Source organism: Sphingobium sp. KCTC 72723 (genome assembly GCF_014280435.1).
GTDB lineage: Bacteria > Pseudomonadota > Alphaproteobacteria > Sphingomonadales > Sphingomonadaceae > Sphingobium.
Genome location: NZ_CP060388.1, coordinates 1,577,557 through 1,635,227 on the forward strand (window position 1 = coordinate 1,577,557; position 57,671 = coordinate 1,635,227).

General features: G+C 64.0%; 52 protein-coding genes (1 of these 52 running past the window's edge). 10 read left to right on the forward strand and 42 right to left on the reverse strand.

Features of this window, described 5'->3' with window-relative positions; all coding sequences use genetic code 11:
• Positions 1–1,328, reverse strand: the 5' portion of a protein-coding gene (locus tag SPBM01_RS07960) for a peptide MFS transporter (RefSeq protein ID WP_410483029.1). The gene continues 208 nt to the left of window position 1, outside the view; the window shows 1,328 of its 1,536 coding nt (coding positions 1–1,328); the start codon lies at positions 1,326–1,328; its stop codon lies beyond the left edge, outside the window.
• 139 nt (positions 1,329–1,467) lie between these two features.
• Between SPBM01_RS07960 and SPBM01_RS07965 the strand changes: the two genes are divergently transcribed.
• Both SPBM01_RS07965 and SPBM01_RS07970 read left to right on the forward strand, forming a co-directional pair.
• The gene (locus tag SPBM01_RS07965; RefSeq protein ID WP_188064880.1) at positions 1,468–2,046 is read left to right on the forward strand and encodes a nitroreductase; all 579 of its coding nucleotides are present in this window, start codon (positions 1,468–1,470) and stop codon (positions 2,044–2,046) included.
• Positions 2,047–2,119: 73 nt separating this feature from the next.
• Positions 2,120–2,464, forward strand: coding sequence for a GntR family transcriptional regulator (locus tag SPBM01_RS07970; RefSeq protein WP_188064881.1), 345 nt, complete (start codon positions 2,120–2,122; stop codon positions 2,462–2,464).
• 130 nt (positions 2,465–2,594) lie between these two features.
• Here SPBM01_RS07970 and SPBM01_RS07975 read toward each other — a convergent pair whose 3' ends face one another.
• The 8 genes from SPBM01_RS07975 to SPBM01_RS08005 form a co-directional block, all read right to left on the reverse strand.
• Positions 2,595–4,631 carry a tetratricopeptide repeat protein gene (locus tag SPBM01_RS07975; protein ID WP_188064883.1) on the reverse strand — a complete coding sequence of 679 codons (2,037 nt, stop codon included), beginning with the start codon at positions 4,629–4,631 and terminating at the stop codon, positions 2,595–2,597.
• Positions 4,628–6,013, reverse strand: coding sequence for a PEP-CTERM-box response regulator transcription factor (gene prsR, locus SPBM01_RS07980; RefSeq protein ID WP_188064885.1), 1,386 nt, complete (start codon positions 6,011–6,013; stop codon positions 4,628–4,630). Before prsR ends, SPBM01_RS07975 begins: the two co-directional genes overlap by 4 nt.
• Entirely contained in the window at positions 6,013–8,085 is a 2,073-nt protein-coding gene (gene prsK, locus SPBM01_RS07985; protein ID WP_188064887.1) for an XrtA/PEP-CTERM system histidine kinase PrsK, read from the reverse strand. Before prsK ends, prsR begins: the two co-directional genes overlap by 1 nt.
• Before the next feature lie 14 nt (positions 8,086–8,099).
• Entirely contained in the window at positions 8,100–9,488 is a 1,389-nt protein-coding gene (locus tag SPBM01_RS07990) for a TIGR03013 family XrtA/PEP-CTERM system glycosyltransferase (RefSeq protein WP_188064889.1), read from the reverse strand.
• Between the two features lie 226 nt (positions 9,489–9,714).
• Positions 9,715–9,975 carry a hypothetical protein gene (locus tag SPBM01_RS07995; protein ID WP_188064891.1) on the reverse strand — a complete coding sequence of 87 codons (261 nt, stop codon included), beginning with the start codon at positions 9,973–9,975 and terminating at the stop codon, positions 9,715–9,717.
• Between the two features lie 59 nt (positions 9,976–10,034).
• Complete coding sequence (locus SPBM01_RS08000) at positions 10,035–10,688, reverse strand: sigma-70 family RNA polymerase sigma factor (protein WP_188064893.1); 654 nt, start codon at positions 10,686–10,688, stop codon at positions 10,035–10,037.
• Positions 10,689–10,806: 118 nt separating this feature from the next.
• Positions 10,807–10,938, reverse strand: coding sequence for a hypothetical protein (locus tag SPBM01_RS21875; protein ID WP_262504361.1), 132 nt, complete (start codon positions 10,936–10,938; stop codon positions 10,807–10,809).
• 78 nt (positions 10,939–11,016) lie between these two features.
• Complete coding sequence (locus SPBM01_RS08005) at positions 11,017–11,808, reverse strand: response regulator (RefSeq protein WP_188064895.1); 792 nt, start codon at positions 11,806–11,808, stop codon at positions 11,017–11,019.
• A gap of 84 nt (positions 11,809–11,892) precedes the next feature.
• Between SPBM01_RS08005 and SPBM01_RS21880 the strand changes: the two genes are divergently transcribed.
• From SPBM01_RS21880 to SPBM01_RS08015, 3 genes are all read left to right on the forward strand, one after another.
• A complete protein-coding gene (locus SPBM01_RS21880) occupies positions 11,893–12,027 on the forward strand; it encodes a hypothetical protein (protein ID WP_262504362.1) in 135 nt (44 codons plus the stop codon).
• Between the two features lie 178 nt (positions 12,028–12,205).
• Positions 12,206–12,352: a NepR family anti-sigma factor gene (locus SPBM01_RS08010; RefSeq protein WP_188064897.1), complete on the forward strand. Its 147-nt coding sequence runs from the start codon at positions 12,206–12,208 to the stop codon at positions 12,350–12,352.
• Between the two features lie 103 nt (positions 12,353–12,455).
• Positions 12,456–13,967 carry a sensor histidine kinase gene (locus SPBM01_RS08015; protein WP_188065615.1) on the forward strand — a complete coding sequence of 504 codons (1,512 nt, stop codon included), beginning with the start codon at positions 12,456–12,458 and terminating at the stop codon, positions 13,965–13,967.
• Positions 13,968–13,973: 6 nt separating this feature from the next.
• On the opposite strand, the gene tgt is transcribed toward SPBM01_RS08015, so the two are convergent.
• Both tgt and SPBM01_RS08025 read right to left on the reverse strand, forming a co-directional pair.
• A complete protein-coding gene (gene tgt / locus SPBM01_RS08020; RefSeq protein ID WP_188064899.1) occupies positions 13,974–15,104 on the reverse strand; it encodes a tRNA guanosine(34) transglycosylase Tgt in 1,131 nt (376 codons plus the stop codon).
• A gap of 54 nt (positions 15,105–15,158) precedes the next feature.
• On the reverse strand, positions 15,159–15,338 hold the full coding sequence (locus tag SPBM01_RS08025) for a hypothetical protein (RefSeq protein WP_188064901.1): 180 nt from the start codon (positions 15,336–15,338) through the stop codon (positions 15,159–15,161).
• 236 nt (positions 15,339–15,574) lie between these two features.
• On the opposite strand from SPBM01_RS08025, the gene SPBM01_RS08030 reads away from it, so the two are divergent.
• On the forward strand, positions 15,575–16,528 hold the full coding sequence (locus SPBM01_RS08030; protein WP_188064903.1) for a crotonase/enoyl-CoA hydratase family protein: 954 nt from the start codon (positions 15,575–15,577) through the stop codon (positions 16,526–16,528).
• A gap of 7 nt (positions 16,529–16,535) precedes the next feature.
• Here the strand turns inward: SPBM01_RS08030 and SPBM01_RS08035 are convergent, their stop codons facing one another.
• The 3 genes from SPBM01_RS08035 to groES all read right to left on the reverse strand — a co-directional run bounded on the left by SPBM01_RS08035 (position 16,536) and on the right by groES (position 20,755).
• Positions 16,536–18,515 carry a putative bifunctional diguanylate cyclase/phosphodiesterase gene (locus SPBM01_RS08035; protein WP_188064905.1) on the reverse strand — a complete coding sequence of 660 codons (1,980 nt, stop codon included), beginning with the start codon at positions 18,513–18,515 and terminating at the stop codon, positions 16,536–16,538.
• A gap of 180 nt (positions 18,516–18,695) precedes the next feature.
• Positions 18,696–20,342, reverse strand: a complete 1,647-nt coding sequence (groL, locus tag SPBM01_RS08040) for a chaperonin GroEL (protein ID WP_188064907.1) — start codon at positions 20,340–20,342, stop codon at positions 18,696–18,698.
• Positions 20,343–20,467: 125 nt separating this feature from the next.
• The gene (groES, locus tag SPBM01_RS08045) at positions 20,468–20,755 is read right to left on the reverse strand and encodes a co-chaperone GroES (protein WP_119745439.1); all 288 of its coding nucleotides are present in this window, start codon (positions 20,753–20,755) and stop codon (positions 20,468–20,470) included.
• 358 nt (positions 20,756–21,113) lie between these two features.
• Between groES and yghU the strand changes: the two genes are divergently transcribed.
• Positions 21,114–21,977, forward strand: coding sequence for a glutathione-dependent disulfide-bond oxidoreductase (gene yghU, locus SPBM01_RS08050; RefSeq protein ID WP_188064909.1), 864 nt, complete (start codon positions 21,114–21,116; stop codon positions 21,975–21,977).
• Between the two features lie 194 nt (positions 21,978–22,171).
• Here the strand turns inward: yghU and ligA are convergent, their stop codons facing one another.
• The 17 genes from ligA to rimP all read right to left on the reverse strand — a co-directional run bounded on the left by ligA (position 22,172) and on the right by rimP (position 40,909).
• The gene (ligA, locus tag SPBM01_RS08055; protein WP_188064911.1) at positions 22,172–24,289 is read right to left on the reverse strand and encodes an NAD-dependent DNA ligase LigA; all 2,118 of its coding nucleotides are present in this window, start codon (positions 24,287–24,289) and stop codon (positions 22,172–22,174) included.
• Positions 24,290–24,380: 91 nt separating this feature from the next.
• On the reverse strand, positions 24,381–24,755 hold the full coding sequence (locus SPBM01_RS08060) for a putative quinol monooxygenase (RefSeq protein ID WP_188064912.1): 375 nt from the start codon (positions 24,753–24,755) through the stop codon (positions 24,381–24,383).
• A 99-nt stretch (positions 24,756–24,854) separates the two neighbouring features.
• Positions 24,855–26,519, reverse strand: a complete 1,665-nt coding sequence (gene recN / locus SPBM01_RS08065; RefSeq protein WP_188064914.1) for a DNA repair protein RecN — start codon at positions 26,517–26,519, stop codon at positions 24,855–24,857.
• A 133-nt stretch (positions 26,520–26,652) separates the two neighbouring features.
• Positions 26,653–27,438, reverse strand: coding sequence for an outer membrane protein assembly factor BamD (locus SPBM01_RS08070; RefSeq protein WP_188064916.1), 786 nt, complete (start codon positions 27,436–27,438; stop codon positions 26,653–26,655).
• A gap of 55 nt (positions 27,439–27,493) precedes the next feature.
• The gene (locus SPBM01_RS08075) at positions 27,494–28,513 is read right to left on the reverse strand and encodes a sensor histidine kinase (RefSeq protein ID WP_188064918.1); all 1,020 of its coding nucleotides are present in this window, start codon (positions 28,511–28,513) and stop codon (positions 27,494–27,496) included.
• Between the two features lie 145 nt (positions 28,514–28,658).
• Positions 28,659–31,001, reverse strand: coding sequence for a polyribonucleotide nucleotidyltransferase (gene pnp, locus SPBM01_RS08080; RefSeq protein ID WP_188064920.1), 2,343 nt, complete (start codon positions 30,999–31,001; stop codon positions 28,659–28,661).
• Between the two features lie 212 nt (positions 31,002–31,213).
• Complete coding sequence (rpsO, locus tag SPBM01_RS08085) at positions 31,214–31,483, reverse strand: 30S ribosomal protein S15 (protein WP_188064922.1); 270 nt, start codon at positions 31,481–31,483, stop codon at positions 31,214–31,216.
• Positions 31,484–32,521: a tRNA pseudouridine(55) synthase TruB gene (gene truB / locus SPBM01_RS08090; protein WP_188064925.1), complete on the reverse strand. Its 1,038-nt coding sequence runs from the start codon at positions 32,519–32,521 to the stop codon at positions 31,484–31,486.
• Between the two features lie 11 nt (positions 32,522–32,532).
• Entirely contained in the window at positions 32,533–33,084 is a 552-nt protein-coding gene (locus SPBM01_RS08095; protein WP_223177817.1) for a GNAT family N-acetyltransferase, read from the reverse strand.
• Between the two features lie 5 nt (positions 33,085–33,089).
• The gene (locus tag SPBM01_RS08100) at positions 33,090–33,668 is read right to left on the reverse strand and encodes a thymidine kinase (RefSeq protein ID WP_188064929.1); all 579 of its coding nucleotides are present in this window, start codon (positions 33,666–33,668) and stop codon (positions 33,090–33,092) included.
• An 8-nt stretch (positions 33,669–33,676) separates the two neighbouring features.
• The gene (locus SPBM01_RS08105) at positions 33,677–34,582 is read right to left on the reverse strand and encodes an alpha/beta hydrolase family protein (RefSeq protein ID WP_188064931.1); all 906 of its coding nucleotides are present in this window, start codon (positions 34,580–34,582) and stop codon (positions 33,677–33,679) included.
• A 74-nt stretch (positions 34,583–34,656) separates the two neighbouring features.
• Positions 34,657–35,058, reverse strand: coding sequence for a 30S ribosome-binding factor RbfA (gene rbfA / locus SPBM01_RS08110; protein WP_188064933.1), 402 nt, complete (start codon positions 35,056–35,058; stop codon positions 34,657–34,659).
• 47 nt (positions 35,059–35,105) lie between these two features.
• A complete protein-coding gene (infB, locus tag SPBM01_RS08115) occupies positions 35,106–37,739 on the reverse strand; it encodes a translation initiation factor IF-2 (protein WP_188064935.1) in 2,634 nt (877 codons plus the stop codon).
• Positions 37,740–37,749: 10 nt separating this feature from the next.
• The gene (locus tag SPBM01_RS08120) at positions 37,750–38,478 is read right to left on the reverse strand and encodes a DUF448 domain-containing protein (protein WP_188064937.1); all 729 of its coding nucleotides are present in this window, start codon (positions 38,476–38,478) and stop codon (positions 37,750–37,752) included.
• Between the two features lie 63 nt (positions 38,479–38,541).
• A complete protein-coding gene (locus SPBM01_RS08125) occupies positions 38,542–38,787 on the reverse strand; it encodes a tautomerase family protein (protein ID WP_188064939.1) in 246 nt (81 codons plus the stop codon).
• A gap of 5 nt (positions 38,788–38,792) precedes the next feature.
• Positions 38,793–40,370, reverse strand: coding sequence for a transcription termination factor NusA (gene nusA, locus SPBM01_RS08130; RefSeq protein WP_188064941.1), 1,578 nt, complete (start codon positions 40,368–40,370; stop codon positions 38,793–38,795).
• A gap of 11 nt (positions 40,371–40,381) precedes the next feature.
• Positions 40,382–40,909: a ribosome maturation protein RimP gene (gene rimP, locus SPBM01_RS08135; RefSeq protein ID WP_188064943.1), complete on the reverse strand. Its 528-nt coding sequence runs from the start codon at positions 40,907–40,909 to the stop codon at positions 40,382–40,384.
• 191 nt (positions 40,910–41,100) lie between these two features.
• Between rimP and SPBM01_RS08140 the strand changes: the two genes are divergently transcribed.
• Entirely contained in the window at positions 41,101–42,237 is a 1,137-nt protein-coding gene (locus tag SPBM01_RS08140) for a PQQ-dependent sugar dehydrogenase (protein WP_188064944.1), read from the forward strand.
• Between the two features lie 129 nt (positions 42,238–42,366).
• Here the strand turns inward: SPBM01_RS08140 and SPBM01_RS08145 are convergent, their stop codons facing one another.
• The 3 genes from SPBM01_RS08145 to tpiA form a co-directional block, all read right to left on the reverse strand.
• Positions 42,367–44,001, reverse strand: coding sequence for a CTP synthase (locus SPBM01_RS08145; protein ID WP_188064947.1), 1,635 nt, complete (start codon positions 43,999–44,001; stop codon positions 42,367–42,369).
• Positions 44,002–44,091: 90 nt separating this feature from the next.
• Entirely contained in the window at positions 44,092–44,466 is a 375-nt protein-coding gene (gene secG, locus SPBM01_RS08150) for a preprotein translocase subunit SecG (protein WP_188064949.1), read from the reverse strand.
• Between the two features lie 220 nt (positions 44,467–44,686).
• Positions 44,687–45,439 carry a triose-phosphate isomerase gene (gene tpiA / locus SPBM01_RS08155; protein WP_188064951.1) on the reverse strand — a complete coding sequence of 251 codons (753 nt, stop codon included), beginning with the start codon at positions 45,437–45,439 and terminating at the stop codon, positions 44,687–44,689.
• A 215-nt stretch (positions 45,440–45,654) separates the two neighbouring features.
• Between tpiA and SPBM01_RS08160 the strand changes: the two genes are divergently transcribed.
• Together SPBM01_RS08160 and trpE are read left to right on the forward strand one after the other, a co-directional pair.
• Positions 45,655–47,604: a peptidylprolyl isomerase gene (locus SPBM01_RS08160; RefSeq protein ID WP_188064953.1), complete on the forward strand. Its 1,950-nt coding sequence runs from the start codon at positions 45,655–45,657 to the stop codon at positions 47,602–47,604.
• A gap of 1 nt (position 47,605) precedes the next feature.
• Positions 47,606–49,123: an anthranilate synthase component I gene (gene trpE, locus SPBM01_RS08165; RefSeq protein WP_188064954.1), complete on the forward strand. Its 1,518-nt coding sequence runs from the start codon at positions 47,606–47,608 to the stop codon at positions 49,121–49,123.
• 106 nt (positions 49,124–49,229) lie between these two features.
• On the opposite strand, the gene SPBM01_RS08170 is transcribed toward trpE, so the two are convergent.
• The 8 genes from SPBM01_RS08170 to SPBM01_RS08205 all read right to left on the reverse strand — a co-directional run bounded on the left by SPBM01_RS08170 (position 49,230) and on the right by SPBM01_RS08205 (position 57,624).
• Complete coding sequence (locus tag SPBM01_RS08170; protein WP_188064956.1) at positions 49,230–49,955, reverse strand: extensin family protein; 726 nt, start codon at positions 49,953–49,955, stop codon at positions 49,230–49,232.
• Positions 49,956–49,958: 3 nt separating this feature from the next.
• Positions 49,959–50,729, reverse strand: coding sequence for an NUDIX hydrolase (locus tag SPBM01_RS08175; protein ID WP_188064958.1), 771 nt, complete (start codon positions 50,727–50,729; stop codon positions 49,959–49,961).
• A gap of 53 nt (positions 50,730–50,782) precedes the next feature.
• On the reverse strand, positions 50,783–52,351 hold the full coding sequence (locus SPBM01_RS08180) for a tetratricopeptide repeat-containing sulfotransferase family protein (protein ID WP_188064959.1): 1,569 nt from the start codon (positions 52,349–52,351) through the stop codon (positions 50,783–50,785).
• Positions 52,348–53,340 carry a HupE/UreJ family protein gene (locus SPBM01_RS08185; protein WP_188064961.1) on the reverse strand — a complete coding sequence of 331 codons (993 nt, stop codon included), beginning with the start codon at positions 53,338–53,340 and terminating at the stop codon, positions 52,348–52,350. Before SPBM01_RS08185 ends, SPBM01_RS08180 begins: the two co-directional genes overlap by 4 nt.
• Entirely contained in the window at positions 53,337–54,140 is an 804-nt protein-coding gene (locus tag SPBM01_RS08190; protein ID WP_188064963.1) for a peptidyl-prolyl cis-trans isomerase, read from the reverse strand. Before SPBM01_RS08190 ends, SPBM01_RS08185 begins: the two co-directional genes overlap by 4 nt.
• A 205-nt stretch (positions 54,141–54,345) precedes the next feature.
• Positions 54,346–56,529: a xanthine dehydrogenase family protein molybdopterin-binding subunit gene (locus tag SPBM01_RS08195; protein ID WP_188064965.1), complete on the reverse strand. Its 2,184-nt coding sequence runs from the start codon at positions 56,527–56,529 to the stop codon at positions 54,346–54,348.
• Positions 56,526–56,990 (reverse strand): (2Fe-2S)-binding protein, encoded by a 465-nt coding sequence (locus SPBM01_RS08200; RefSeq protein ID WP_188064967.1) that lies wholly within the window; start codon positions 56,988–56,990, stop codon positions 56,526–56,528. The genes SPBM01_RS08195 and SPBM01_RS08200 overlap by 4 nt, the downstream gene beginning before the upstream one ends.
• Positions 56,991–57,051: 61 nt before the next feature.
• Complete coding sequence (locus SPBM01_RS08205) at positions 57,052–57,624, reverse strand: methylamine utilization protein MauD (RefSeq protein ID WP_188064969.1); 573 nt, start codon at positions 57,622–57,624, stop codon at positions 57,052–57,054.
• Positions 57,625–57,671 lie beyond the last annotated feature (47 nt).

Below are 57,671 nucleotides of genomic sequence, written 5' to 3' on the forward strand. Positions count from 1 at the left end.
AACCATGTCCCCATGACCAGGCCGACCATGTTCGACACCGACAGGCGGGTCATGGCGGACAGGCCCACGGGCGAGAAGCAGAGTTCGGCCATGGTGTGGAACAGGTAGATGAGGATGACGAACAGCAGCGGGGTGAGATCCTCCCCCGCCATCGCCGCGCCCTCCACCAGTATGAGGAAGCCCGCGCCGCACAGGATGAGGCCGATGCCGAATTTGGCGGGAGAGGATGGTTCGAGGCGGCGTTTGTCGAGGATTGTCCACAGCACCGCGAACAGCGGCGCGAGCAGGATGATGAAGACCGAATTGACTGACTGGAACATGGAGGCGGGAACATCCCAGCCCAATATGTTGCGGTCGACATTGCGGTCGGTGAAGATGTTGAGCGAGGAGCCGGTCTGTTCGAACAATCCCCAGAATAAGGGATTGAGCGCGATCAGGAACAGGGCAGCGAACATACGGTCGCGATCGACCTTGCCCAGCGTGCGCAGGGTGCGCCAGACGATGTAGATCACCGTCAGCGCGGCGAAAATGAGCAGCGCATAGCCCAGCAATTCGGCATAGCGGATCACCAGCCAGATCGCGACGACGCCCAGGGCTGCGCCCAGATAAATGGTCCATTCCTGGCTGAGACCCGCGACGGCGGGCGCGCGCAATTGCTGCGGCGCGGGCGGTTCGCCCTTGCCCAGCAGCCAGGGGGTGAGCCACAGGAACATGACGAGGCCCAGCAACATGCCTACCCCCGCAGCGCCGAAACCCCAGCCCCAGCCCATGGTTTCACCCAGCAGGCCGCAGACCAGCGGACCCATCATGCCGCCGACATTGATGCCCATGTAGAAGATGGAGAAGGCCGGGTCGCGGCGCGCATCGTCGCGGGGGTAAAGTTCGCCCACCAGCACCGAGATATTGGCTTTGAGGAAGCCGGTGCCGACGATGATGCTGGCCAGCGCAAGGTAGAAGCCGTTGAGGTAGAAGCCGTCCTGCCCGCCCGGTCCTTCGGTCAGGGCGATCAGGAAATGGCCGATGGCGATGAACACGCCGCCCACCAGCACAGCCTTACGCGGTCCCAGGAAGCGGTCGGCCAGATAGCCGCCGATGACGGGCGTGATATAGACCAGCGAGGTATAGGCACCGTAGAGCAGATACGCCTTATCCTCCCCGAACAGGAAATGTTTGGTGAGGTAGAAAATCAGGATGGCGCGCATTCCGTAGTAGGAAAAACGCTCCCACATTTCCGCGAAGAATAGCAGGAACAGCCCGCGCGGATGGCCGAGCCAGGTCTTGCCTGCCCCCGCCGCACCGGAAATCGAGCCAGGAATTGAGGTCGTCATTCGGCCCCCTTGTCTTATTTTGTGGCCCGGCCTGCCGAATGGGGCCGGATGATGGGTTAAGAGTAAAGGGAATTTTCCAACTGTCAAAGAAGCAGGTGACCCTTGCGCGATCCGCGCGCGCGCGCCATCTGTCGCGGCGATGTTCAATGACACTTCCTCCCCGCTCGCCCTGCTCCAGACCCGCCGTTCGGGTAAACCGCGCGACCTGATCGCCCCCGGTCCCGACGATGCGCAGTTGCGACAGATATTGGAGGTGGCATTACGCACGCCCGACCATGGCAAGCTGGCCCCATGGCGGTTCGTAGTGGTGCCACAGGACAGGCGGGCGGCGCTGGCCGAGCTGCTGGAGCGCGCCTATCGGGCGGAGAAGCCGGATGCGGGGCGGCTGGAGATCGAGGCGATGCACCAGTTCGCGCATCAGGCGCCCACGCTGGTCGTGGCGATCGCCGCGCCGGTGGCGGGCAGCAAGATTCCCGTGTGGGAACAGGAGTTGTCGGTCGGCGCGGCGATCATGAACCTGCTGCACGGCACCCACGCGCTGGGCTTTGCGGGCGGGTGGCTGACTGGCTGGCCAAGCTATAATGAGGATGTGCGCGCGGCCTTTGCGGGCGCAGGAGAGCGGATCGCGGGATTTGTGTTCATCGGCACGCCGGGCCGGGCGCAGGAGGAGCGCCCACGGCCAGATTATGACGCCATCGTATCGACCTGGGACAGATAATGTCGCGGGATACCCATTGCCGCGCAAGCTCCTGACTTGACCTGCATGGCTGTATTATGGCACTGATGCACTCATGGCCGACGATTCCAGACCCGTCTATCTCCGCCTGCGTGAGATTATTGCTGCCTCCATATTGGATGGGGATTTTTCCGATGGCGACCTGTTGCCATCGGTGCGGGCGTTCGCTGCGCAGCAGGGCGCAAACCCGCTGACGGTGGCCAAAGCCTATCAGAGTTTTCAGGATGACGGGCTGGTCGTGGTGAAGCGGGGCGTGGGCATGTTCGTCGCCGATGGCGCGACCCGAAAACTGCGCGAGGCCGAGCGCGCGCGCTTCATGGAGCAGGTGTGGCCGCCGGTAGCGGCGCAGATTAGGCGGCTGGGGATACGGATCGACGATCTGGATGTGGCGAAGGTTTGACGTAGAGGAAAGATGTCGCCTTTGGTGATAGGCTCCCTCCTTCATCGTCATGCTGAAACGAGTTCAGCATGACGATGAAGAGATAGTGAAAGGTCATATACGATTCCCCCTCTCCTTGCAGGGGAGGAATTTAGAGCGCCGCCAATGCTTCTACCGCTTCCTCACGACCGGGGAAGTTGCTGGCGGCGGCGCGGGTGAGCGCCAGTTTGGCTTCGTCCTTGCGGCCGGTCGCTGCGTAAGCCTGCCCCAGATGCAGGGTGAGCGCGGGGTGACCGGGGGCCAGCGCGACGGCCTTTTCCAGCAGGTCGACCATCGCCGGTCCCTTGTCGCCGCTGCGTAGCAAGACCCAGCCATAGATGTCGGCAGTCATCGGATTGGCGGGCATCAGGCGATAGGCGTGGGCGGCAAAGGCGCGGGCCGCGTCCTTGTCGCCGGTTTCCAGCGATACACGGGCCATATCGGCCATCAGCATGGCGTCGCCATCGCCCATTTGCGCGCGGACGGCGCGCAGCAGGCGCAGCGCGGTGCGCCAATCCTGCGCCTGCATGGCAACGGCGGCGGCGAGACGCCGGGCTTCTGCATCATTGGGATTTTGCGTCAGGAATAGTTGCACGACCTGCGCGGCACGGGCCGGGTTGCCTGCGCGGTTCCATGCGGCAACCAGACGTAATGCGGCGTCCCGGTCGAAGCGGATATTGGCGGCGGCTTCATAAGCGCGCGCCGCTTCGGCAGGACGGTTGGCGGCACCCAGCGTATCGCCCCAGATCAGCCATGCGTCGGGCGCACCGGCATTGGCGCGGGCGAGCAGGCGCGCGCGCGTGACGGCATCGTCGGTTCGCCCGGTGCTGAGCAGCGCGCGGATGTAAGGGATGTTGTCGCGGGCGGTCGCGGCGCTGGACGGGGGCGGTCCGGCGGCGATGGCGGCATCGCGCGGGCTGGCAAACGGATCGGCGGGCGCGCGCACCGGCCATGCGGCACGCGCCAGCATATCGTCGGCCAGCGGGCGGTTGCCCAGCGCTTCCTGCGCGCGTGCGGCCAGCGTCAGCACATAGGGATCGGCATCCCGCTGCGCGACGATCGGGGCGAGCATGGTCGCGGCGGAGGCGAAATCGCCGCCCAGAAAATAGGCGCGGGCCAGCAGGGTGCGGGCGGTGCGGTTGTCGGGTTGGGCCATGACCAGCGGAGCGAGCGCTTCGACCGCCAACACCGCATTGCCATCCTCCACATGCAGCACGCCGCGCAGCAGGCGGGTGGCGGGTTCATCGTCCAGCCGCCCACGGGTGCGGGCCAGCAGGGTGCGGGCAAGGTCGGCCTTGCCTGCGCGCGCGGCCATCACCGCCTGCATCACCCAGGCACGGGCATTGTCGGGATCGAGCGCCAGGATCCGCCGGGTCAGGCCGAGCATTGCGCCTGCCTGCCCCGCATCGGCCACCGTGGCGGCATATTGCACCATCGTCGGCACCGAATCGGGGCTGGCACCCAGCGCGCGGTCGAACCATGGCAGGGAAGCTGTCAGGCCATATTGGGCGCGGGTGAGTTCGGCGCGCAGAGTCAGCGCCTTTGCGTCGTCATTGGCCAGCGCGACGGCACGATCGGCGGCGGCAATCGCGCCTGCCTGATCGCCGGTGGCCAGCCGCAAACGACCCAGATCGACCCAGTTTTCCACGTCTTCGGGCGCTGCGGCAATCGCGCTTGCCAGCGTCTTTTGCGCCAGCGCCATGTCGCCCAGCGCGATGGCGGCGCGGGCGGTCACGCGGGCGGCGGCGATAGACTGCGTATCGGGAATGTCGGCAGCGCGGGCTTCCTTGAGCGCGGCAGTTGCATCGCCCTGAAGCAACAACGCCTGCGCCATGACGGCGCGCGTCTGTGCAGGCTGCGCGCCCAGCGTCCGGGCGCGTTCGACTTCGGCCTGCGCCCCTGCGCCATCGCCCAGTTCCGCCAGCGCGCGCGCCTGCGCCAGCCGCACGGTGGGGCTGCGCGGATCGCGCTTGATGGCGTTCATCAATTCGATGCGAGCGGTGCGCGCGTCGCCCTTGTCCAGCGCGGCCAGGCCACGCGCCAGAGCGGCGCTGCCATCGCGTTCATGCGCGCGCCATTGCCACAGGCCCGCGCCCGACAGCAGCAGCAGCGCAATGACGATGAGCAAAAACAGCCGCTTGCGGCTCATGCGCCCTGCCCCGGCATTTGGCCCTGCATCTGATATTGTTTGAGCAGGTCGTAGAGGGTCGGGCGGCTGATCCCCAAAATCTTGGCCGCGCCCGATATATTGCCGTCGGTGCGGGCAATGGCGCGGCGGATGGCGCGGCGATCTGCCATTTCGCGCGCGGCCTTCAGGTTGACGACATCGCTCCCGGCCCCCCGTTCATCGTCGAGGTCGAGGTCAGCCGCCGTCACCAGCTTGCCATCGGCCATGATGACCGCGCGCTTCATGCGGTTTTCCAGTTCGCGCACATTGCCCGGCCAGCCCCAGCCGTCGAGCGCGGCGAGCGCATCGGGGGCCAGCCCCTTGACCGTCGGGTTCATGTCCCGCGCAAAGCGGGTCAGGAAATGCCGTGCGAGCAGGGCAGGGTCGCCGGGGCGGTCCTTGAGCGCGGGGATGCGGATGATGATTTCGGCGAGGCGGTAATAGAGGTCTTCGCGAAACTGGCCCGCCGCGATCATCTCCTCCAGATTCTGGTGCGTGGCGCAGACTATGCGGGTGTCCACCGCGATCGGCTGACGACCGCCGACCCGTTCGATCACCCGTTCCTGCAAAAAGCGCAGCAGCTTGACTTGCAGGGTGAGCGGAATGTCGCCGACCTCATCCAGAAACAGCGTGCCACCCTGCGCCAGTTCGATCTTGCCCGGCGTCGTCCTGATCGCGCCAGTGAACGCGCCCTTTTCATGGCCGAACAGTTCGGATTCGAGCAGGGTTTCGGGAATGGCGGCGCAATTGATCGCGACAAAGCCCTTGTCCCGGCGCGGGCTGGCGTCATGCAGCCCCTGCGCCAGCAATTCCTTGCCCGTGCCGCTGGCGCCCAGCAGCAGGACGGAGACTTGCGCGCTGGCGACCCGTTCGATGGTGCGGGCGACCTTCATCATTTCAGGCGCGGCGCTGATCAGGCGGCCCAGCACCCGGTTATCCTGTGGCGCAGCTTCGGCAAGGCGGGCATTTTCCCGTTCCAGCGCATGGACGTGGAACGCGCGGCGGACGATCATGCCCAGCTCGTCGATGTCGACCGGCTTTTGATAAAAGTCGTACGCGCCGCCCGCAATGGCTTCGAGCGCGCTTTCGCGTGCGCCATGGCCGGACGCGACGATCACTTTGGTATCGGGCTTGATCCGCAATATGTCGGCCAGCGTGGCAAAGCCTTCGCTCGTGCCGTCAGGGTCCGGCGGCAGGCCAAGGTCGAGCGTGACGACATCGGGCGTTTCCGCGCGCAACATCTCGATCGCTTCGTCGCGGTCGCCCGCGATGAACAGCTGATAATCCTCATAGGCCCAGCGCAACTGGCGCTGAAGGCCCGGATCATCCTCCACGATCAGCAATTTGGGGCGGGTGTCGCTCATCAGGCGGCTCTCTCCTGTGTCTCTGTCGCTGTTGCGTTCGGCAGGCGCAGCGTGAAGCGGCTCCCCGCCCCTGGCTTGCTGTCCACGTCGATGCGCCCGCCCATCGCCTGCGCCAGCGCGCGTGCTTCAAATGCGCCGATGCCGAAGCCGCCCGCCTTGCTGGAGGAAAAGGGTTTGAACAGGTCACGGCGGATATATTCCGCGCTCATGCCCCGGCCATGGTCGATGATTTCCACGATGACGGCGGTGGCATCGGCAGAGAGGCGGAGTTCGACCGGGCTGTCGGGGGCGCTGGCGTCGATTGCGTTCTGAACCAGATGGGTGAGGATCTGTTCGATGCGGGCGGGGTCGGCCAGTGCGGGCGGCGCGTCGCCGCTGACCTGGACGGGATGCTGGCGCGCGCGCGTGCGGGCGACCTGATCGACCAGCGCGCGCAGGGGCAAGGGGCGCGGCTCTTCGGCCCGGCCCTTATTATGTTGGGACAGGCGGGCGAGCATGTCGTTCATCTTGCCCACCGATTCCTGAAGCGTCAGCACCATGTCGGCGCGGAAATCGGGGTTATCGGCATGGCGTTGCGCATTGCGGGCGAGCAGCGACAATTGGCTGACGAGATTTTTGACGTCATGGATGATGAAGGCGAAGCGGCGGTTGAATTCGTCGAAGCGGCGCGCATCGTCCAGCGCCTGCTGCCCCTGCGCTTCGCTGATATGGGTGGCTGCCTGCCGCCCGGCGGCGCGCAGCATGTCGAAATCCTCCCAGTCCAGCCGCCGGTCCACGGGCGGGCGGGCAAGCAGGACGGCGCCGATCAGGCGGCCATAATGAAGGAGCGGGACCAACGCCCAGGCACGCGGTTCGTGGCGCAGCCAGTCGGGCAGCGACACGGCCCCTTCCCCGGTGCGCGGGCGGGCAAGGTCGATGATCCAGCCGGTCTGTTCCAGCCGCGCGACCAGATCCGCCGGGCAGGTCGCGCCATCAGGCAGGTCGCTGGACCAGTTCCATTGGGTTTCGTGGGCAAGCGCGCCATCTTCGTCGCGCAGCATCAACAGGGCGGCGGGGGAATCGGTGATGTCGGCCATTGCCTTTGCCACCCGCTCGCCCAGTGGCGCGGCATCCTGTCCGGGGCGGCCGATGGTTTCGCCAAAACGCATCCATTCGGTGCGATAGTCATAGCGGTGCTGGAAGAAATGCTTGGCGACCTGCACTTTCCACAGCGCGCGCAGGCGGGGCGATGGCAGCAGGACGAGCGCGGTGACGGCGGTGAAGAATACTGCGCCGATTTCCACCACCCGCGCATAGGGTCCGGCGATCAGTTCGATCAGCAGGGCGGCGGCGGCCAGCACCACGCCATAGAGCGCCAGCGCGAACAGGGAGAGGGAGCGCAGCGTCACCGCGCGAGAGAGTTGCAGCCGCCCGGCCAGATCCTGCCGCAGGCCCACCGCGATCACGGGGGCAAGCAGCGCCATCAGCAGGCCGCGCAGCGCGTATAGTTCGCTCACCCGGCCTGGCGCGAACCAGCAGATGGCGTAGAGGTTGAGGTCGTAAGTCCACATCGCCGCCAGCGACCCCAGCAGCAACGCTACCCCGCCCCGTTCGCGCGATGGCCAGTTGGTGTAGAGATGATGGACCAGCAGCAGGCTGCCGATCGCCGTCATCATCCGCAGGATCAGCGATACCGTGACAAGCGTGCGGTGCAGGTCGCTGTCCGGCAACAATTGCCGCCAGACGATGTCGGTGAAGGTCTGAAGCAGGATCAGCCCGGCGACGGCGGCGTAGAGCGCGCTGACCGCTACGGTCGGCCCGGCACGACCCACCGGCCCGCGCCACAGCATAACGAACAGGGTCAGTAGCCAGGCGGCATTGCGGATGCTTTCGCCGATGCCCGACAACGGCTTCGACACGCCGCCAAAGGACACATAGAGCGCCCAGCAGGAGGTCAGCAGCAGCGCGGCGGCGAGCAGGCGCGGTTCGGCGGTTTCATCCCGCCGACGCAGGATGAAGATGCCCAGCGCCGCGAACAGCACCGCCGCCAGGGCATGGCCCCAGTCGCCGACAAATTGCAGGAGAGCGCCCATCGCTCAAACGCCCCTTAGCGCGCGCCATCGGGCCAGAGGATGACCCGCACCGTTTGAATGAGGATCAGCAGGTCGAGGAACGGCGTATAATTTTTGGCGTAATAAAGGTCATATTCCAGCTTGTGCCGGCTATCCTCGATCGACGCGCCATAGGGATAGTTGATCTGCGCCCAGCCGGTGATGCCCGGTTTTACCATATGGCGTTCGGCATAATAGCGCAGATGCTGTTCCAGATCCTCGACAAACTGGCGGCGTTCGGGGCGTGGGCCGACGAAGCTCATTTCGCCTTTCAGCACGGTCCAGGTCTGGGGCAGCTCGTCGATCCGCAGCTTGCGCAGCCAATAGCCAAGACGGGTGATGCGCGGATCGTCCTTTTCCGCCCATTGCGCCTGTCCGTTGACTTCCGCGTCCAGCCGCATGGTGCGCAGCTTCACGATCCAGAATTCCTGGCCGAACAGGCCGACGCGCTGCTGCCGGTAGAAGGCCGGTCCCTTGCTGTCCATTTTGACGAAAATAGCCGCGAGCAGAATGACCGGGCCAGTCAGCGCAAGCAGGATGGTGCTGGCGATGATGTCGAACAATCGCTTGGCGAAACTCGATATGCGGCGACCGGCGGAAAAGCCGTCGGAGAAGATCAGCCAGCTTGGGTTGACGCTGGCCAGGTCGACGCGGCCCGTTTCACGCTCCAGAAAAGTCGACAGGTCGTTGACATGCACGCCGGTCGTCTTGATGCGCAACAGGTCGGACATGGGGACGGCATTGCGCCGTTCCTCCAGCGCCAGCACGACTTCGCTGGCGTTCAGGCGGACGACGAAATCGGACAGATTGTAGATGGCGTCGCGGTTCAGCGCTTCCGGCACCACCTGCGGCCCGTCATTCATGGCAATGAAGCCGACGACGAGGAAGCCTGCACCCTTTTTCTGTTCCAGATCCTTGATCCGGTTGGCGCGATTGCCCGCGCCCAGCACGACAAGTCGCCGCTTGAACGCTTCGCCGCCCAGCATGGAACCGAGCAGCAAACGCACCATGACCAGCAAGCCCATGGCCAAACCCATGGCGTAGAGCGAATTGGAGCGCCAAAGCGTCATGCCCGGCAGCAGGAAATAGAGGACCGAGAGGAAAATCGCGCCCAGCGACACCGCGACCAGCAGCCGGGCAAAGGCAAACCGAATCGATTGAAGCGCCTCGGTGCCATAGACACCCACGGCGATCATCGCCGTCTGAATGGAAAAGGCGAAGCTGAGCAATGGACCCATGCGAGTCATCACATGGTCGATGTCCATGCCGATCTGATGCGCGCGCAGGATCCAGCCGCCCTCCGCCGCGCAGAGCAGCAGCACGAAATCGAGCAGCCCCAGCAGCAGCACGGCGTGCGGCACATAATGTTTGAACAGCCTGATCATCGTCGCACTATTGGTCCCGCTGGCCCGCCCGGACGCCGGGGGGTTATGCCGGATGCTGCCTTACAGCATGTGTAAGGAAATCCGACAGTGCGATCACCTTGCCCGAAATTGGCAAAGAAATGCTGAACGTGACGCCGCGCGGTGACGGAGAACCGATATTAGCGGGAACGCGCCATGCCGATGCCGCTATGGCAAAGTGACGGCGGCCTTCGATGACCAGCCGCCGTCAATTATCCTGACGCAGCGAGTCGGCAGCGTTCCTGGCCGCGTCGCCCGCGCGGCTGGCGGCGCGATCGACTGAATCGGCGGCCTGCGTGACTGCATCCGCCCGGCGATCGTCGCGGCTTTCGTTGGTGACGTAAAAGAAGCCGATTGCCAGAACCAGCGCCAGCGCGACGAGCGTGAACACCAGCCCGCTGCCATGCGACCTTTCCGCCATAGGGGCGTGAACCGGCGGATCATCCTGCCGAAGGGGGTCATGGACCATGTGAAATCTCCTTGATCCTGTCCTAACGGACGGATGCAGGGGATCGTTCCGGTTGGCGCTCAATCTGGGCCGGGATCACGGTTGCGGCTGAGGCGGTCGACGTCCTGCATGATTTCATCCAGCACCGCCGTATCGCTCGTCGCCTGTAAGCGTCGGGAGGGCAAATCGCCGCTTTCGAGCAATTGTTCGAGTGCGGCGCGGCCACGCGCCACCCGGCTCTTGATCGTGCCGACGGCGACGCCGCAAATCTCGGCCGCTTCCTCATAAGCAAAGCCGCCCGCGCCGACCAGGATCAGCGCTTCGCGCTGCGGCTGGGGCAGTTGCAGCAGAGCGCGCTGCATGTCGCTGAGTTCGACATGCTTGTCCTGCCCGGCAGGCGCGGCCAGAATACGGTCTGCGGTCAGATCATCCCATTCGCCGCGAAAGCGCGAACGGCGCATCTGCGAGAGATAATGGTTGCGCAGGATGATGAAAGTCCAGGCACGCATATTGGTGCCGGCCTGAAAACGCTGACGCGCGGCCCATGCCTTGAGCAGGGTTTCCTGCACGAGATCATCGGCCACATCGCGATTGCCCGACAGCGAACGGCCAAATGCGCGCAGGTGCGGGATGACCGCAGCCAGTTCGCGCTTGAAGTCGCTGTCCGAAAGAGCCGCCCGATCTTCCACCGGGCTGATTTCGACAGCGCCAGTGTCAACGTCCATGTCATTCATGGGAACATCCCCCGTGCTGGCTGCCGCCCTCGCCGTGCGAACCGACGTCGTCAAAGCCATATATGCGCCCATATCCCAGAATAGTCGTCGTCAAAGCAGATCGCCGCGCGCGAGCGCCTTATCGCCAGATCACCAGCAGCATAGCGACGACCGCCAGTGCGAGCGATATGGCCAGAACGTAGCGCACGATGTGCGGGGTTTCCCCGCCGCGCGCGTCGTCGGTCGCGATATGCTGTTCCTGGTCAACCATGGCTCGTCTCCCGATCGTTACGCAGCATTAACGCCGCGACCCGACCGGGAGTTCCGCACGGTTGCGGGCCATGCGCGATCAGACGGGCGCAGTCGCTTCGTCAAAGAACAGCGCCTGCGAAATGGCCGCCTTCACCGTCGACCGCTGAAACGGCTTGGTGATGAGGAAGGTGGGTTCGGGCCGTTCGCCGGTCAGCAGCCGTTCTGGGAAAGCGGTGATGAATATGACCGGGACCGAAAATTCGGCGAGAATATCCTTCACCGCGTCGATACCGCTGCTGTCGTCGGCAAGCTGAATGTCGGCCAGCACGAGGCCGGGCCGGTCGGCCAGCGCTTCGCGCACCGCGTCTTCGGCCGTTACCGCAATGGCCGTGACATCATGGCCAAGGTCGCGGACGATGGTTTCGATGTCCATCGCGATGATCGGTTCATCCTCGATAATCAGCACCTTGGCGCGAGTCTGCGACTCGATTTCGGTCAGCGCTTCTTCCACCAGCGCTTCGACATCGGCGGTGTCCATGTCGATCAGATAGGCGACATCATCGACCGTGAAGCCTTCCAGCGCCGTCAGCAACAGCGCCTGACGCGGCAGCGGGGTCAGGCGGGCAAGGCGCGCCTGCGCAATGGCTTCGCGGCTGCCGCCCGCCGTCACCGGAATATCTTCCAGATGGGCCGACGACCAGATGGCGTGAAAGGTGCGATAAAGGCCCAGGCGCGGATCAACCTCGGTCGGGAATTCTTCGGGCGCAGCGACGATCGCTTCCAGCGCGGCACGGACATAGGCGTCACCGTGCGACTGACTGCCGGTCAGGGCGCGGGCGTAGCGCCGCAGAAACGGAAGATGGGGGTGCAATTGCTGTCCAAGCGACATCGTCAGATCTTCTCCCTGCCCATAGGGGCGTAATGTTCCGAAACATCGGCGCCGATGACAAGGCATCGCGCACGGGAGGATGGAATGAAAGATGCTGTCATGGCAACCCCCGCCCCCCTTTTCACCGCCAAAACCCCGGCGCGTAAAAAATGCTTCGATCAGGGGAACCAACAAGGACGCGATTTGTTTCGCAGCTACATGGTTTTTTCGGCCATATGATGAATTTTGCGGCAATCATGGCGGGCGACGAATTGACGTTCCGCAGGAAAACCGCAAAAACGAGCGCGCTGGCACATCGGTTATTGCTTCATAGGGGCTGATTTTGGTTTCTTCATCGACGGAACGATTGGCGGCCGAAGGGGGCAAGTCGCAAGATGCCCCTAATAAGGAAGATGGTGTGAAAACCGCTGCCGCCCCCCGCAAGCGTCGCCCCGCCGCCAAGGAAGAAGCGCATGTGTCGCAGGCTTTGCGCACAGTCTATCAGCGCGCGGTGGAGGAAGATATTCCCTCTGAAATGCTGGATTTGCTGAGCAGGCTTGACTGATACACCCATGACCGGGGGCCATCATCCTCCGACAGGTTCCACCCGGACGCCCCGCCCCTTGCTTGATTCCGTCCACCGTTATTTCCGGTCCACCGGCGTCAAGATGTTCCTCATACTGACGCTTGCGCTGCTGCCTTTGGGCCTGGTCGCGCTGGTCGCATCGCTTCAGGCGATCCGCACGGCGGACCTGGAAAAGGAAGCGTTGCTGCGCGTTGCAGTGACGCAAAGCGCGCGCAAATTGTCGGCGGACCTGCAATCGGACCGCACTGCCCTTGAACTGACGGTCAATACGCTGGCGCGGCCGCGCGGCGACGCCGGCATCTGCGCCCGGCTGGCCTTTTTCCTGACCGCGCATGATACCGGCGGCGGGCAATTCTACATCTACGACCGGCAGGGACGACGCCGCTGCGGTTCGGATGGCGCAGAACCTGCCGGGGTGTCGCCGCAGGCGCGCTTTGCCAACCGTCAGGCCGAACTTTTGCCGCAATCGGCGCATCTGCTGGTGCGGGTGCCGAGCCGGGACGGCAGCCTGGTCGCGCTGGTCTATTATGCGCGCGCCCATCTGGAAAATGTCGCTGATCCGGCGACTGCGCTGCAAAACCGACAACTCAGCCTGCGCCAAGGCGACCGGCACATGATGATCGGCCGTCCCAGCGCCGCGCCCCTGGCCGGGGAAAGCGCCAGCCTGTCCGCCCGGCTCGATCCGCCCGACATCGTGCTGACCATGACGGTGCGCGAACCGCCCGCCACGATCGCACGGATGCTGTCGCTGTTCCTGCCGCTGGTCATGTGGTTCGCCGCCGCCGCAATCGGATGGTTCGTGGTCAACCGGCTGCTGATCCGCCCGCTGGTCATGCTGCGCAGCGCCGTCGCCGCCTATCAACCGGGCGAAGTGATGCAGCCTTTGCAGCGAGTGCGGACGCCCGCGCAGGAAATCGTGGCGCTGGGCGAAACCTTCCGCGAAATCAGCGAGGATGTGGCGACACATGAAGCGGAAATGGCGCAGGGGCTGGAAACCCAGCGCAAGCTGACCCGCGAAGTGCATCACCGGGTGAAAAACAACCTTCAGATCATCGCCAGCCTCATCAACCTGCACGCGCGTTCGGCGCATGAGCCGGAAGCGATGGAAGCCTATGCGTCGATCCAGCGACGGGTCGATGCCTTGTCCGTGGTGCATCGCAACCATTTCGCCGAGCTGGAGGAAAATCGCGGTGTGGGCGTGCGCCCGCTGATCAGCGAATTGTCGGCCAGCCTGCGTGGCACCGCCCCCGCCAGCGCCCGCCGCTTCGCTATCCAGATCGACAGCGACGACCTGCACATCAGTCAGGACGTGGCCGTGCCGATTTCCTTCCTGCTGACCGAACTGGTCGAATTGGCGATGATGCTGGACCCGCAGGGAACGATGCGGATTTCGGTAGCGACGCTGCCCGACCGCGCAGACCGCGCGCTGTTGACCGTGCGATCGGCGGGGCTGCGCGCGTCGGAGGCAATGACGGCGCATCTGGCCGAACGCTATGGCCGGGTGCTGACCGGCCTGTCGCGGCAATTGCGATCGCCGCTGGAGCATGACGAGGAAGGCGGCGTTTACAGCATCGCCATTACCGTGATTGCCTAAATCTGGTCAGGCGCGCTGATAGTCGCGCCGGAAATCTGCCGCAAAGACCGCGAACTGGCCCGCGCCGATGCTGTCGCGGATCGCCTGCATCAATTGCTGATAGAAATGGATATTATGCTGCGTCATCAGCATTGCGCCCAGCATTTCGCCTGCCTTGACCAGATGGTGGAGATAGGCGCGGCTCCATGTGGCGCATACCGGGCAGCCGCAGCGCGGGTCGATCGGACCCATATCTTCGGCGAATTTCGCGTTGCGGATATTAAGTGGTCCCGCCCAGGTAAAAGCCTGACCATTGCGACCGCTGCGCGTGGGCAGCACGCAATCGAACATGTCGATGCCGCGTTCGACTGCGCCGACGATATCGTCGGGCTTACCCACGCCCATCAGGTAACGCGGCTTGTCGGTCGGCAGCATGGCAGGCGCGAAGTCGAGCGTGGCGAACATCGCTTCCTGCCCTTCCCCCACGGCAAGGCCGCCTACAGCATAGCCGTCAAAGCCGATCTCGATCAGTTTTTCGGCTGAAATCCGGCGCAGTTCTTCATTGAGCGACCCTTGCTGGATACCGAACAGCGCCGCGCGCGCCGCATGATCGCCCCCGGTATCAAAGCCCTCGCGCGATCGCTTCGCCCAGCGCATGGAACGCTCCATCGAACGGGCAGCTTCGTCATGGGTGCAGCCATTTTTGGTGCATTCGTCGAACGCCATGACGATGTCGCTGTCCAGCAACCGCTGAATTTCCATCGACCGTTCCGGGGTCAGCATATGCTTCGACCCGTCGATATGGCTGGAAAAGGCCACGCCTTGCTCGCTCATTTTGGTGAGCGCGCTCAGGCTCATCACCTGATAGCCGCCACTGTCGGTCAGGATCGGCCGGTCCCAGCCCATGAAGCCATGTAGCCCCCCCAGCCGCGCCATGCGTTCCGCGCCGGGGCGCAGCATCAGATGATAGGTGTTGCCCAATATGATGTCCGCGCCACTCGCGCGCACTTCCGCCGGGCGCATCGCCTTGACCGTGGCGGCGGTGCCGACCGGCATGAAGGCAGGCGTGCGAATGTCGCCACGCTGCATCTGGATCGCGCCGGTGCGCGCCTTGCCGTCGGTGGCGGCGATGGAGAAGGTAAAACGGGATTGGGTCACAGCCCGCGCTCTAATATCGAACATGCGGCGGCACAAGGCCAGCGCGTGATGGCGTCAACCCGCCCTGCGCACGCCTTCGAACAACATCAGCGCGTCGATGTTGAACCCGTCGACCCGGCGATAGGGACCAACGAAGCGCAAACAGTCGGCCGACAGGCGCAGCGGCCATGGCGCGCCGGTCGCATCGGCAAGCGAAAGCGTAACAATCCTGGGGTCGGTTCGGCGCTCGGTCATGCAATCTGGCTAATTAATAAAGGTTAACAAAGCCCTGCGCCGGGAATCTTACATTTGTAAAGGAGCCTTCTTGTTGCACTTGCGCAACAGCCCGCGCGCTTTGCGCCAATTTCCGGCGACTCGTTTGCAACAGTCAGGGACAAAAATAGTTAACGCCCTGTCCATCCCTTCCCGGTTGATTGCATCCTGCAAGCGAGCCTGATCTGTTCAGTCGGAATAGAAAAATGGGGTCGCAGATGATTGATTCAGGACGGTTTAATCCTTCGCGAGACATCGCGGAGGCTGCTGGTGACGCGCATTGCGTTGCAGATATCGGGCAACCTGCCTTTTCCGATACGGAAAGAGCCGATCCGAACGCACCAGACCCATCGACGCTGTTCGATCTGGGCCAGATCGACGTAAGATGGGACGCGGAGCTTTCGACTTTGTGGGCGTTCATGACGCCGCACGAACGGCCCAATTCCAACCTTGGCCTGATTCGCGACACGATGGCGTGGCAGCGCGAAAGCCGCCGCGCGTTCGGCAACAAGGACGGCCTGCTGAAATTCATGGTGCTGGGGTCGCGCTTTCCCGGCGTGTTCAACCTGGGCGGCGACCTGGAAATGTTCGCCGAGTGCATCCAGAAGCGCGACCGCGCGACGTTGCTGAAATATGGCGTCGCCTGTTGCGAGATCGTAGATCGCATCTGGCACTGCAACGACATGAACGTCATCAACATCGGCCTGGCACAGGGCGACGCGCTGGGCGGCGGGCTGGAAGCGCTGATGTGTTTCGACGTCATCATTGCCGAACGCCACGCCAAATTCGGCCTGCCGGAAGTGTTGTTCGGCCTGTTCCCCGGCATGGGCGCCTATTCCATCCTGTCGCGGCGCGTCGGCCCGGTCATGGCGCAGCAGATGATCGCCCAGGGACGTATCTACTCCGCCGACGAAATGTACGACATGGGCATCGTCGCCCAGGTAGTGGACACAGGCGAAGGTGAAGCGGCGACCGCCAAGTGGATCAGGGACCATAGCGCCCATCATGCCGGCTATGTCGGCATCAACCGTGCCGGACGGCGGGTCAATCCGATGACGCTGGCCGAATTGACCGACATCGTGGAAATCTGGACCGACACGGCGTTGACGCTGTCGGACCGCGACCTGCGGATGATGCGGCGCCTGGCGGCGGCGCAGACCCGCTTGCGCTGATTGCACATCAAGACAGACGGCGGCGGGGGATGGGGTCGGGGCGCTCCGTCCCCTCCAGCGGTCCCGCCGCGATCAGTTCGGCGATCCGGTCGCTCGTGACCGGACGGCTGAACAAATAGCCCTGAACATTGGTGAAGCCAGCTTCGCGCGCATGGTGAAGCTGGTCCGCCGTCTCTATGCCTTCGGCCACCGTACTCATGGACAGGTCGCGCGCCAGATTGCCGATCGCCCGCACGATCGCGCGATCTTCCGCATTGGCGCTGACTCCGGCCATGAAGCTCTGATCGACCTTGAGCGTGTCGAAACGGTAGGAGCGCAGGTAGGAGAGCGAGGAATAGCCGGTGCCAAAATCATCGAGGGCGAGGCGCAGGCCGATCCGCTGCAATTCGCGCAGGATCGTATTGGTCTGCCCGCTGTCGTCGAGAAAAATGGATTCGGTGACTTCCAGTTCCAGCCGACGCGCAGGCAGCCCGGTTTCGAGCAGCGCGGCAATGACATGGCTGGGCAGGTCCGACGATTTGAGCGAGGCAGGCGACACGTTGATGGCGATCCGCACATCACCGGGCCAGGATGCCGCCGCGATACAGGCTTCGCGCAGCACCCACCCGGTCATTGCCTCGATCATGCCCATGCTTTCGGCGATCGGAATGAATTCGGCGGGCGAAATCGGTCCCAGAACCGGATGATCCCAGCGCAGCAGCGCTTCGCACGCTTCGATATGGCCGCTTTCCAGATCGACGATCGGCTGGAACAGCAGCTTGAGTTCGTGGTTGTCGAGCGCCCGGCGCAAGCCCGTCTCAATCTCATGCACGCGGTTGAAGCGTTCCTTGAGCGACCAGTTGAAGCTGGCGGCGCGATTGCGCCCCTCCCGCTTGGCTTCGTACAGCGCCAGGTCGGCATGTTGCATCAATTCGTCCATGTCGCGCCCGTCCTGCGGCGCGACCGCGTAACCGATGGAGGCCGTGACCGAGAGCAAATTGTCGCCCAGGTCGAAGCCATGGCCGAAATAGGTAATGATTTCCTGCGCGATGGCAGCCGCCGTCACCCGGCATGTGTCGGGGCAGATGACGACGAATTCATCGCCGCCGAAGCGAGCGATCCGGCCGCGTCCCTGCACCACTTCGTTGAGCCGCTCGGCCACGCTGCGCAACAATTGGTCGCCGACCATATGGCCCAGCGAATCGTTGATTTCCTTGAACCGATCCACGTCCATCCACAGAATGGCGACGGCATCGGCGCGCTTTTCGCTCTGTTCGAATATATCGCGCAACCGCATCTGCATCGCCATGCGGTTTTCAAGTCCGGTCAGGCTGTCGAAACGGGCCAGCCGTTCGAACTTTTCCGCCAGCAGCGACTTGTCGCGCTTGCCGATCAACGCCTGTACGACTATGCGGTGCGTGGTCGAGCTGATTTCGGCGAGGCCCAACACCATCATCACCATGGCCACCGACAGCACGCGATAGCCCGTCGATCCTTCCAGCCACAGCCCCGTCGCGGTCGGCAGCAGCGCCAGGCACACCTGGCCGATGGCGATCTGGACCCGGCCCGCATTGCGGCCTGAAATGCCGCCCGCATAGCCGGTGGCCATCGACACGCTGAGCATATGGATCACCGAATTGGGCGATCCGATCAGCGTGACGAAGCCCATCAACCCCAGCAACCCGGCATAGGCCCATGCGCCCAGTTCATAGGCCAGTTCCCAGTTGCGCGAAGCAACGGCAGTGCCGCGCTTTAGCTGGCGGTGGAAAAAGACGGCGGAAATGACGCGCAGCGCCGCAACGATGCAGACGGCCAGCACGACGATATGGATAGCGGTGCCATCGCTCAGGCTGCTGATGACGATGCCAACGGCAGTGCCTGTGGCCGCGCCGATGGTGAGCGATGCGGGGGATGCGTAAAGGGATTCGACCAGGCTGCGACGCACGTCTGCATCCTCGACCGACCGCTGCGCCCTGCGCCTTTCCAGAAGGTTTCTTATCACGCGCAAATGGCGGGTCTCCGGTTCCCGCACAGGTCATCGCATTTTGCGTTTATTTTTTGGTTAAGATTGCCGTGCCGTACCATGGCTATTGTATGTTTCAGTCATTTTCCTTGTAGGACAGCCCCAATAGAAAAAGGCCGGTGGATCGCTCCACCGGCCTCAATCTGTTGGCAGGACGTGGACTGATTAGAAGTCCATGCCGCCCATGCCGCCCATGCCGCCACCGGGCATCCCCATGGGAGCCTTGTCGTCGGCAGGCATTTCCGAAATCGCCGCTTCGGTGGTGATCAGCAGACCAGCAACCGATGCTGCGTTCTGGAGCGCGGTGCGAACGACCTTGGTCGGGTCGATAACGCCGGCGGTCACCAGGTTTTCGTAGGTGTCGGTCGACGCATTGAAGCCGAACGAGGTGTCGTCCTGATCGAGCAGCTTGCCCGACACGACGGCGCCGTCCTGGCCCGCATTGCTGGCGATCTGGCGAACCAGAGCGGTCAGCGACTTGCGAACGATGTCGATGCCACGGGTCTGGTCGTCATTGACGCCCTTGAGGCCGTCAAGCGCCTTGGTCGCGTAGAGCAGCGCGGTGCCGCCACCGGGGACGATGCCTTCTTCGACAGCCGCACGGGTCGCGTGGAGAGCGTCGTCGACGCGGTCCTTGCGTTCCTTGACTTCGATTTCGGTCGCGCCGCCAACCTTGATGACGGCAACGCCGCCAGCCAGTTTGGCCAGACGTTCCTGAAGCTTTTCCTTGTCATAGTCCGAGGTGGTGTTCTCGATCTGCTGACGGATCTGCTCGGTACGGCCCTTGATCGAATCATGGTCGCCAGCGCCATCGACGATGACGGTGTTGTCCTTGTCGATGGTGACGCGCTTGGCAGTACCCAGCATGGCGAGCGTGACGCTCTCCAGCTTGATGCCCAGGTCTTCCGAAATCACTTCGCCCTTGGTCAGGACGGCGATATCTTCCAGCATCGCCTTGCGACGATCGCCAAAGCCAGGTGCCTTGACCGCTGCAACCTTCAGGCCGCCGCGCAGCTTGTTGACGACCAGAGTCGCCAGCGCTTCGCCTTCGATGTCTTCCGCGATGATGAGGAGCGGACGACCCGACTGGACGACTGCTTCAAGGATCGGCAGGATCGACTGGAGGTTCGACAGCTTCTTTTCGTGGATCAGAATGTACGGATCAGCCAGTTCGACCGACATTTTTTCCGGGTTCGTCACGAAGTAAGGCGACAGGTAGCCGCGATCGAACTGCATACCTTCGACGACGTCCAGCTCGAAGTCGAGACCCTTGGCCTCTTCCACGGTGATGACGCCTTCCTTGCCGACCTTTTCCATGGCTTCGGCGATCTTTTCGCCGACTTCACGGTCGCCATTGGCCGAAATGATGCCAACCTGAGCGATTTCGGCAGTGCCGGCGACAGGCTTCGAACGCGCCTTGATGTCTTCGACGACCTTGATCACGGCGAGGTCGATACCGCGCTTGAGATCCATCGGGTTCATGCCGGCGGCAACCGACTTCATACCTTCGCGCACGATGGCCTGGGCCAATACGGTTGCGGTGGTGGTGCCGTCACCGGCGATGTCGTTGGTCTTGGAAGCGACTTCCCGGACCATCTGGGCGCCCATATTTTCGAACTTGTCCTTAAGTTCGATTTCCTTGGCGACCGAAACACCGTCCTTGGTGATGCGCGGCGAACCGAAGCTCTTGTCGATGACGACGTTGCGGCCCTTTGGCCCCAGGGTCACCTTGACCGCGTCGGCCAGGATGTCGACACCGCGCAGAATGCGCTCACGAGCGTCGCGGGAAAACTTTACGTCTTTCGCTGCCATGGTCTTTTACCTTCTTGAAGAATTGCAAAATGTGCGAAGTTCACACCGTCGCAGGTGTCGGAAATTCGCGGGAAACGAGAAATTCGGTCGGGTTCGCAACTTTACGCCGCGACCCCGGAACCCATTCAGGCGACGACGCCCAGAATGTCCGATTCCTTCATGATCAGCAGGTCTTCACCGTCGACCTTGACTTCGGTGCCGGACCATTTGCCGAACAGGATACGGTCGCCAGCCTTGACATCGAGCGGCGTAACCTTGCCGTCTTCGGCCTTGCTGCCGGTGCCGACGGAGACGATTTCGCCTTCCTGCGGCTTTTCCTTGGCGGTGTCGGGGATGATGATCCCGCCTGCGGTCTTCGCTTCCGCTTCGATGCGGCGGACGAGAACACGGTCGTGCAACGGACGAAATGCCATGTTGATTGCCTTTCCCTTAAACTTTGGGATGGGTCGGACATAGGAGGGGCGGATGATCCGCCGTTACCCCTATGCCTGTCCTTCTCCCGATGAACTGGCGCTTGTTAGCACTCCTTGATGAAGAGTGCCAGCCGCGTCTGCATATGGTTCGACCCGGCGCGGCGTCAAGACGATGGAGCATAAAAATTCCACCAGCGCGACTTTGTGGCGACGAGCCGACCGGCGGAGCGGGACGAGTTTTGATCGCCTGATGAAATTGGCACGGCAACGCTACAGATATGCTGCATTGAACGCGGCAGGCGGACTCCCTAACTCACGCGCACAGTCTTCCCACCCCGTATATAAGAGACCGCCCTGCATGACCGACAGCTATACCCCGCCCCGCGTGTGGACATGGAACAAGGCCAATGGCGGCCAGTTCGCCAACATCAACCGGCCGATCGCGGGTGCGACCCATGACAAGGCGTTGCCGGTGGGTCAGCATCCGCTCCAGCTCTATTCGCTCGCCACGCCCAACGGGCAGAAGGTGACGATCCTTCTGGAAGAATTGCTGGCGGCGGGTCATGGCGGGGCGGAATATGACGCCTGGCTGATCAAGATCGGCGATGGCGACCAGTTTTCCAGCGGTTTCGTGGACGTGAATCCCAACAGCAAAATCCCCGCGCTGATGGACTACAGCGTGTCGCCGCCGCAGCGGGTGTTCGAATCGGGCGCGATTCTGCTCTATCTGGCGGAAAAATTCGGCGCGTTCCTGCCGACCGATCCGGCCAAGCGGACGGCGGCGCTTGGCTGGCTGTTCTGGCAGATGGGCAGCGCGCCTTTGCTGGGCGGCGGCTTTGGCCATTTCTACGCCTATGCGCCGGAAAAATACGAATATCCGATCGACCGTTACACGATGGAAGTGAAGCGGCAGTTGGACGTGCTGGACCGGCATCTGGCGGAAAACGCCTATATGGCGGGTGATGAGTATAGCATCGCCGATATGGCTATCTGGCCCTGGTATGGCGGCGTGGTGCTGAACCGGGCCTATGGCGCGGCGGAGTTTCTGGACGCGGCAAGCTACAAGAATCTGGTCCGCTGGGCGCAACAGATCGACGCGCGCCCGGCGGTGCAGCGCGGGCGGATCGTCAACAAGGTGAACGGGCCGCTGGAGGAGCAATTGCACGAGCGGCATGATGCGGGCGATTTTGACACGAAAACGCAGGATAAGGTGGCGGTTTGAACCTTAATCCTTACATGTTTGGGGTTATCATATAGTAGTTTACACTCTCATCCATACGTCATGCTGAACTTGTTTCAGCATCCATCGTGCCCCACAAACAGCGGCTTATTGGGCGAAATGGACCCTGAAACAAGTTCAGGGTGACGTTGGGGGGATGTTGGCCATATACGCGCCCTCTCCTTGCAGGGGAGGATTTACCCGGCCGCCTGCACGATTTCCGCCCAGGCTTCTTCGCTGATCACTTCTATCCCCAGCGCGGCGGCCTGTTTCAATTTGCTGCCAGCGCCCGGCCCGGCGACGACCAGATCGGTCTTGGCGCTGACCGATCCCGCCGCTTTTGCGCCCAGCCGTTCGGCCTGGGCCTTGGCCTCGTCACGGCTCATGGTTTCCAGCTTGCCGGTGAATACGACCGTTTTGCCGGTGACCGCGCTGGCGGTGGTTTCCACGACATAGGGCGGCGGAGAAACTTCGGACAGCAGATCGTCCCACGCATCGACATTATGGGGTTCGTGGAAGAAATCGGCCAGCGCATGGCCTACTGCCGCGCCGACATTTTCCACGCCGATATGGTCGGCGATCGCCTTGTCTTTTTTCGCCTGCGTCAAATCGTCGGGCGCGGCAGCGCGCAGGGCGATGATTTCTTCCGCTAAAGCCCGCACGCCCGGCAGCGTGGTGGTGCGTTTGAGCAGGTCGCGCGCCGTCACGGCGCCGACATGGCGGATGCCAAGGCCGAACAGCAGCCGCGCGGCGTCCGGCGCACGCTTCGCTTCGATCGCGGCGAGCATATTGTCGACCGATTTTTCTTTCCACCCTTCGCGCTCCAGCAGGGCCGTGCGGTGGCGTTTCAGGCGGAAAATGTCGGCCGGTTCTGTAATCCAGCCCAGATCGAGAAATTCTTGGATGCTCTTTTCGCCCAGCCCTTCAATGTCGAGCGCAACGCGGCTGACGAAGTGGCGCAGCCGCTCGAACCGTTGCGCCGGGCAGATCAGGCCGCCGGTGCAGCGATAATCGACCTCGCCTTCCTCGCGCACCGCTTCGCTGTGGCAGATGGGGCATTGCGCGAGGAATATATAGGGCGCGCGGTCTTCATCCCGCGTCAGATTTTCGACCACCTGCGGGATGACGTCGCCCGCGCGCTGCACCACGACGCGGTCGCCGGGGCGCACGCCAAGGCGGGCGATCTCGTCCGCATTGTGGAGCGTGACGTTGGACACGACGACGCCGCCGACCGTCACCGGGGTCAGGCGGCCGACCGGGGTCAGCTTGCCGGTGCGACCGACCTGAATGTCGATGGCTTCGAGCGTGGTTTGCGCCCGTTCGGCGGGGAATTTATGGGCGATGGCCCAGCGCGGTGCCTTTGCCACGAAACCCAGCCGCTGCTGCCAGTCGAGCCGGTCGACCTTATACACCACCCCGTCAATGTCGAAGGGCAGGTCAGCGCGCGCCCGTTCGATGCCGCGATAATGGGCGAGCAGCGCGTCGAGCGTTTCGACTCGCACCAGCATGTCGGACACGGGCAGCCCCCATGCGGCAATCGCCTGCATCACGCCCAGTTGCGTTTCGGCGGGAAGCTGGCTGTGCGCGCCCCAGCCATGGGCCAGGAAGCGCAACGGGCGGCTGGCGGTGACGGTCGCGTCCTTCTGGCGCAGCGATCCGGCGGCAGCGTTGCGGGGGTTGGCGAATTGCCGCGCCTTGTCCGGCTCGTCCGCCTCGGCCAGCAGCCGGGCATTGAGAGCGGTGAAATCGTCCTTGGCCATATAGACTTCGCCGCGCACCTCGAACAGGTCAGGGATCGCGTCGCCGGTCAGGTGCTGGGGAATGTCGGCTATGGTGCGGACGTTGGCGGTCACATCTTCGCCCGTGGTGCCGTCGCCGCGCGTGGCCGCCATGACCAGCGCGCCCTGTTCGTAGCGCAGCGAACAGGACAGGCCGTCAATCTTCGGCTCGGCGGTCAACGCGACGGGCGCGTCGTCGGCCAGCGCGAGGAAGCGGCGCACGCGGGCGAGAAATTCCGCGATGTCCGCATCGGCAAAGCCATTGTCGAGGCTCATCATGCGCTGGGCATGGGCGACTTTTTTCAACGTGGATGTCGGCGCGGCCCCGACCTGAGCATTGGGCGAATCGGCGCGGACCAGATGCGGGAAGGCCGCCTCCAGCGCGTTGTTTTCCGCGATCAGGGCGTCATAATCCGCGTCGCTAATCTCCGGCGCGTCCTGATCATGATAGAGCCGGTTATGCTTGGCCACCGCGCGGGCAAGGCGCATCAGGCGGTTGGCGGCTTCGGGTTCGGTGAGGGAGGCTGGGTCGGTCATGGGGATGCCTTAACGGCTGTCGTGCTTTGGCGAAAGGCGGAGAGGAGATGTGCGCCGCCCTGGACTCCCGCCTGCGCGGGAGTACATTATTTTATAGGCCCGCTACTGGCACCGTCTCAAACCTTTGGCCGAAACCGGCGATGATCGGGCGGGCCTTGGCGATGGCGGTTTGCACGGCGGGGAGTTTGAGCGAGGCGGCGTAGCTTTCGCGGCTGTCCCAGACTTCGGTGATCCACAATGCGTCGGGGTTCGCGGTGTCGAGCGCGATGATATAGGACAGGCAGCCGGGCATAGCGGCCGTGCCGTCGCGGAGATAGGCGAGCAAGGCGTCGCGCTGGTCGGGCTTGGCGATCATCTGGCCGATCAGGCCGTAGCGGGGCGCGGCGGATTGTGCGGCGGCAGGGATGGCGCTGGCCGCGAGGGCGGCGGCGGTGAGGCCGATCATGTCTCTGCGGTTATGGGTCATGGGTGTTTCCTCCGCCGTTTCATTGTCCGTATTCCCGCGTAGGCGGGAATCCAGTCCCACGCTGCGATCTGGGTTCCCGCCTGCGCGGGAACACCGACGCTAAACCCGCTCCAGCAGCCGTTCCGCCTGCGCGCGGGCTTCCGCCGTGATTTCCGCGCCGGACAGCATCCTTGCGATTTCCTCGCGTCGTTCGCCCGCATCGAGCGCATGGACGCCGGTGCGAGTCACCGTGCCGTCGCTCGATTTGGCGATCAGCATATGGTCCGCGCCGCGTGCCGCGACCTGCGGGCTGTGGGTGACGACGAGGATCTGGTTGCTGCGCGCGAGGCGCGCGAGCCGTTCGCCAATCGCATCGGCCACCGCGCCGCCCACGCCCCGGTCGATCTCGTCGAAGATCAGCGTGTCCGCCCCGCCCTGCTCCGCCAGCGCGACTTTGAGCGCCAGGATGAAGCGCGACAATTCGCCACCCGACGCGATCTTGGTCAGCGGGGCGAAGGGTGCGCCGGGGTTAGTCGAAATCTCAAACTCCACCCGGTCCATGCCCTGCCCGGTCCACTGGCCTTCATCGAGCGGCGCGACCACGGTGCGGAAGCGGGCCGCGTCCAGCTTGAGCGGGGCCAGTTCCGCCGCAACCGCTGCGTCCAGCTTGCCCGCCGCCATTTGCCGTTCGCCCGACAAGGCCTGCGCCGCCTTGCGATAGGCCGCTGCCTTGGCCGTCACTGCCGCCTCCAGCGCGGCGACATGCTCCTGCCCCCCCTCGATCGCGGCCAGCCGGGCGGCCATCTCGTCGCGCAGGGCGGCCAGATCGTCCGGCTGCACCTGATGCTTGCGGGCCAGGCCGCGCAGGTCGAACAGGCGGGTTTCGATGCTGTCGAGCCGGGCGGGGTCGAAACTCAGCGCCTCGGCGGCTTCCGCCAGCCGATCCTCCGCCTCGCCCGCTTCCACCACGGCGCGGTCGAGCGCTTCGAGAACGGCGGCGAGCAAGGGTTCCTCCCCCGCGATCCGGTCCAGCCGACGCGCGGCTTGCCGTAACTGGGCGAGGCCACCGTCCGACCCGGTCAGGCAATCGCCGATCGCGGTCAGATCGTCGGTCAGGCGCGCGCCCTTCTGCATCGTGGCGCGTTCGTCGGCCAGCGTCGCTTCCTCGCCCGCTTGCGGAGCAAAGCGGGTGAGTTCATCGACTGCGTGGGTCAGGTAATCGCGGTCGCGCGCGGCATTGTCCACGGTGCTGCGCGCCTCGGCCAGCGCGCTCGCGGCCTTGCGCCACGCGCCATGGGCAGCGGCGACTGCGCCGGAATCGCAGCGGCCATAAGCGTCGAGCAGCGCGCGATGGCCGCGTGCATTGAGCAGCCCGCGATCGTCATGCTGGCCGTGAATTTCCACCAGCGATCCGCCGATGTCGCGCAACAGCGCCGCCGAACAGGGTTGGTCGTTGACGAAAGCGCGGCTGCCGCCATCCGCCTTCACCATGCGGCGGATGATGAGCGGTTCGCCCGGTTCCAGGTCGATGCCATTTTCGATCAATAGCGCGGCCGCACGATGGCCCGTGCCGGGCGGGTCGAAGGTCGCGATGACGCTGGCCTGCGCCTCCCCGTTGCGCACCAGCCCGCTATCGGCGCGCGCGCCCAGCGTCAGCCCCAGCGAATCGAGCAGGATCGACTTGCCCGCCCCGGTTTCGCCGGTCAACACGGAAAGGCCTGCGCCGAACTCCAGGTCCAGCGCCTCGATCAGCACGACATTGCGGATGGAAAGGGCGGTCAGCACATCAAAAAACTCTCCCCTCCCGCAGGCGGGAGGGGTTGGGGGTGGGTGCGCCGCACAGGGGACAGGACGGAAGCTCGCTGCGCTTGCTGCCCACCCCTAGCCCCTCCCACCTGCGGGAGGGGGCCAAGATGGCTTACGCCTTTGGCCCATGTTCCCGCATCAGCTTGTAGGAGCGTTCATACCATTCGCTGCCGGGATAGTTGGCGCCCAGCACGGCGGCGGCCTTTTGCGCTTCGGCCGGGATGCCGAGCGAGAGATAGGATTCGACCAGACGTTCCAGCGCTTCGGGCGCGTGGGTGGTGGTCTGATATTTACCGACGACGGTGCGGAAACGCAGCGTGGCAGCGAGCCATTGGCCGCGCCGCTGGTAGAAACGGCCAACTTCCATTTCCTTGCCAGCCAGATGGTCGTTGACCAGATCGACCTTCAACCGCGCATCGGCGGCGTAACGGCTGTCGGGATAGCGGCGGATCAGTTCGCCCAGCGCATCCAGCCCCTGCTGCGTGATTTTCTGGTCGCGGGTAACGTCCGCAATCTGTTCATAATAGCAGAGCGCGATCAGATAATAGGCATAGGGCGCGTCTTTGTTGCCGGTGTGGATCGACAGGAAACGCTGCGACGCGGAAACGGATTCGGCATAATCGCTGTTCATATAATAGCTGAATGCCGACATCAGCTGCGCCCGGCGCGCCCAGGGCGAATAGGGATGCTGACGCTCCACCTCGTCAAACAGCGCGGCGGCGAGCTTATACTGGCCGCGATCGAGCCGTTCCTTGCCGCTATTATACAGGGTCGATACGTCGCGGGCGACATATTGCGTATCCGCCTTGTTCTTGGATGTCGAACACCCGGCGAGCAGGGCGGCAAGCAGGACCGGGGCGGTGGCCGCGCCGATGCGCGTCAGTTTTTTCGTCAGCATGGGGCGGGTCATAGCCGAGGGACACGCCGCCGCCAAGCGACAGATTGGGTCATGGTCAACAGGCCGTCCGTGGCGGCAGGTCGAGCCGGGCCACAGCGCCGCTCGCCACGCCCGGCGTCAGCGCAAAACGCCCGCCCAACTGGGCCGCAAGCGCATGGGCAATGCGCAACCCCATGGAATCGCCCGCGCCGACCTGAAAACCCGGTGGCAGCCCCTGGCCATTGTCAGCAATGCGCAGCGACAGCGCGCCGCCCTGATGTTCCAGCACCACGTCCACCTGGCCAGCGCGATCGGGAAAGCCATGTTCGATGGCGTTGCTGACCGATTCCGCCACGATCAGCGCCAGTGGCACGATGATTTCCGGTTCGATCACCAGTCCTTCGGGAGCCGTGGTGGTGACGGTCACGTCGTCCCGCCCGCTGGCTTCCACCACATCGGCGGTCAGGCGCGGCAGGAAGGCGGCAATGTCCTGCCCCTGCCCCGACGGGTCGTAGAGCGCGCGGCTGATCCGGCCGACCAGCGCCACCCGACCCGACGCATCGTCCAGCGCCTTGCGCGCGTCGTCATGATCGACATGGCGCCGCTGAAACGCCAGCATCGCGGCCACGACCTGAAGATTGTTGGACACGCGATGCTGCAATTCATGGAACAGCAGTTCGCGATTTTCCGCCAGCGCGCGGCTGCGCTCCCGCTCCACCGCCAGGTTGAAATTGGCACGCTGCATGAAGTGGATGAGCAGGATGTCGATGGTGACGACGCCAGTGTAGAACAGCATCGCCACCGCAACCGCCGGGTTGAAGCCGAAACTGTAGAACGGCGGAATAAACACATACCAGGACAGCGACCCGCACAGGACCGCCGCGAATATCCCCGGACGGACCCCGAACAGGAAGGATGCCAGGATAACCGCCGGAAAGAAGGTGACGAACGGGTAGCCGGTCGGCAGCAAGGGTTCAGCAGCGTAGCGCAGCATCATTGCCGCCGCGCAAAACAATAGCGTCAGGGCATAGGCATAGACCGGCCGATCGAGGACGAGTGGCAGCCGTTCGACGAAGCGCGCGTTGGTCCGCTGCATGATGTTCCCCAAATGTGCTTCGTTACAGTAGCAGAACCTTACCCGCCCGCCTTGATACAAATCAGTCCCAACCATTTTTTCCATGAAAAAGGGCGCCCGGTATCACCGGGCGCCCCATTTTCCGTTCGATCCATCGCTGGAAAGATCAGTCCTGCGTCAGGAAGTCAGGCAGGCCGCCGGTCGGGCCGTCATCATTGCCGCCTTCGCTGCGTTCACGACGGGGACCACGATCGCCGCTGCCGCCATCGCGACGCGGGCCGCGACCACGGTCGCCACCGCCGCCGCCTTCACGACGCGGGCCACGGCCTTCGCCGCCGCCACCGTCACGGCGCGGACCACGATCGCTGCGCGGTTCGCGTGCTTCGCGGGCAGGACGGGTGTCCTCCAGCTCTGCGCCGGTTTCCTGATCAACAACGCGCATCGACAGGCGCACCTTGCCGCGCGGATCGATTTCCAGAACCTTGACCTTCACGTCCTGGCCTTCCGATACGACATCGGTGGGCTTTTCGACGCGCTCATTCTTCATTTCGGAGACGTGGACGAGGCCGTCCTTGCCACCCATGAAGTTCACGAAAGCGCCGAAATCGACGATGTTGACGACCTTGCCGTCATAGATCTTGCCGACTTCCGCTTCCTGGGTGATGCCCAGGATCCACTTGCGGGCCGCTTCGATCTGCGCCGGGTCGGACGAGCTGATCTTGATCAGGCCTTCGTCGTCAATGTCGACCTTCGCGCCGGTTTCGGCGACGATTTCGCGGATGACCTTGCCACCGGTTCCGATGACTTCGCGGATCTTCGACTTGTCGATCTGCAAGGTTTCGATGCGCGGGGCGTGAGCCGACAGTTCGGTGCGGGTCGAGGACAGCGACTTGGCCATTTCGCCAAGGATGTGCGCGCGGCCTTCCTTCGCTTGCGTCAGCGCCGCTTCAAAGATTTCGCGCGTGATGCCCGCAATCTTGATGTCCATCTGCATCGTGGTGATGCCCAGTTCGGTGCCTGCGACCTTGAAGTCCATGTCGCCCAGATGATCTTCGTCACCCAATATGTCCGACAGGACGGCAAAGTCCTTGCCTTCCAAAATCAGGCCCATGGCGATGCCGGACACGGGGCGCTTCAACGGCACACCGGCGTCCATCATCGAAAGCGAACCGCCGCAGACGGTCGCCATCGAGGAGGAACCGTTGGACTCGGTGATGTCCGAAAGAACGCGGATCGTGTAGGGGAATTCGTCCTTGCTGGGCAGCACGGGGTGCAGCGCACGCCATGCCAGCTTGCCATGACCCACTTCACGACGACCCGGCGCGCCGAAGCGACCGACTTCACCGACCGAATAGGGCGGGAAGTTATAGTGCAGCATGAAGTTTTCATAATGCAGGCCGGTCAGGCCGTCGATCATCTGCTCGGCGTCCTTGGTGCCCAGCGTGGTGGTGCAGATCGACTGCGTTTCACCGCGCGTGAACAGGGCCGAACCATGGGTGCGGGGCAGGAAGCCGACCATCGCTTCGATCGGGCGGATCTGCGTGGTGGTGCGACCGTCGATGCGCTTGCCGTCCTTGAGGATGGCACCGCGCACGATTTCCGCTTCCAGCTTCTTGGTCAGCTTGATGCCGGCCATCACGGTCTGGGCGTCCAGGCCGTCCGCAATGAACTTCGCCTTCGCCTTGGCGCGGGCTTCGTTCAGCGCGTTGGAACGGGCCGACTTGTCGGTCAGCTTGTAGGCGGCAGCGATGTCCTTGCCGATCAGCTTCTTGAGCTTCGCCTTCAGGTCGCCCAGATCATCGCTCTTGGCCATGTCCCAGGGATCCTTGGCGGCTTTTTCCGCCAGCGCGATGATCGCATCGACAATCTTCTTGCTCGCGTCATGCGCGAACAGGACGGCGCCCAGCATGATTTCTTCCGACAGCTCCTTGGCTTCGGATTCGACCATCATCACCGCGTCGTAAGTGGCGGCAACGACCAGGTCGAGTTCGCCGGTCTTCACTTCGTCCAGCGACGGGTTGAGCTGATATTCGCCATCCTTGTAACCGACGCGCGCAGCGCCGATCGGACCCATGAACGGCACGCCCGACAGGGTCAGCGCGGCCGATGCGGCGATCATCGCCACCATGTCCGGCTCGCTTTCGCCATCGAACGACAGCACCTGAGCGATGACGTTGATTTCGTTGTAGAAACCTTCGGGGAACAGCGGGCGGAGCGGACGGTCGATCAGGCGGGAAACCAGCGTTTCCTTTTCGGTCGCGCCGCGTTCACGCTTGAAGAAGCCACCGGGGATGCGACCGGCAGCGGAATATTTTTCCTGATAGTGAACGGTCAGCGGGAAGAAATCCTGGCCTTCCTTCACGCTCTTGGCAGCGGTCACGGCGCACAGCACCACGGTTTCGCCATAGGTTGCCAGCACGGCGGCGTCAGCCTGACGCGCGATACGGCCGGTTTCGAGGGTCAGCGTCTTGCCGGCCAGCTCGATAGATACTTTCTTGACGTCGAACATAGTTTTTTCCTTCGCCCGCGTCGGCCCTATTGCCGGGCGGGGCCTTTGGAGGGTCGCTTGGACCCATGATTGGAGAGCGTTTCACTCTCCTCCGTCGCGGGTGCGACGGTGTGGGGAAGTGTCCCCCGGATCATGAACGCCGTGCCGGATTGCCCGACGCCATGTTTCAGAATCAGAAACGGCCCCGATTGGGGCCGTCCCTTTTAGCAGGCTTACTTGCGCAGGCCCAGCTTACCGATCAGGTCGACGTAGCGCGCCTGATCCTTCTTCTTGAGATAGTCCAGCAGCGAACGACGCTTGTTGACCATCATCAGCAGACCACGGCGGCTATGATTGTCCTTGTGGTGACCCTTGAAATGCTCGGTCAGGTTGACAATCCGCTCGGTCAGGATCGAAACCTGAACTTCCGGCGAACCCGTGTCACCCTCAGCGCGGGCATATTCCTTGATCAGCGCTTCCTTGCGCTCGGCAGTAATCGTCATCTAATCGTCTTCCCTCGACATCAGGTTGAAACCGCGCACCACGACGATTTGATCGTCATCCGACCGGACCAGAGCGACGGGAATATCTTCCAGCATCGCCAGGTACAGGCCAGTGGTGGCAGCGACCCCGGTCAGCACCTTCCCCTGGCGGAGAGCGGCAGCCTGATCGGGGGAGACGGGGAGAGCCGGGATGTCGTCCAGCCCCGCCGTCAGCGGCAGCATAAGCCCACCGATGTCGCCGCCCTTAGCAGCCTGGTCCAATTTGTCCAGCGTAATTGCGGTTCCCAGCGTGAACGGCCCCGCCTTCACTCGCCGCAACATGGTGACATGGCCGACCGTGCCGAGCGCCAGCGCTATGTCACGCGCAAGGCTGCGGATATAGGTGCCTTTGGAGACATGGGCAGTCAGGGTGATGAACGAAATCCTCTCCCCTTGGGGGAGAGGATAGCAAGGCTCGGCAGCGTGCTGCCTAGCCGCGCTTGGAGAGGGGGGCGACGCGCCCTCCCCCTCTCCAAGCTGCGCTAACCCGCCTTGCGGGCAAGCTGCGCTATCCTCTCCCCCATGGGGCGAGGAGATATGCAGCCCATGCACCGTCACCGACCGCAGCTTCATCTCGACCTCCTCCCCCTTACGGGCGAGGTCGTAGGCGCGCTGGCCGTCGATCAGGATCGCGCTATAGGCGGGCGGTGCCTGTTCGATTCCGCCAGTGAAGCGTGGGAGGATAGCCTCGACATCCGCCAGCGTAGGGCGATGATCGCTTTCCGCAATCACCGCGCCTTCCAGATCGAGCGTGTCAGTCTGCGCCCCGAAGGCAATGGTGAAATCGTAAATCTTGTCGCTGTCGAGCATCCGCCCGGCCAGCTTGGTCGCTTCGCCAATCGCGATCGGCAGCACGCCGGTCGCCAGCGGATCGAGCGTGCCGCCATGGCCGACCTTCCACTTGCCCGCGCCACTTTGCCTCAGCGCGCGCTTGACCGCGCTGACTGCCTGGGTCGAGCCAAGGCCGTGCGGTTTGTCGAGAATGATCCAGCCATGCATGGCGGCGGGCCTTATCGTTGCGCCGCCTGCCTGTCACGCCATTCGTCGGCCAGGATCGAATAGACTGCCGTGTCGCGCACATGGCCGGTCCAGGTGATGCGCTGCTTCCGCAGCACGCCCTCGCGCACCGCACCCAGCTTCTCCACCGCCCGTTGCGAACGAATATTGCGCATGTCGACGCGAAATTCGATGCGGGTAAAGCCGCAGTCGATCGCCCGTTCGATCAACAGCGGCTTGATTGCGCCGTTCAGCCCGGTCCCCCGCGCCGATGGCGTCATATAGGTGCCGCCCAGTTCCAGCCCATTGTCGGCCGCATGAATGTGCAGATAGCCCGACATGCCCACCGGCACGCCATCGGCCAGAATAAGGAAGGGGCAGCGATCCGCATTGGCCATGGTGACATCGAACGCTGCGTCGAAATCCGCCCCGGCAAAACGCACGGGATAAATCTCCCACACCGGGTCGTCGGGCGGACAGATGCCGCGCAACGCTTCGCGGTGCCGTTCGCCCAGTTGCTCCAGCAGAAGGCCCGGCGCAATGATCGGTGCCAGCAATCGGGAGATCCGGCTCACTGGCCCATCTGCTGCGCAAAATGGCGGCGGCACAATGCGACATAGCGGTCATTGCCGCCGATTTCGGTCTGCGCGCCGTGGCGGATCGCCTGCCCCTGCCCGTCCACGCGCAGGTTCATCGTCGCCTTGCGCCCGCAATCGCACACGGTCTTGATCTCGCTCAGCGTATCGGCCAGCCCCAGCAGATGGGCGCTGCCTTCGAACAGTTCGCCCTGAAAATCGGTGCGCAGGCCATAGCATAGCACTGGCACGTCCAGCCGATCGCACACCCCTGCCAATTGCCACACCTGATCCCGGCTCAGAAACTGCGCCTCGTCCACCAGCACGCAGGACAACGGCGTCGCCTCATGCTGCGCCGCGATGGCCACGAACATGTCGATCGCCGGATCGAACAGATGCGCCTGCGCCTCCAGCCCGATGCGCGACACCACCCGCCCCTGCCCGTAACGGTCATCCACCGCTGCGGTCCACAGCATCGTCGCCATGCCGCGTTCGCGATAGTTGAAACTCGATTGCAGCAGCGTGGTCGATTTGCCCGCATTCATCGAGCTATAGTAGAAATAGAGTTTGGCCATGGCGCGCTTTACCGAATGGTCGGCGCAACGCCAGACAGGAAGCGCACCAGCGCGTCGGCCAGCGCGATCCTTTTGTCCGAAAAACTGTGATCGGTGGGCCAGACCATCAGCCGCGCACCCGGATTGCCGCCCTGCGCATCGGCCGCAACCTTGCGCGCCTCCGCGCCCAGTCCCTTTTCCGCACCCACGATGGTCAGCGGGCGGCGGCCAAAAGTGGACAGCCGCCGTCCCAGATCGAACTTGTCGCCATTGCCGGTGATTTCGGCGGTCAGCCCGTCATAGGTCGCGCCGTTCAGCGGAGGCAGGTCGCTCTCCACTTCCGCCTTCCACGCTGCCTTGCCCTGATCGGTCGCCAGTGCGGCGACGGTTTGCGCCGGATCCCACGGGTCGATCAGGAACAGACCCGCCACGCGCGGTTCGGCCGCCGCGACATCGGCCGCCATGAAACCGCCCATACTATGCCCGGCCACGACGATCGCACTGGTGTCGATGCGAAATTTCGCCACGGATGCGGGCTGTTGCAGAAATTGCAGCGCGGTCCACGCATCCTGCGACGCATGGGTAAAGGAAAAGACGCCAGGACTGCCCCATGATCCGCGATAATGGAGCGTCAGCACATTCCACCCCGCGCGCCGCGCCGCCTGCGCTAGGTCCAGATTCTGTTCGTTGCCGGGAAAGCCGTGGAGCAGCAACAGCGTGGGATGCAGCCCCGCACCTGCGGCGGTATACATCACTACGTTCATCGCGCCGTCTTCCGCAGGCAGAGCGAACGCGCTCATGTTTGCGGGATAGGCCGCGTCTGGTGCGGGATCGCTGATGACGGCGGGATGGATGGCGGGTTCACGGGCGCTCGCAGGCCCGGCCAGTAGCAAGGTCAGTGCAGCTATCCCAACTCCGCGTCCGATCCGATACATTGACTGCCCCCGATTACTGCCAAATGAAACGTTACCGGCCAGGCGTCACCGTCGCGAACCAAGCGGCGCCTGGCTCAATCCTCGCCCGCATCGTCCTTCGCCAGATCCTGCGCTATGCGGGGGTCACGCAGCAGCTTGTCGATATGGCTGCCCTCGTCGAAACTGTCGTCGGCCAGAAACTTGATCTTGGCCGCATATTTCAGGCGGGTGCGGGCAGCGACCTCGCGCTGGAAATAGGCGGTGTTGGTGCGCAACGCTTTCAGCACTGCTTCCTCATCCTTGCCCAGCAAGGGTTTGATGAAGCAGACGGCATGACGCAGGTCGGACGACATGCGCACTTCGGTGACGCTCACGACATGTTTGGCCAGCACATCGTCATGCACATCGCCGCGCTGCAATATCTCGGACAGGATATGGCGCACCTGTTCCCCGACGCGAAGCGCGCGAACGGACGAACTATCATTCTGACTGGACATATATCAACCTCATGGCCCCGGCCGAAACCGGGGCCATGTCTTTCCTATCACAGCGTGCGGATGCGTTCTTCGACTTCGAACAATTCGAGCGTATCGCCCGCCTTGATGTCGTTGGTATCCTGCAGGACCGCGCCACATTCCATACCCGCGCGGACTTCGGACACATCGTCCTTGAACCGGCGCAGCGAGTGGATGACGGTTTTCGACACGATGACGTCGGACCGGGTAAGGCGCGCATTGAGCCCCTTGCGGATGACGCCTTCCAGAACCAGCAGACCGGCTGCCTTGTCCTTCTTGCCTGCCGGAAACACCTGAAGCACTTCGGCACGACCCACGATCGTTTCGATGCGTTCGGGGGCCAGCTGACCCGCCATTTCGCCACGCACTTCTTCCAGCAGGTCGTAGATCACGTCATAATAACGCAGCGAGATTTTCTCGCGCACGGCCAGCGGACGCGCCTTGGCATTGGGACGCACGTTGAAGCCGATCAGCGGCGCACGGCTAGCAGAAGCCAGCGTGACATCGCTTTCGGTGATCGCGCCGACGCCGGAGCTGAGGATACGCACCTTGATCTCGTCGGTCGAAATGCGGTTCAATGCACTGACGATCGCTTCGACCGAACCCTGCACGTCGCCACGGATGACGACCGGATATTCGATCACCTTCGTGCTGAGCGCCGAGAACATATTTTCAAAGTTGGTCGGCACCGAAGCCGTCCGCTTGCGCGTGATCTGTTCCTGACGATAAGCGGCGACCTCACGAGCGCGCGCCTCATTTTCGACGACCGTCATCTGGTCGCCCGCCATCGGCACGCCCGACAGGCCCAGCACTTCGACCGGAGTCGAAGGACCGGCGGACTTCACCTGCTGACCCTTGTCATTGACCAGCGCGCGCACCTTGCCGCTTTCCGCGCCGATGACGAACGTGTCACCGACCTTGAGCGTACCCTTGCGCACCAGCACGGTGGCGACCGCGCCACGGCCCTTGTCCAGCTGCGCCTCGATCACATTGCCTTCGGCTGCGCGATCGGGGTTGGCGGTCAGTTCCATGACTTCAGCCTGCAACAGGATCTTTTCGATCAGTTCGTCCAGACCCGTCTTTTTCAGCGCGGAAACCTGAACATCCTGCACGTCGCCGCCCATATCCTCGACCACGATTTCATGTTCGAGCAGGCGTTCACGCACCTTTTGCGGGTTGGCATCAGGCTTGTCGCACTTGTTGATCGCCACGATCATCGGCACGCCAGCGGCCTTGGTATGGTTGATCGCTTCGATCGTCTGCGGCATCAGGCCATCGTCGGCAGCCACCACCAGAATGACGATGTCGGTCACGTTCGCACCGCGTGCGCGCATTTCCGAGAAGGCTTCATGGCCCGGCGTATCAAGGAAGGTGATGATGTCGCCACCCTTCGTCTTTACCTGATAGGCGCCGATATGCTGGGTAATCCCGCCGCTTTCACCCGCGACCACATCGGTCCCGCGCAGCGCGTCGAGCAGCGACGTCTTGCCGTGATCGACATGACCCATGATCGTGACGACCGGGGCGCGCGGCAGCAGCGTTTCGACTGCGTCGGCCTCACCCTCGATACCGATTTCGACGTCGGCTTCGGACACGCGCTGAATGCGGTGGCCAAATTCCTCGACCAGCAATTCGGCCATGTCCTGGTCGATCGACTGGTTGAGCGTGACCGCCTGACCCATCTTGAACAGCGCCTTGACCAGGTCCGCGCCCTTTTCGGCCATACGGTTGGCCAGTTCCTGCACGGTGATGACTTCAGGCACCACCACGTCGCGCGACTGTTTCTCACGCTGGCGTGCGCCGCCTGCATAATGGGCGCGACGTTCCTTTTCGCGCGCACGCTTGAGCGCGGCAAGGCTGCGGGCGCGGGCGCTGTCGTCATCGGCCAGAGCCTTGGTGACGGTCAGCTTGCCGGCCTGGCGACGATTATCCTCGCCCTTCTTCGCGCGTTCGGGCTTGGTGGGTTCGGGACGCTTGACCGGCGTAACCGGCGTGAAGCGGCGCGGCGGCGGCGGAGCGGCAGTCGCACCAGCAGCGCGTTCCCCTTCGACGGGCGCAGCAGCAGCTTCGGTCGCAGGTGCGGTGGCTTCCACCGGAGCGGCGGCAACAGGCGCTTCGACCATGCCAGGTTCGGGGGCAGGTTCGGGTGCCTTGGCTTCCTCGACCGCAGGGGCGGACGCAGCGGTTTCGGCAGCCTGGCGATTTTCCTCGGCCCGGCGCTTTTCGTCCTCGATCGCGGCGAGACGCGCAGCATCTTCACGACGGCGCGCATCTTCCTGCGCATTCATGCGGGCTTCTTCGGCCTCACGCAGCAGCTTTACCTGCAATTCCTGACGCGACATCAGGCTCTGCGGCGGGGTGTGGCGCTGCGGCGCGGGCTGTGGTGCGCGCTGTTGGGGCGGCGGCGGCGGCGCAGCAGGACGCGGCGCGGCAACGACGGGTGCAGCCGCCACGGGCGCAGGCGCAGGGTCAGCCTGCGGCGCTGTGGCAGGTGCCACCGCTTCGCCCGGCTTGCCCAGGACGCGGCGCCGCTTCACTTCGACCACGACCGTATTCTTGCGGCCATGGCTGAACTGCTGCTGCACCTGACCGGATTCCACGGTCCGCTTGATGCCCAAAGGCTTGCGGCCCAGAACCGGCTTGTCTTCCTTGCTGTCACTCATACGACTGAACTTAACCCTTCACTTCATCTTCGACCGGCACAATGTCCGGCATATCATTCCATACAGTCTCGTCCGCCAGCGCATCGGATGAGTCCTGCTCATCCTGCGCGGGCGCCGCGACGGCGCAACCCAGATAGTGTTCCAAGCGGCCCAGGGCTGCACGCAGACGCAAGGCCGCACGCGAGTCGGTTACCGCAATATGGACGACATTGTCGCGCCCCATTGCCATAGATAGGGCGTCGCGGTCCACAGGCAAGACGATGCCGGCAAGATCGCTGCCTTCCGCTTCCTGCCCGACGCGCAGCGCCTGGTCCAGTTTGCGATTGCCATCGGCCGCCGCATCGCCGGCATGAAGCAGCAATTTGACCAGCCCCTTGCGGCACGCGGTATCGATTTTCTCCGAACCTGTCAGCAACATGCCGCCGCGCGATTCCAGACCCAGACGGCTGAGCATGTCCTGCCGCAGCGCGCTTTCGATCCAGTCGGGCAAGTCGGCGTCGATCTGCAACGCGCCATCTTTGCCAGACCCGGCCTTGAAAGATCGCGCAATCGCGCCTTTCAGCTTGCCCTTGGCCAGCGCGCTTTCCAGTTCCGTGCGAGTGACGCCGATCCATGCGCCGCGTCCCGGCGCCTTGGCCCGGACATCGGGCAGCACTTGCCCCTCCGGCCCGATCGCCAGGCGGATCAGCGTTTCAGGGTCGGCACGGTCGCCGGTCAATATGCATTTGCGTTCGGTCATGCCTGCCCCTCCGCGAAAACGGATGGCCTGGCAACCCCAACGCTATCGGATAAGCCTAAACGCTCATCGGGGAGTGTCCGCAACATTGGCGTCCTCCCTATCAGAGGTCGGGGAAATGGCGGGCGCGCGATCCGCCATCAGCAGGCCGCCCGCGCCATAATTTTCGATCGACAATTCGGTGATGTTGATCTGCACCGCAGCCGCCGGCTTCCCCAGCCGCTCTACGAGCGACTGGGTGATGTCAGCGACCAACGCGGCTTTCTGCTCGCGAGTGGCGCTTCCAGCCAGGCGGATGTCGACGAAAGGCATCAGACTTAGGCTTCCTCGTCCTGGAACCAGTGGGCGCGCGCGGCCATGATGATCTCATTGCCCTGCTCGTCCGACAGGCCATAGGCTGCCAATACGCCGCCCTTGTCCTCGCTGGCGTTGCTTTCCGACTTGCGGCGGCGCTGGTCGATGCGCTTCTTCTGCACCAGTTCGTCGGTGGCCAGATCGGCCAGATCGTCCAGCGTCTTGATGCCCGCCTTGCCCAGCGTCACCAGCATCGCTTCGGTCAGATGCGGCATTTCGGCCAGTGCATCTTCAACGCCCATCGCCTGCCGTTCTTCACGCGAAGCCGCTTCGCGCCGCTCCAGCGCTTCGAGTGCGCGGCTCTGCAATTCGCCTGCCAGATCGTCGTCGAAACCTTCGATCGAGGCCAGCTCGTCGATGCTGACATAGGCGACTTCTTCCAGCTCGCCAAAACCTTCGGCGACCAGCAGCTGCGACAGGGTTTCGTCCACGTCCAGTTCGTTCTGGAACAGTTCGGAACGCGACACGAATTCCTTCTGGCGCTTCTCGCTGGCGTCGGCTTCGGTCATGATGTCGATCGCCTTGCCGGTCAACTGGCTGGCGAGGCGGACATTCTGGCCGCGACGACCGATGGCGAGCGACAACTGATCGTCGGGGACGACCACTTCGATGCGTTCTTCTTCCTCGTCGATGACGACGCGGCTGACCTGTGCGGGTTGCAGCGCGTTGACCACGAAAGTCGCAGTATCTTCCGACCAGGGGATGATGTCGATCTTTTCGCCCTGCATTTCCTGCACGACGGCCTGCACGCGGCTGCCCTTCATGCCGACGCACGCGCCGACGGGATCGATGCTGCCGTCGCGGCTGATCACGCCGATCTTGGCGCGGCTGCCCGGATCGCGCGCCGCCGCCATGATGGTGATGACGCCATCATAGATTTCGGGGACTTCCTGCGCGAACAGCTTCTTCATGAATTCAGGGTGCGCGCGGGACAGGAAAATCTGCGGTCCACGATTTTCGCGGCGCACGTTCAGCACGACCGAACGGATGCGGTCGCCGACGCGGACAACTTCGCGCGGTATCTGCTGGTCGCGGCGAATGACGCCCTCGGCCCGGCCCAGATTGACGACGACATGGCCGAACTCGACCGACTTGACGACGCCGGTGATGATTTCACCCACGCGGTCCTTATATTCTTCATGCTGGCGCTCGCGCTCTGCGTCACGGACCTTCTGGAAGATGACCTGCTTGGCCGACTGGGCGTCGATGCGCCCCAGGTCGATAGGCGGCAGCGGATCGACGATGAAATCGCCGACGATCGCGTCCTTCTTCAGCTTCTGCGCGGCCTTGATATCGACCTGCTTGAAATAATCCTCGACCACATCGACCACTTCGACCACGCGCCACAGGCGCAGATCGCCCGTTTCGGGGTCCAGCTTTGCACGGATGTCGTTTTCAGCGCCGTAGCGCGCACGCGCGGCGCGCTGAATGGCGTCTTCCATCGCCTCGATGACGATGGCCTTGTCGATCATCTTTTCCGACGCCACCGAATTGGCGATGGCGATCAGTTCGGCCCTGTTGGCGGAAATGGCGTTGGCCATGGAAAGAACCCTTATCCTTCGGTTTCGATATCGTCCGCGCCCTCGGAGGACAACGGCATGGTAGCAGAAATTAATGCGTCGGTCAGCACCAGCTTGGCCCCGTCGATCAGCGCGAAGGGGATGACGACCGCACCCGCCTTGGTATCGGTAAACAGGACGCCGTCGCTGTCGTCGACACCGCCCAACATGCCCTTGAACGTCTTGCGACCCTCGACGGCTTCGGTCACGGTGATCCGTGCTTCGAACCCGCCCCATTCGACGAAATCATGCAGGCGAGTCAGCGGCCGGTCGATGCCGGGCGAACTGACTTCCAGCCGATAGGCTTCCTCGATCGGATCGGCTTCGTCCATGACGTCCGACAGCCGACGCGACAGGGCGGCGCAATCCTCGATCACCAACTGCTTGGTTTCGGGGCGCTCTGCCATGATCTGGAGCGTGCGTTCGTCGCCCGACCCGAACAGCTTGATCCGCACGAGGTCAAAGCCCAAAGCCTTCACCTCAGGTTCGATCAGCGCAGTCAGTGCGGCGATGTCCGCCATGCAATCTCCGAAAAACAAATAAGCAGTTCCGCCGTTGCCGCAGGCGTTTCACCTGCGACCCTGACATGTTTGACGATGTAAGGAAGCAATCTCGATATAGGCGGGGTGCAGGGAATCTGCAACATTATTCGTTCTGATCCATTATGGCAGGCAACAGACGCCCCGACAGCCGCCATTTATCAGAGACACAGATGCGCCGCCTTCCCCTTGCCGCCCTGCCCCTCATCCTCATTGCCTGTTCGGCAGACAACGCCACGGGCCAGAACGCGGCCACGCCCGCGCCCAAACCCTTCGCCACGGCCACCATCGCCGATTTCGATTCGCCCTGGGCGATGACCTTCCTGCCGGACGGGCGCGCGCTGGTGACGGAAAAGAAGGGCGAGATGATCCTGTTCGATCCCAAAAACGGCACGAAGATCCCCGTCGCGGGCATCCCGGCCGTCGATTCTGCCGGTCAGGGCGCGTTGATGGACGTGGTGCTGTCCCCGAATTTCGCCAGGGACAAGGCCGTCTATTTCAGCTTTTCGGAGGCGCGCGAGGGCGTGAAGGGCGTGGCATTGGCCAAGGGCATGTTCGCGCAGGCCAGCGACGGCACGACCAGCCTGACCAAGGTGCAGACCCTCTTCCGCGCCACCCCCTATGTCGAGGGGAACGGCCATTATTCGGGCCGCATCGCTTTTTCGCCCGATGGCAAATATCTGTTCTTCACCAATGGCGAGCGGCAGAAATTCGACCCCGCGCAAGACCCCAAATCGACATTGGGCAAAGTGCTGCGCCTGAACCTGGACGGCACCCCGGCTGCGGGCAATCCGCTGGCGGCCAAAGGCTTCAACCCGGCCATCTGGTCCTACGGCCATCGCAATCTGTTGGGCATCGCCTTCGACGGCGAAGGCCGCCTGTGGGAACAGGAAATGGGGCCGAAGGGCGGCGATGAAGTCAACCTGATCAAGCCAGGCCTCAACTATGGCTATCCCAAAGTGTCGAACGGCAGCCATTATGACGGCCGCGACATTCCCGACCATGCGCCCAGCGACGGCTTCGAAGCACCCAAGGTCAGTTGGAACCCGGTCATCTCGCCGGGCGGCCTGCTCTATTATTCGGGCAATCTGTTCCCGGCGTGGAAGGGATCGCTGTTCATCGGCGGCCTGTCGAGCAAGGCGCTGGTGCGCGTCAGGCTGGATGGCGAAAGCGCGGCCAAGGCCGACCAGTGGGACATGGGTGCGCGAATCCGCGATGTCGATCATGGACCGGACGGCGCGCTCTGGCTGCTGGAAGATGGTGCGGACGGATCGCAGGGACGGCTGCTGAAACTGACGCCTGCGAAGTGAAGCATCACCGACAGGCGCTTAACGCGTCACCCCGGACTTGATCCGGGGTCCCGCTTTCTCTCCAACGCCTGAAAAGAAAAGCGGGATGCCGGGTCAAGCCCGGCATGACGGAGGTTTGTGTGAATATTCTCAGACCAACCGGCTCTGCTTGACCGCCGCTTCGATGAAGCTGGCGAACAGCGGGTGCGGGTCGAAGGGTTTGGATTTCAATTCCGGGTGGAATTGCACGCCCACGAACCAGGGATGGTCGGGCCGCTCGACGATTTCGGGCAACATGCCGTCCGGCGACATGCCCGAAAAGATCAGGCCACCCTTTTCCAGCGGCTCGCGATAACCCGCGTTGACTTCATAGCGATGGCGATGCCGTTCGCTGATCTCGCTTGCGCCATAGACGCCCGCGACCACGCTGTTGCCCGCAAGTTTCGCCGGATAAGCGCCCAGCCGCATCGTCCCGCCCAGATCGGTGTCGGCGGTCCGCTTTTGCAGGCCTTCCTTGCTCATCCATTCGGTGATCAGACCCACGACCGGTTCGGACGTTTCGCCAAATTCGGTGGTCGATGCCTTGACGATGCCCGCCGTGTTGCGCGCACCCTCGATGCAGGCCATCTGCATCCCCAGGCATATGCCAAAGAACGGCACGCCGCGTTCGCGCGCGAATTTGACCGACGCGATCTTGCCTTCGGACCCGCGCACGCCAAAGCCGCCGGGGACCAATATGCCGTGCATCGGCTCCAGCCGGGCAGCGATGTCCGCGCCCTCCCCTTCGAACAATTCGGCGTCGATCCACTTGACGTTGACCTTCACCCGGTTGGCCAGGCCACCATGATGCAGCGCTTCGTGCAGCGATTTATAAGCGTCCAGCAGGCCGACATATTTGCCGACCACGCCGATCGTTACTTCGCCTTCCGGGTTCTTGTGCCGGTCCATGATGTCGTCCCAGCGGGCGAGTTCTGGCACGGGCGCATCGGTGATGCCGAATGCGCGCAGCACTTCGGCGTCCAGACCTTCGGCATGATATTGCTGTGGCACGGCATAGATGCTGCTGGCGTCGAGCGCGGGGATGACCGCCTCAGGCCGGACGTTGCAGAACAAGGCGATCTTGCGCCGTTCGCTTTCGGGCAGCGGATGTTCGCACCGGCACAGCAATATGTCGGGCTGGATGCCCAGCGACGTCAGTTCGCGCACGCTATGCTGGGTCGGCTTGGTCTTCAGCTCGCCCGCCGCCGCGATATAGGGGACCAGCGTGACATGCACGAAGATCGACTGGCCGCGATCCAGATCATTATGCAGCTGGCGGATCGCTTCCATGAAGGGCAGCGATTCGATGTCACCCACCGTCCCGCCGATTTCGCACAGGACGAAATCGATGTCGTCGGTATCGGCCAGCGCGAACGCCTTGATCTCGTCCGTGACATGCGGAATGACCTGCACCGTCGCGCCCAGATAGTCGCCGCGCCGTTCCTTGGTGATGATCGTCTGATAGACGCGACCCTGCGTCACATTGTCGCTCTGCCGCGCGGAAACGCCGGTAAAGCGCTCATAATGGCCCAGGTCCAGGTCCGTTTCCGCACCATCGTCGGTCACATAGACTTCGCCATGCTGATAGGGCGACATCGTGCCAGGATCGACGTTGAGATAGGGGTCGAATTTCCGAATGCGGACGCGATAGCCACGCGCTTGCAGCAATGCTGCAAGGGATGCGGCCATGAGGCCTTTTCCAAGCGAGGAGACCACGCCGCCGGTGATGAATATATACCGCGCCATGGGGAAAGAGGCTTAGCCTTTCAGGACAACAAAGGGCAAGCGCGCGAATCCACGCACGCTTAAATAAAGATCGAACGATCGGTGAGGCGTTTAGTTAGCGAGCGGAACCGCGCCGTTGGCCGCGCTGGCGTTGCTGGCCGATTCGGCAGCCCCGGCCAGCGGATCGGCATTGCCGGTCGCGGGCGCACCCTGCGCCGCAGGTGCCTGACGCACCAGCGACGTGTCGATGTCGCTGGGAGCATGACGCACCGACGCAATCACCGCCATCACGATCGACAGGGTGACGAAGATAGTCGCCAGCACCGTGGTCGATCGCGTGAGGAAATCCGCCGCGCCGCGCGCCGACATGAAGCCAGCCGGACTGCCACCCACGCCCAGCCCGCCGCCTTCCGACTTCTGCATCAGGATGACAGTGACCAGCAGGGCGGCGATGATCGCCTGCACGACGAGGAGGAAAGTGAACATGCGAGCGGTTTCTGTCCGGTAATGAAAGTGCGTTGCCGCGCACATAGCGACGAAGGTGCGCGGGGGCAACCGCCGCTGCACCGCTATCCTGATTCATCCTCCCCTCGCAGGGGAGGTGGCTGGCCAAAGGCCAGACGGAGGGGTGTCCTGCTATCGACAGGGTGACACCCCTCCACCACTTCGTGGTCCCCCTCCCCCGCCGGGGGAGGAATTAAGCCGTTTACCCCACAGCCGCAGCAGCCGCCGCGATCACCGGCGCAAATTTCGCTGCCGTCAGGCTCGCGCCGCCGACCAGCCCGCCATCGACATCGGCAATGGCCATCAATTCGGCCGCGTTGTCGCCATTCATCGACCCGCCATAGAGGATGCGCATCCCCTGCGCTTCGTCGCCGATCCGGCTAACCAGCTCCGCGCGCAGCGCCGCGTGCATGGTCGCGACTGCCTCCATCGTGGGGATGCGGCCGGTGCCGATCGCCCAGATCGGTTCATAGGCAATCGCCAGCCAGTCCGCCGCCGCGCCTTGGGGCAGCGACGCCAGCAACTGCGCCGACACGACCGCTTCAGCGTCACCCGCGTCCCGCACGTCCAGGCTTTCACCCACGCACAATATGACGTTCAGCCCCGCCGCCTTGGCCGTCAGCGCCTTGGCCGCAACGTCCGCGTCGGTTTCGGCCTGGTCCTGCCGCCGTTCGCTATGGCCCACGATGGTCCAGCTTGCGCCTGCCTGCGCCAACATCGCGGCGGACAGGCATCCGGTATGCGCGCCATTGCCATTCTGGTGGCAATCCTGCGCGCCAATGAAAGCGCCGCCCCTGCGCGCGTCCGCCGCGCCGATCAGCGTCGCGGGCAGGCACAGGCCCACTTCCACCGCCGGATGCGCCGCCGCCACGCTGCCGATCGCCTCGACATCGTCCAGTTGGGCCAAAAGGCCGTTCATCTTCCAGTTGCCGACAACCAGCTTGCGCCTGCCCATTGAATGATTTCCCTCTTTAACCTGTGGGTTGTTATTGCTGCACGTCACCCCGCCAGCCTTCCGCCGCCGCGTCTGTACGCAGCGTCTCCCCGGAAGATCATCGGGACTGTCATGGCCGATGAACGGCGTTCGCGCATTTGTCCAGTGATAGCCTTGCCGCCGCGCCGTTCGGCGCTTAAAGCACCCGCAATCCTGCCTGTAGTTCGGACATTTTCATGCTTGCTGTCTTTCGTCGCTTCATCAAATCCAGGTTCGGCGCGATCATCGCGGTTCTGTTTCTGGCCGTCATCGCGGGCGCTTTCGTCCTTGGCGACCTGACCAGCGGCCAGTTCGGTAGCACGTTGGGCGGCGGCGGTACGGCGGCAAAGGCCAATGGCCAGAAACTGTCCCAGACCGAATTTCAGGACCGGGTGCAGCGGGTGTTCGAAAATGCCCGCCGATCCAACCCGGCGCTGACCATCGGCGAATTTTTCGCGCAGGGCGGCGCGACCCAGGTGTTCGATCAGCTGGTCGCCTCGCTCTCGCTGCGCGCCTTTGCCGATGATCAGGGCGTGCATATTTCCAAGCGGCTGGTCGATGCGCAGATTGCGCAGATCCCCGCCTTTCAGGATGCGGCGGGCAATTTCAGCCAGGATAATTTCCGCCAGCTTCTGGTCCGCGAACGGCTGACCGAACAGGCGTTGCGCGATGACATCAGCCGCGAAATCCTCCAGCGGCAATTGCTGGGTCCGGTGGGGCTTGGCGTCAAACTGTCCGACTCCATGGTGCTGCCCTATGCCTCGCTGCTGCTCGAAGCGCGGCAAGGCACGATCGCGGCGATCCCGGCCGTCGCCTTTCTGGATGACAAGGCACCGACCGACGCGCAACTGGCCGATTATTACAAGCGCAACGCGGACCGCTTCACCATAGCTGAGCAGCGCCGCATCCGCTATGCCGTGATCGACGCGGAACGCTTTGCGCAGGCGTCGCAACCGACCGACGCGGACATTGCCGCCGCCTATAATCAGAACAAGGCCAGCTACGCCGCCAAACAGACCCGCAATGTCGAGCAACTGGTGCTGCCGACGCAGGCAGCGGCCAAGGCGGTGGCCGATCAGGTGAAGGGCGGCAAAACGCTGTCCGCCGCCGCGCAGGGCGCTGGCCTTGCCGTCGCCACCCTGTCGGACCAGAGCCAGTCGGCGCTGACCACCGCAGCGGGCAAGGCTGTGGCCGACGCTGCCTTTGCCACAAAGCAGGGCGATCTGGCCGGGCCGGTGCGCGGGTCGCTGGGCTGGGTGTTGCTGCGCGTTACCGCGATCAACCAGACCCCTGCCCGTCCGCTGGCCGCCGTGCGCGATGAACTCGTCGCCACCCTGCGCGTGCAGAAGGAAAAATCGCTGCTGACCGAATTTACCGGCAAGCTGGAGGACGCGATTGCCGATGGCGGCACCTTCGACGAAGTGGTCAAGGATAATGGGCTGAAGCTGGAAACCAGCCCGCTGCTGCTCGCTACCGGCAAGCAGGTGGAGGATCAGGCCTATGTCGTCCCCGCCGATGTGCAGCCTTTGCTTGCCCCCGCCTTTGCCATGAGCGCGGACGATGATGCGCAACTGGTGCCGATCACGCCCGACAAGCGCTATGCGCTGATTGCGCCGGGCGACATTGTTGCCGCCGCCCCGCCGCCGCTGGCCAAGGTCAAGCCGATCGTGCAGGCGCAGTATAAGCTCAATCAGGGTAACGAGAAGGCGAAGAAGCTGGCCGAGGATATCCGGGCCAAGGTCGCCAAGGGCATGAAACTGGCCGACGCCATTGCCGCTGCCGGGGTCAAGCTGCCCGCGCCGCAGGTGCTGGGCGGTCGTCGCGCCGACATCATGCGCGGGGAACAACGTCCCCCCGCCGAAGTCGCCATTCTCTTTTCGATGGCGGCCAACACGGTCAAAACGCTGCCGATCGGTCAGGATCGCGGCTATTTCGTCGTGCAGTTGAACGCCATCAAGCGCGGCGATGCCAAGGGTCAGCCGCAATTGCTGGCACAGGTGCGCGACCAGCTGGGCGAAGTGGTCGGCCAGGAATATGGCCAGCAATTCGAACGCGCCGTCGAAAAGCATCTGGGCGTCACTCGCAATGCGCAGGCCGTTGCCGACCTGCGCAAGGCGCTGGCCGCCAACAATAGCGGCGAACAGTAAGATGGTCGCGGTTGCAGGAGACGGCGTCGCAACGGCGCGCGCGGCCTTGGCGCGGGGCGAATCCGCGCTGGTGTGGCGGCGGCAGATCGCCGACACCGACACGCCGATTTCCGCCGCTCTGAAACTGTTCCAGGCCGATCGCGGCGACTTCCTGCTGGAATCGGTGGAGGGCGGCGCAGTGCGTGGCCGCCACAGCCTGATCGGCTTGGCCCCCGATCTGGTGTTCCGGGCCGAAGGGCAGAAAGCGGAAATCAACCGCAACTGGGCGACCGATGCTACCGCCTTCACTCCGCTCAATGGCGGCGCGCTGGACGAATTGCGCGCGCTGGTCGCCGAATGTCGCGCGGAACTTGATCCCGCGCTGCCCGCCGCGCTTGCCTGCCTCGTGGGCTATTTCGGCTATGAAACCGTGGGCTTGGTCGAAAAACTCCCTCGCCCCGCGCCCAATGACATCGCGCTGCCCGACATGCTGTTCGTGCGCCCCACCGTCATATTGGTGTTCGACCGGCTGGCCGACGTGCTGTATCTGGTCGCGCCGGTGTGGAAGGGCAGCTTTGCCGACGCCGACCGCGCGGTGGAAGATGCGCTGGAACGGATCGACGCCACTGCCGCCCGCCTCGCCGCCCCGCTGCCCGCAACGCCTGCGCCCGTCGATATTGCCGATGTCGCGGTAACGCCGGTGCTGGAACCGGGCCGCTATGCCGCGATGGTGGAAAAGGCGAAGGACTATATCGTTGCGGGCGACATATTTCAGGTCGTCGTGGCGCAACGCTTCACCAGCCCCTTCACCCTGCCGCCGATCGCCCTCTATCGTGCGTTACGGCGCATCAATCCCTCGCCCTTCCTCTATTATCTCGACCTGCCCGGCTTTGCGCTGATCGGTTCCAGCCCCGAAATTCTGGTCCGCGCACGCGACGGCGAAGTCACGATCCGCCCGATCGCAGGCACTCGCCCCCGTGGCCGTAATGCAGTAGAGGACGCCGCCAACCGCGAAAGCCTGCTCACCGATCCCAAGGAACGGGCCGAACATCTCATGCTGCTCGACCTTGGCCGCAACGATGTCGGCCGGGTCGCCACCGCTGGCAGCGTGACCGTGACGGAAAGCTATACCGTCGAATTTTACAGCCATGTCATGCACATCGTGTCCAACGTGGTCGGCCGCCTGTCACCGGACAAGGACGCCATCGACGCCCTGTTCGCCGGCTTCCCCGCTGGCACCGTGTCGGGCGCACCCAAAGTCCGCGCATGTCAGATCATCGCCGAACTGGAACCCGAAACGCGCGGTGCCTATGCTGGCGGGGTCGGCTATTTCAGCCCGGACGGCAATATGGACAGCTGCATCGTCCTGCGCACCGCGGTGCTGAAGGATGGCGTCATGCATGTGCAGGCAGGCGCAGGCATCGTCGCGGATTCCGACCCCGACTATGAACAGCGCGAATGCGAAGCCAAGAGCGGCGCGCTCCTCGCCGCCGCTCGCGAAGCCGTGGCATTGGCACAGACAAGCGGCTACGGCCAGTAAGGCGCCCTACCCCGTCATCCCAGCGAAAGCTGGGATCTCACTTCTTCTTCGGCGGTCGAAAGAACAATGAGATGCCAGCATTCGCTGGCATGACGAAAGTGGGGAGTCACCGACACCCACGCCATCCCGTCGCGCCCCGCTCCGCCTGATCCAGGTGGAAATGATCCTTGTGCGCGGCATTATAGTCGGGCGACAGCACGGTCGAAAACAGATCGCACGCCCCGTCCCGCACCGCGCGCAGAAATTCCGCGTCGCGCGCCTTGCCGTCCCAGTCGTTCAGCACGCTGACCTGCCGCCCGTCGGCCAGCACGAACGCGGCGATGTCGATCGCGTCGGCGGTCGCATGTTCGCTAAAATCGCCCTGACTGCGCCCGTTGATCCGCCGACAGCTATAGCTGCCGAAATGCCGCATGGAGGCCACTTGCTGCCCATAGATGCGTTGTGCGGCAGGCTGCACCACCTGCCATTCCCATAGCTTGATTGCCGCCACCACCGGGCAGGATGGCGCAACCGACGCGGGCGACAGCGCAATCGCCCCATCCTCCCGCCGTAACCGGACCGCATCGGCAAAGGCGCATTGGTCCTTTCCCCCCGCCGCCACCGCGACATGCGCCACGCCCGCCTGCTCCAGCAACGCCAGGCATTGCGCCCGCTCCCCGGTCAGCTCCGCCAGCTTGCGCCCGGTGAACAGCCCGACCGGCTGGCCCAGGTCCAGCGCCGTCCACGGCATATCCTGTGGCCGCCGCTGCACCACGGCATAGCCCAGCAGCAACAGGGCCAGAAAACCGCCCCAGATCAGGCAGCGACGAAGGATCAGGTGCAGGCGACGCATCCCCTAACCACGCCGGGCGCGGGCCAAAGGTTCCGACGTGACGGGATAGCCCAGATGATCGGGGATGCACAAATGCCGCTCGCCATCACGATCCTCCATCCACGGACGGACCTTGTCGACCGGATGCGCGGCGGCATGAGCGACGATCTCGGCATGGCTGCGCCCCAGCGCCAGCCGTTCCAGATTGCGCCGCGTGGGAAAGATCACATGCCCATCCCCCGCGTCGCACCGCGCCAGCGTCTCGGCGGCGCTGGCCCAGAACAGCCGCACATTCTCGGTCGCATCCACGCTCGCATCCTGCCCGTCGGGCGCGCGGACGATATAGAAGCGCGTGTCATAGACGCGGATCGCCCGCTCGCGCGGCGCGGGATGCCACCGGGCGAAAGGGGTGAACTGGTCCAGCGCCAGCATCAACCCATGGCCGTCGAGCAGATCGCCCAGCATCGCCCCCGCCAGCAACCCCGCCCGGACCGCCGCGACACCCGCCGCATCGACTGCGCCGGTCAGCCCCACGCCCAGCCCGCTTTCCTCGATCGTCTCGCGCACCACCGCGATCCGCGCTGCCGCCTCGTCCGGGTCCAGCCCATGGGCGATCCGCGCCGCCAGCATGTGGTCCGACGGATCGACTGCTCCACCGGGGAACACCAACGCACCGGCGGCAAAAACCATGGTCGATGCGCGTTCCATCATCAATATCTCAGGCGGCCCATCGGCCCGGTCGCGCACGATCACCACCGTCGCGGCGGCACGCCCCGCATCATCCAAATCCATCATGGCCCAAGTCTAGGCCCGTTGCCGCCCTGCGGTAAAGCCCGCCATGGGAATCGCTAATCCACCGCGATCCCCTGCGCCGCCAGCCAGTCGCGCACCAGGGCCAGTGCGCCTTCATGCCGTTTCCACCGCGCCACGGCGTCGGCGTTGATCGGCTGGCGCACCTGCGCCGCGCTCGGCGTCGCCACCGCTGCGCTATTTTCGTGGAACGACAGGCAGGCCGCGTCCCAATCCAGCCCGCAATGGGCCAGCATCGCGCGCGTCTGCCCCTCCTGATCCGCCACCAGCGCCTCATAGGACAGTGCCAGCAACCGCCCCGGAAACAGCCGTTCCCACATCGCCATCAGCCGGTCGAACCGCACATAGTAACGCGCAATGTCCATCAGGTCGTAGCTATAGGCATAATAGGTCGACTGGCTGGCGAACAGATTTTTATAATTGCTCCACAGCGTATCCATCGGGTGCCGCCGCAGGCACACCACCCGCGCATCGGGCAGGCTGTGCAATATATGGCCGATATACAGGAAGTTGGCGGGCAGCTTGTCGACGAAGCGCGCCTTGCCCTCCGGCCGGTGGTGGCTCGCCCGCGCCAGATAGGCCCGCCCCATCGCCGCCGGGTCCGCCGCCCCGCTTGCGACTATCGTCTCCGCGTCGATCACCAACCGTGACCGCGTGCCGGAAAGCTGCTTCACCGCCAGCGGCATCGCCTGCAACTCGCCCGCCGATGCAACCTGTGGATGGGACGACAGTATACGGTCAACCAAAGTGGTCCCGGTGCGCGGCATCCCGGTGACGAAAATCGGCGCGTCCCCGCAGTCATGGCCAACGCCCCAGCCCGATGGCGGCCCATCCCTAAACAGCCGATCGATCGCATCGAAAATCGCTGCATCCTGCGCGAAGTCATAGCCGATCGTCTGCTTGTGCGCCGCATTGGCCGCCGACAGATGCGCGAACGCCTGCGCCCCGTTGCCCATATCCTCATGGCTCTTGGCCAGCGCATAGCGGATGCGCAGCACATCCTCGGCCCGCGTCGCGCCTGCCAGCGCCGCCTCCAGTCGCGGCACCGGGTCCGCCTCCGCCCGCTGCCGCGCGAGCAGGCTCAGCGCATAATGCACCCGGCCATTGCCCGGATCGGCCGCCAATATCGCCTCATAATGGCCGCGCGCCGCATCGATTCGCCCGGTAAAACCGCACGCCGCCGCCAGATTATAGCGATAGTCCAGATTGTCCGGTTCGCGCTCCACCGCCCCTTCAAACGGCGCGACCGCCCCTTCATGATCGCCCAGCCGCACCAGCACGCAGCCGATCGTATCCAGCGTCATCGCGTCATCGGGTGCTTGCGCCATCGCCTCGCGCGCAGCCGCGCCCGCCTCGCCGTCGCGCCGCAGCAGGATCAACAGCCGGGCATAATGGGCCAGATGTTCCGCCGCCCGCCCCCGCGCGACCGCATGTTCGATCATCGGCAGCGCCTTGGCCACCTGTCCCGCCTCCGCCGCCGCGATCCCCAGCAGGAAATAGCCCGCCGGATCGTCCGGCCGCGCCTTCGCCAGTTGCTGCGCCGCCTGCGCCGCCCCCGCCAGATCGCCCCGCGCCAGCGCCGCGCGCGCCTGCGCCTCCAACGTCACGCCGTCCCCACGGTAAAGCCGACCACCCGTTCGATCATCCAGAAGCAGCCGACGATCCCCGCGCCATAGAGCGCCGCCTGCCGCACCCACTGGTCCCGGTCGAACAGCGCCGCCAATTTCATCACGCCCAGCACGCAGCCGACGAAGATCAACTGCCCCAGTTCGACCCCGCCATTGAAGAACAGCAGCCCGGACACGCGCTCATCGGGCGCAACGCCCAGTTCACGCAGCACCGTGGCAAACCCCAGCCCGTGCAGCAGCCCGAACCCTGCCACCACCGCGAGTTGCCGCCGCCGCGTGCGCGCATCGGGTTCATCGCCATGCGCGCGGATCGCTTCGCGCGCCATGAACGCTATCGACAGCGCGATAACCGCCTCCACCGGCGGCACCGGCACCGTGACCATATCGAAAAAGGCCAGCGCCAGACTGAGCGAATGACCGATCGTGAAGGTCGTCACCAGCGCCAGCAAAAACCGCCCCCGTGCCAGCAGACACAGGCATAGCACGAACGCCAGATGGTCCCACCCGCCCAATATATGGACGATCCCCTGCCATGTATATTCGGTCGCGATTTCCGGCAGCGCCCGCGTCCGCGCCGCCACCGCCCCGATCGGCAGCGCCAGCGTGTCGCCATCGGGCTGCAACGCCTGTTGCACCCGCGTGCCGGTGGCGGTGGACAGGAACGTGCCGCCATCCACGGCCCATGGCGTGACGATGGCATCGTCCGCCCGGATCGCCCGGTCGCACGCGATGCTGATGGCGTATCGCGTGACCGTCGCCTCGTTCAACCGCTCACGCGCCGTTTCCCGGCACCCGTCCGGCAGCCCCAGCGCCGCGTTGCTGGCCAGCACTGACGGCACCGACGCGCTGAGGTCAAGGCTGCCCGGTTCCATCCCCGGCTGGATCGCATAGTCGCCCACGCGAAACACATCGGCCTGCGCGGGCGCGGCGATCAGTGCGAGCAGCAGGATCGCCCAGCGCAGCATCATTGCTCCACCCGCACGCGATAGCCCTGTTCCAGTTTCTGCACTTCGGCCTCGACCAAAGTGCCGCTCTGCTCGCTCAGAAAATCCTGCTTCACCTGATCGCGCACCGCCGGATAGGGCAGCATGGCCGATGCTCCCCGGTCCCGCACCCGCGCGAAATGCCAGCCGCGCGTGGACTGGAGCGGGCCGATCCACTGGCCGGTCGGCGTCCTGTTCAACCTGTCGAGGAACGGCTGGCCGAACATGCCGCGCAGCATCGACACGCCATAATCGGGCAAATCATGCCCCATCCAGAAATCGTCGCCCTTCACCGTGCCACCCGCGTTCAGCCGCGCCAGCAGCGCAGGCGCATCGGCAGGCATTTTCTCGAAAAACACATGGTCCACCGACAGGCGCGGTTCGGCGCGATACAGGTCGCGATGCGCGGCATAATAGCCCATCAACTGATCCTCGCTCGGCTCGGCCGGCGCTCCCGCAATCAGGAAGCGCACCCGGTCGATCAGCCGCTGCTTGGTCGTCTTATCGGTCATGTGCATACCGCGATCCACCGCTTCGCGGAACAGCAGTTCGTCGGCGACATAATCATGGACCAGCTTGGCTTTGGCCGCTGCATCCGGCTTCTTGCCCGCCATCATTTCATAATCGTCGGACAGGCTTTTCTGCACCGACAATGGCACCTCGATCGTCTCGCGCCGCGCCGTCACCACCCAATAAAGCGCGAAGATCGCCCCCGCCACCAGCAGAAACACCAGAAACGGATCGCGCCCGGCAAAGACACGCAACGGAGCAGACAGACGGCGCATCAGCGCAAAACCCCTTATCATTCTCACCGGGTTATGACGATAGCAGCCCATCCCCCCTCTACGTCAAATGACGGATTGGTCGGGCGAGGTGGCCACCCCCTCTCACCGTCATCCCGGCGTAGGCCGGGATCCCGCTGCCTTTTGCAACCGCGCAAAAAGGAAGGGAGATGCCAGCCTGCGCTGGCATGACGAAAAAGGCGACACCCTAAGCCAGCATCTCCGCCGTCACCGGCAGGCTGCGCACTCGCTTGCCGGTCGCGGCATGGATCGCGTTGACCAGCGCGGGAATGACCGGCGGCAGCGCGGGCTCGCCAAGTCCCGTGGGCGGATAGTCGGTCTTTACGAATTCCACGATGATCGCGGGCGTCTCGGTTATCCGCTGCAACGGATGGGTATCGAAATTCCCCTGTTCCACTGCGCCTGCGACCTGGGTGATGATCTGCCCGGCCAATGCCTGGCCCAGCCCCTCAATCACCGAACCCTGCACCTGATGCAGCGCATTGACGGGGTTGATGATCTGGCTGCCGACATCGCCTGCCACCCACACGGTCTTTACCGTCGGCACGCCATCGGCCACGACCACTTCCAGAACTTCGGCAAAATAGCCCATATGGCTATAATAAAAGGCAAAGCCCTTGCCATGCCCCTTGGGCAGCGCCTTGGCATTGGCCCAATCGGCCATCGCCAGCACCTTTTCGATCACGCCCTTGGCTCGTGCCGTCACGAACGGCGGCGCATTGGACCCGCGATTCAACTCCTTGGGATCGCTCAATAATTCTAGCATCAGCGTGGGCAGATCCTTGCCCGCTGCCTGCGCGACCTCGTCCAGAAACGCCTGCGTCACGAAACCCAAAGCGTTCGATCCGGGCGCGCGCAGCCAGCCGGTCGGCATGTTGGTGGAAAGGAAACTCTGTTCCAGCAGCACATGGTCGATCAGCCCGACCGGCAATTCGGTCGCGGGCAATTCGGCCGATCGCACCGGCTTGCCATCCTTGCCGAAAGTCACGAAATGATCGTGAAACGCGCTCAGCCTGCCGCCCTTGTCGATCGCCGCGCGAAAGCCATGCCAGCCCGCCGGACGATAGAAATCGCGGTGAAAATCATCCTCCCGGCTGAACAGCAATTTCACCGGCACGCCCGGCACCTGCCGCGCGATCGCGGCGGCCTGCACCATATAATCGTTCATCAGCCGCCGCCCGAAACCGCCGCCGATCCGGGTGAAGTTGATGCGGATCTTTTCCGGCGGCAGGCCCATCGCCTTGGCCACCAGCCCGCGTCCATTTTCCGGGTTCTGGGTCGGCGCCCAGATCTCGACCGCGCCATCCTTGAACAAGGCCGTGCAATTTTGCGGCTCCAGCGTGGCATGGGCGATGAAGGGGTAATGATAGTCCGCGCTGATCACCTTCCCCGCCGCCGCGAATGCCGCGTCCACATCGCCGGTCCGCGCAATGTCGCCGTCCGCCTTGCCCTTCGCCCGCGCCGCCGCCTGCGTCGCATAGCTATCGGTCGAAAAGCCCGACACCGCGCTCATATCCCACTCGACCTTGAGCGTTTCGCGCGCCTGTTTCGCGCTCCACCAGCTTTTCGACAGGATCGCCACCCCGTCATAGCCCGACTCCGCCGTGCCATCGCCCTTGATCGTCAGCACATGCGCCACCCCCGGCAAGGCGCGGACCGCATCCAGATTGGCCGACTTGAACGTCCCGCCAAAGGCCGGGCATGTCTCCAGCACCGCGTACAACATACCGGGCAGCTTGAAATCGATCCCGAACAGGGGCTTCCCCGCGACGATGGCGGGCGTATCCACCCCGCCGATCGACTGGCCGATGATGCGGAAATCCGCCGGATCTTTCAGTGTCAGCGTCACCACATCGGGCGCGGGCAGCTTCGCCGCCGCCCCGGCCAGCGCCGCATAAGTCACCGACCTGCCCGATTTGGGATCGCGCACCGTGCCGCTGACCGTCGTCAGCGTCTCCGCCGCCACGCCCCATTGCGCCGCTGCCGCCGCGACCAGCATCGCCCGCGCAGCCGCCCCTGCCCGCCGCGTCGGCAACCATTCGCGCGGCGTCGTGCGGCTGCCGCCTGCCGATTGCCCGCCGAATATCGCGGCGTCGGCATGGGTCTGCTCGATGGTCACCTGCGTCCAGTCGACGTCCAGTTCCTCAGCGATCATCATTGGCAGCATCGTCTTTGCGCCCTGCCCGACTTCGGCGTTTTTCGCGCCGATGATGACGCGGTTGTCGGGCAATATGCGGATGAACGCGGTCAATATCACCGGCGTCCCGTCCGCCGCCTGCGCCATTGGCACATGCAGGTCGAACAGCAATCCGCCGCCCGCCATCAGCGACGCGGAAATGAAGCCCCGGCGGGATAGTGCGACCCCGCTCATGCGCCAATCTCCGCAGAAGCTGCCTTGATCGCGGCGCGGATGCGCACATAGGTCGAACAGCGGCAGATGTTGCCCATCATCGCCGCGTCAATTTCTTCGTCGCTGGGCTTTGGCGTCGTCGCCAGCAGCGCGGTGGCGCTCATGATCTGCCCCGCCTGGCAATAGCCGCATTGCGGCACGTCCTGCGCGATCCAGCTTGCTGCCACACGCTTGCCCACCGCACTTTGCGCCACTCCCTCGATCGTGGTGATCTTTGCCCCCGGCACATCGCCCAGCAATGTCTGGCACGACCGCACGGCATTGCCATCGACATGCACGGTGCAGGCGCCGCACAGCCCCGCGCCGCACCCGAACTTGGTTCCCACCATGTCCAGATCCTCACGCAGCACCCACAGCAACGGCTTGGCCGGATCACCATCGACCCGCCGCGCCACGCCATTCACCGTCAGACTGATCGCCATTGTCTCGTCCCTTTTGTCCCGCACCCCAAGATGCGCAAACGCCGCTTCCTGTCCAGCCCGTTCAGGACGCCAGCGCCACTATTTCGTCCGTCGCCACATCATAGCGACCATGCGCCAGCAGCGCGTCGAACTGCGCGCGCCCGTCCACCGGCCCGCGCGCCAGCAATCGCCCGCCAGCATCAATCAACGCCGCGCTGGGGCGCACACCGATGCGGAAATCCGCGCCGACCTGCGCATTCAAAATGACGTCGGTGTCGCGGATGCGATGCTGGCGCAGCATGTCGGCATACTCCTCCGCCCGCCCTTCGCCCAGGAACAGCAGTCGCAGCGCCTTGCGATCCGTCAGCGCCAGCGCGTCGCGCACCGCCGACCGGCTGGCCCCGCACCCCGGCGCAATGAACAGCAGCAATTGCGCCCGCCCGTCCGCGCTCGGCCCGCCGATCGTCAGCATATCCCCCGCCAGCGTCGGCGCGCTCACCACCGGCGCGGACCGCCCCGGCACCGCAGGCATCGCCCTTGTCACGGCTGGCCCGGCGCTATCCTGCATCGCCCGCAACTGCCGCGACAAGGCGACGACCGCCACCACCAGCAGGATGACCACCATCCACAACAGGAAAAGAGACGCGATCAGCACGCGGCGAATATGTCCATGTCGATGTTCCACTCCCCGATCGCTCGCCC

Bases quoted from the DNA above. Each gene is read 5' to 3' on its own strand.
- SPBM01_RS08195 (WP_188064965.1), bottom strand. From the start codon at position 56,529: ATGAGCGGGGTCGCACTATCCCGCCGGGGCTTCATTTCCGCGTCGCTG.
- SPBM01_RS08125 (WP_188064939.1), bottom strand. From the start codon at position 38,787: ATGCCTTTCGTCGACATCCGCCTGGCTGGAAGCGCCACTCGCGAGCAG.
- prsR (WP_188064885.1), bottom strand. From the start codon at position 6,013: ATGAGCGACACCCGCCCCAAATTGCTGATCGTGGAGGATGATCCGGGC.
- SPBM01_RS07965 (WP_188064880.1), top strand. From the start codon at position 1,468: ATGTTCAATGACACTTCCTCCCCGCTCGCCCTGCTCCAGACCCGCCGT.
- yghU (WP_188064909.1), top strand. From the start codon at position 21,114: ATGACCGACAGCTATACCCCGCCCCGCGTGTGGACATGGAACAAGGCC.
- ligA (WP_188064911.1), bottom strand. From the start codon at position 24,289: ATGACCGACCCAGCCTCCCTCACCGAACCCGAAGCCGCCAACCGCCTG.
- SPBM01_RS08030 (WP_188064903.1), top strand. From the start codon at position 15,575: ATGATTGATTCAGGACGGTTTAATCCTTCGCGAGACATCGCGGAGGCT.
- SPBM01_RS21880 (WP_262504362.1), top strand. From the start codon at position 11,893: ATGAAAGATGCTGTCATGGCAACCCCCGCCCCCCTTTTCACCGCCAAA.
- rimP (WP_188064943.1), bottom strand. From the start codon at position 40,909: ATGGCGGACATCGCCGCACTGACTGCGCTGATCGAACCTGAGGTGAAG.
- SPBM01_RS21875 (WP_262504361.1), bottom strand. From the start codon at position 10,938: ATGGTTGACCAGGAACAGCATATCGCGACCGACGACGCGCGCGGCGGG.
- rpsO (WP_188064922.1), bottom strand. From the start codon at position 31,483: ATGACGATTACTGCCGAGCGCAAGGAAGCGCTGATCAAGGAATATGCC.
- SPBM01_RS08120 (WP_188064937.1), bottom strand. From the start codon at position 38,478: ATGACCGAACGCAAATGCATATTGACCGGCGACCGTGCCGACCCTGAA.
- prsK (WP_188064887.1), bottom strand. From the start codon at position 8,085: ATGGGCGCTCTCCTGCAATTTGTCGGCGACTGGGGCCATGCCCTGGCG.
- SPBM01_RS07990 (WP_188064889.1), bottom strand. From the start codon at position 9,488: ATGATCAGGCTGTTCAAACATTATGTGCCGCACGCCGTGCTGCTGCTG.
- SPBM01_RS08000 (WP_188064893.1), bottom strand. From the start codon at position 10,688: ATGAATGACATGGACGTTGACACTGGCGCTGTCGAAATCAGCCCGGTG.
- secG (WP_188064949.1), bottom strand. From the start codon at position 44,466: ATGTTCACTTTCCTCCTCGTCGTGCAGGCGATCATCGCCGCCCTGCTG.
- SPBM01_RS07970 (WP_188064881.1), top strand. From the start codon at position 2,120: ATGGCCGACGATTCCAGACCCGTCTATCTCCGCCTGCGTGAGATTATT.
- truB (WP_188064925.1), bottom strand. From the start codon at position 32,521: ATGCATGGCTGGATCATTCTCGACAAACCGCACGGCCTTGGCTCGACC.
- SPBM01_RS07975 (WP_188064883.1), bottom strand. From the start codon at position 4,631: ATGAGCCGCAAGCGGCTGTTTTTGCTCATCGTCATTGCGCTGCTGCTG.
- tpiA (WP_188064951.1), bottom strand. From the start codon at position 45,439: ATGGGCAGGCGCAAGCTGGTTGTCGGCAACTGGAAGATGAACGGCCTT.
- SPBM01_RS08190 (WP_188064963.1), bottom strand. From the start codon at position 54,140: ATGCGCCGTCTGTCTGCTCCGTTGCGTGTCTTTGCCGGGCGCGATCCG.
- rbfA (WP_188064933.1), bottom strand. From the start codon at position 35,058: ATGTCCAGTCAGAATGATAGTTCGTCCGTTCGCGCGCTTCGCGTCGGG.
- infB (WP_188064935.1), bottom strand. From the start codon at position 37,739: ATGAGTGACAGCAAGGAAGACAAGCCGGTTCTGGGCCGCAAGCCTTTG.
- groL (WP_188064907.1), bottom strand. From the start codon at position 20,342: ATGGCAGCGAAAGACGTAAAGTTTTCCCGCGACGCTCGTGAGCGCATT.
- SPBM01_RS08160 (WP_188064953.1), top strand. From the start codon at position 45,655: ATGCTTGCTGTCTTTCGTCGCTTCATCAAATCCAGGTTCGGCGCGATC.
- SPBM01_RS08100 (WP_188064929.1), bottom strand. From the start codon at position 33,668: ATGGCCAAACTCTATTTCTACTATAGCTCGATGAATGCGGGCAAATCG.
- pnp (WP_188064920.1), bottom strand. From the start codon at position 31,001: ATGTTCGACGTCAAGAAAGTATCTATCGAGCTGGCCGGCAAGACGCTG.
- trpE (WP_188064954.1), top strand. From the start codon at position 47,606: ATGGTCGCGGTTGCAGGAGACGGCGTCGCAACGGCGCGCGCGGCCTTG.
- nusA (WP_188064941.1), bottom strand. From the start codon at position 40,370: ATGGCCAACGCCATTTCCGCCAACAGGGCCGAACTGATCGCCATCGCC.
- SPBM01_RS08025 (WP_188064901.1), bottom strand. From the start codon at position 15,338: ATGACCGAGCGCCGAACCGACCCCAGGATTGTTACGCTTTCGCTTGCC.
- SPBM01_RS08140 (WP_188064944.1), top strand. From the start codon at position 41,101: ATGCGCCGCCTTCCCCTTGCCGCCCTGCCCCTCATCCTCATTGCCTGT.
- SPBM01_RS08145 (WP_188064947.1), bottom strand. From the start codon at position 44,001: ATGGCGCGGTATATATTCATCACCGGCGGCGTGGTCTCCTCGCTTGGA.
- SPBM01_RS08175 (WP_188064958.1), bottom strand. From the start codon at position 50,729: ATGATGGATTTGGATGATGCGGGGCGTGCCGCCGCGACGGTGGTGATC.
- groES (WP_119745439.1), bottom strand. From the start codon at position 20,755: ATGGCATTTCGTCCGTTGCACGACCGTGTTCTCGTCCGCCGCATCGAA.
- SPBM01_RS08060 (WP_188064912.1), bottom strand. From the start codon at position 24,755: ATGACCCATAACCGCAGAGACATGATCGGCCTCACCGCCGCCGCCCTC.
- SPBM01_RS08200 (WP_188064967.1), bottom strand. From the start codon at position 56,990: ATGGCGATCAGTCTGACGGTGAATGGCGTGGCGCGGCGGGTCGATGGT.
- SPBM01_RS08070 (WP_188064916.1), bottom strand. From the start codon at position 27,438: ATGCTGACGAAAAAACTGACGCGCATCGGCGCGGCCACCGCCCCGGTC.
- SPBM01_RS08170 (WP_188064956.1), bottom strand. From the start codon at position 49,955: ATGCGTCGCCTGCACCTGATCCTTCGTCGCTGCCTGATCTGGGGCGGT.
- SPBM01_RS08185 (WP_188064961.1), bottom strand. From the start codon at position 53,340: ATGATGCTGCGCTGGGCGATCCTGCTGCTCGCACTGATCGCCGCGCCC.
- SPBM01_RS08015 (WP_188065615.1), top strand. From the start codon at position 12,456: ATGTTCCTCATACTGACGCTTGCGCTGCTGCCTTTGGGCCTGGTCGCG.
- SPBM01_RS07995 (WP_188064891.1), bottom strand. From the start codon at position 9,975: ATGGTCCATGACCCCCTTCGGCAGGATGATCCGCCGGTTCACGCCCCT.
- SPBM01_RS08105 (WP_188064931.1), bottom strand. From the start codon at position 34,582: ATGTATCGGATCGGACGCGGAGTTGGGATAGCTGCACTGACCTTGCTA.
- SPBM01_RS08075 (WP_188064918.1), bottom strand. From the start codon at position 28,513: ATGCAGCGGACCAACGCGCGCTTCGTCGAACGGCTGCCACTCGTCCTC.
- SPBM01_RS08005 (WP_188064895.1), bottom strand. From the start codon at position 11,808: ATGTCGCTTGGACAGCAATTGCACCCCCATCTTCCGTTTCTGCGGCGC.